This is a genomic window from Arthrobacter terrae (assembly GCF_015708085.1).
In the GTDB taxonomy this organism is placed as follows: domain Bacteria; phylum Actinomycetota; class Actinomycetes; order Actinomycetales; family Micrococcaceae; genus Arthrobacter_M; species Arthrobacter_M terrae.
In genome coordinates, this window is record NZ_JADNYM010000010.1 from 57,185 (window position 1) to 113,743 (window position 56,559).

56 protein-coding genes and 1 tRNA gene (2 of these 57 only partly in view) are annotated in these 56,559 nt (G+C 62.3%); 20 read left to right on the forward strand and 37 right to left on the reverse strand.

Annotated features, from left to right (window positions below):
• From IV500_RS09250 to IV500_RS09295, 10 genes are all read right to left on the reverse strand, one after another.
• Positions 1-114: the 5' end (the start) of an FKBP-type peptidyl-prolyl cis-trans isomerase gene (locus tag IV500_RS09250; protein ID WP_196396522.1), read on the reverse strand. The gene continues 852 nt to the left of window position 1, outside the view; 114 of the gene's 966 nt are visible here — the first part of the coding sequence; it begins with the start codon at positions 112-114; its stop codon lies off the left edge, out of view.
• A 134-nt stretch (positions 115-248) separates the two neighbouring features.
• The gene (gene pafA, locus IV500_RS09255) at positions 249-1,625 is read right to left on the reverse strand and encodes a Pup--protein ligase (RefSeq protein WP_196396523.1); all 1,377 of its coding nucleotides are present in this window, start codon (positions 1,623-1,625) and stop codon (positions 249-251) included.
• 2 nt (positions 1,626-1,627) lie between these two features.
• On the reverse strand, positions 1,628-2,368 hold the full coding sequence (gene prcA / locus IV500_RS09260) for a proteasome subunit alpha (RefSeq protein WP_196396524.1): 741 nt from the start codon (positions 2,366-2,368) through the stop codon (positions 1,628-1,630).
• Between the two features lies 1 nt (position 2,369).
• The gene (gene prcB / locus IV500_RS09265; protein WP_196396525.1) at positions 2,370-3,206 is read right to left on the reverse strand and encodes a proteasome subunit beta; all 837 of its coding nucleotides are present in this window, start codon (positions 3,204-3,206) and stop codon (positions 2,370-2,372) included.
• Between the two features lie 8 nt (positions 3,207-3,214).
• On the reverse strand, positions 3,215-3,418 hold the full coding sequence (locus IV500_RS09270; protein WP_196396608.1) for a ubiquitin-like protein Pup: 204 nt from the start codon (positions 3,416-3,418) through the stop codon (positions 3,215-3,217).
• Positions 3,419-3,471: 53 nt separating this feature from the next.
• Entirely contained in the window at positions 3,472-5,085 is a 1,614-nt protein-coding gene (dop, locus tag IV500_RS09275; protein WP_196396609.1) for a depupylase/deamidase Dop, read from the reverse strand.
• A gap of 42 nt (positions 5,086-5,127) precedes the next feature.
• Positions 5,128-6,834, reverse strand: coding sequence for a proteasome ATPase (gene arc / locus IV500_RS09280; protein WP_312875880.1), 1,707 nt, complete (start codon positions 6,832-6,834; stop codon positions 5,128-5,130).
• Between the two features lie 124 nt (positions 6,835-6,958).
• Complete coding sequence (locus IV500_RS09285; RefSeq protein WP_196396526.1) at positions 6,959-8,041, reverse strand: tRNA (adenine-N1)-methyltransferase; 1,083 nt, start codon at positions 8,039-8,041, stop codon at positions 6,959-6,961.
• A 117-nt stretch (positions 8,042-8,158) separates the two neighbouring features.
• The gene (locus IV500_RS09290) at positions 8,159-9,319 is read right to left on the reverse strand and encodes a site-2 protease family protein (protein ID WP_196396611.1); all 1,161 of its coding nucleotides are present in this window, start codon (positions 9,317-9,319) and stop codon (positions 8,159-8,161) included.
• Positions 9,320-9,327: 8 nt separating this feature from the next.
• Positions 9,328-10,119 carry an HAD family hydrolase gene (locus tag IV500_RS09295; RefSeq protein ID WP_196396527.1) on the reverse strand — a complete coding sequence of 264 codons (792 nt, stop codon included), beginning with the start codon at positions 10,117-10,119 and terminating at the stop codon, positions 9,328-9,330.
• A gap of 103 nt (positions 10,120-10,222) precedes the next feature.
• On the opposite strand from IV500_RS09295, the gene IV500_RS09300 reads away from it, so the two are divergent.
• A complete protein-coding gene (locus tag IV500_RS09300) occupies positions 10,223-11,110 on the forward strand; it encodes a PAC2 family protein (protein ID WP_196396528.1) in 888 nt (295 codons plus the stop codon).
• 13 nt (positions 11,111-11,123) lie between these two features.
• Here IV500_RS09300 and mshC read toward each other — a convergent pair whose 3' ends face one another.
• Both mshC and IV500_RS09310 read right to left on the reverse strand, forming a co-directional pair.
• On the reverse strand, positions 11,124-12,482 hold the full coding sequence (gene mshC, locus IV500_RS09305) for a cysteine--1-D-myo-inosityl 2-amino-2-deoxy-alpha-D-glucopyranoside ligase (RefSeq protein ID WP_196396529.1): 1,359 nt from the start codon (positions 12,480-12,482) through the stop codon (positions 11,124-11,126).
• Positions 12,483-12,497: 15 nt separating this feature from the next.
• Positions 12,498-13,334 (reverse strand): undecaprenyl-diphosphate phosphatase, encoded by an 837-nt coding sequence (locus IV500_RS09310; RefSeq protein ID WP_196396612.1) that lies wholly within the window; start codon positions 13,332-13,334, stop codon positions 12,498-12,500.
• Between the two features lie 133 nt (positions 13,335-13,467).
• On the opposite strand from IV500_RS09310, the gene IV500_RS09315 reads away from it, so the two are divergent.
• Positions 13,468-14,406: an aldo/keto reductase gene (locus IV500_RS09315; protein WP_196396530.1), complete on the forward strand. Its 939-nt coding sequence runs from the start codon at positions 13,468-13,470 to the stop codon at positions 14,404-14,406.
• A gap of 25 nt (positions 14,407-14,431) precedes the next feature.
• Here the strand turns inward: IV500_RS09315 and IV500_RS09320 are convergent, their stop codons facing one another.
• Positions 14,432-14,704, reverse strand: coding sequence for a hypothetical protein (locus IV500_RS09320; protein ID WP_196396531.1), 273 nt, complete (start codon positions 14,702-14,704; stop codon positions 14,432-14,434).
• 131 nt (positions 14,705-14,835) lie between these two features.
• Between IV500_RS09320 and IV500_RS09325 the strand changes: the two genes are divergently transcribed.
• Positions 14,836-15,069 carry a DUF5703 family protein gene (locus IV500_RS09325; RefSeq protein ID WP_196396532.1) on the forward strand — a complete coding sequence of 78 codons (234 nt, stop codon included), beginning with the start codon at positions 14,836-14,838 and terminating at the stop codon, positions 15,067-15,069.
• Here the strand turns inward: IV500_RS09325 and IV500_RS09330 are convergent.
• Positions 15,066-16,220 carry an acyl-CoA dehydrogenase family protein gene (locus IV500_RS09330; RefSeq protein ID WP_196396533.1) on the reverse strand — a complete coding sequence of 385 codons (1,155 nt, stop codon included), beginning with the start codon at positions 16,218-16,220 and terminating at the stop codon, positions 15,066-15,068. The genes IV500_RS09325 and IV500_RS09330 overlap by 4 nt on opposite strands.
• 13 nt (positions 16,221-16,233) lie before the next feature.
• Positions 16,234-17,538 (reverse strand): M20/M25/M40 family metallo-hydrolase, encoded by a 1,305-nt coding sequence (locus IV500_RS09335; RefSeq protein WP_196396534.1) that lies wholly within the window; start codon positions 17,536-17,538, stop codon positions 16,234-16,236.
• Positions 17,539-17,738: 200 nt separating this feature from the next.
• On the opposite strand from IV500_RS09335, the gene IV500_RS09340 reads away from it, so the two are divergent.
• Positions 17,739-17,821: transfer RNA gene (locus IV500_RS09340), tRNA-Leu, on the forward strand.
• Between the two features lie 138 nt (positions 17,822-17,959).
• On the opposite strand, the gene IV500_RS09345 is transcribed toward IV500_RS09340, so the two are convergent.
• Positions 17,960-18,598 (reverse strand): TIGR03085 family metal-binding protein, encoded by a 639-nt coding sequence (locus tag IV500_RS09345; protein ID WP_196396535.1) that lies wholly within the window; start codon positions 18,596-18,598, stop codon positions 17,960-17,962.
• Between the two features lie 385 nt (positions 18,599-18,983).
• Here IV500_RS09345 and IV500_RS09350 point away from each other — a divergent pair, with 385 nt between their 5' ends.
• The 4 genes from IV500_RS09350 to IV500_RS09365 all read left to right on the forward strand — a co-directional run bounded on the left by IV500_RS09350 (position 18,984) and on the right by IV500_RS09365 (position 21,568).
• A complete protein-coding gene (locus IV500_RS09350) occupies positions 18,984-20,015 on the forward strand; it encodes an aldo/keto reductase (RefSeq protein WP_196396536.1) in 1,032 nt (343 codons plus the stop codon).
• Between the two features lie 195 nt (positions 20,016-20,210).
• Positions 20,211-20,669 carry a hypothetical protein gene (locus tag IV500_RS09355; protein ID WP_196396537.1) on the forward strand — a complete coding sequence of 153 codons (459 nt, stop codon included), beginning with the start codon at positions 20,211-20,213 and terminating at the stop codon, positions 20,667-20,669.
• Between the two features lie 216 nt (positions 20,670-20,885).
• The gene (locus IV500_RS09360; protein WP_196396538.1) at positions 20,886-21,089 is read left to right on the forward strand and encodes a cold-shock protein; all 204 of its coding nucleotides are present in this window, start codon (positions 20,886-20,888) and stop codon (positions 21,087-21,089) included.
• A gap of 275 nt (positions 21,090-21,364) precedes the next feature.
• Positions 21,365-21,568, forward strand: a complete 204-nt coding sequence (locus IV500_RS09365; RefSeq protein ID WP_196396538.1) for a cold-shock protein — start codon at positions 21,365-21,367, stop codon at positions 21,566-21,568.
• Between the two features lie 80 nt (positions 21,569-21,648).
• On the opposite strand, the gene IV500_RS09370 is transcribed toward IV500_RS09365, so the two are convergent.
• From IV500_RS09370 to IV500_RS09415, 10 genes are all read right to left on the reverse strand, one after another.
• Complete coding sequence (locus IV500_RS09370; protein WP_230854741.1) at positions 21,649-22,482, reverse strand: family 1 encapsulin nanocompartment shell protein; 834 nt, start codon at positions 22,480-22,482, stop codon at positions 21,649-21,651.
• Entirely contained in the window at positions 22,479-23,084 is a 606-nt protein-coding gene (locus IV500_RS09375) for a ferritin family protein (RefSeq protein ID WP_230854742.1), read from the reverse strand. Before IV500_RS09375 ends, IV500_RS09370 begins: the two co-directional genes overlap by 4 nt.
• Positions 23,085-23,230: 146 nt before the next feature.
• Complete coding sequence (locus tag IV500_RS09380) at positions 23,231-25,336, reverse strand: MDR family MFS transporter (RefSeq protein WP_376770198.1); 2,106 nt, start codon at positions 25,334-25,336, stop codon at positions 23,231-23,233.
• Positions 25,336-25,848 carry a MarR family winged helix-turn-helix transcriptional regulator gene (locus tag IV500_RS09385; protein WP_196396539.1) on the reverse strand — a complete coding sequence of 171 codons (513 nt, stop codon included), beginning with the start codon at positions 25,846-25,848 and terminating at the stop codon, positions 25,336-25,338. Before IV500_RS09385 ends, IV500_RS09380 begins: the two co-directional genes overlap by 1 nt.
• A 191-nt stretch (positions 25,849-26,039) precedes the next feature.
• A complete protein-coding gene (locus IV500_RS09390; RefSeq protein ID WP_196396540.1) occupies positions 26,040-26,381 on the reverse strand; it encodes a hypothetical protein in 342 nt (113 codons plus the stop codon).
• A gap of 180 nt (positions 26,382-26,561) precedes the next feature.
• Entirely contained in the window at positions 26,562-27,413 is an 852-nt protein-coding gene (locus IV500_RS09395) for a universal stress protein (protein ID WP_196396541.1), read from the reverse strand.
• Positions 27,414-27,422: 9 nt separating this feature from the next.
• Entirely contained in the window at positions 27,423-28,691 is a 1,269-nt protein-coding gene (locus tag IV500_RS09400) for a kynureninase (RefSeq protein WP_196396542.1), read from the reverse strand.
• A 21-nt stretch (positions 28,692-28,712) separates the two neighbouring features.
• Entirely contained in the window at positions 28,713-29,651 is a 939-nt protein-coding gene (locus IV500_RS09405) for a MaoC family dehydratase (protein WP_196396543.1), read from the reverse strand.
• Positions 29,648-31,039, reverse strand: coding sequence for a 3-oxoacyl-ACP reductase (locus IV500_RS09410; protein ID WP_196396616.1), 1,392 nt, complete (start codon positions 31,037-31,039; stop codon positions 29,648-29,650). The genes IV500_RS09405 and IV500_RS09410 overlap by 4 nt, the downstream gene beginning before the upstream one ends.
• A 16-nt stretch (positions 31,040-31,055) precedes the next feature.
• Positions 31,056-32,393 (reverse strand): acetyl-CoA C-acetyltransferase, encoded by a 1,338-nt coding sequence (locus IV500_RS09415; protein WP_196396544.1) that lies wholly within the window; start codon positions 32,391-32,393, stop codon positions 31,056-31,058.
• Between the two features lie 68 nt (positions 32,394-32,461).
• On the opposite strand from IV500_RS09415, the gene IV500_RS09420 reads away from it, so the two are divergent.
• On the forward strand, positions 32,462-33,220 hold the full coding sequence (locus IV500_RS09420) for a TetR/AcrR family transcriptional regulator (RefSeq protein WP_312875881.1): 759 nt from the start codon (positions 32,462-32,464) through the stop codon (positions 33,218-33,220).
• A complete protein-coding gene (locus tag IV500_RS09425) occupies positions 33,213-35,282 on the forward strand; it encodes an acyl-CoA dehydrogenase family protein (protein ID WP_196396546.1) in 2,070 nt (689 codons plus the stop codon). Before IV500_RS09420 ends, IV500_RS09425 begins: the two co-directional genes overlap by 8 nt.
• Positions 35,283-35,360: 78 nt before the next feature.
• Here the strand turns inward: IV500_RS09425 and glgA are convergent, their stop codons facing one another.
• Positions 35,361-36,554, reverse strand: a complete 1,194-nt coding sequence (gene glgA / locus IV500_RS09430) for a glycogen synthase (RefSeq protein ID WP_196396547.1) — start codon at positions 36,552-36,554, stop codon at positions 35,361-35,363.
• A gap of 94 nt (positions 36,555-36,648) precedes the next feature.
• On the opposite strand from glgA, the gene glgC reads away from it, so the two are divergent.
• The 4 genes from glgC (at position 36,649) to pepN (ending at position 43,446) form a co-directional block, all read left to right on the forward strand.
• A complete protein-coding gene (gene glgC / locus IV500_RS09435) occupies positions 36,649-38,079 on the forward strand; it encodes a glucose-1-phosphate adenylyltransferase (RefSeq protein WP_196396548.1) in 1,431 nt (476 codons plus the stop codon).
• 9 nt (positions 38,080-38,088) lie between these two features.
• Positions 38,089-39,528, forward strand: a complete 1,440-nt coding sequence (locus IV500_RS09440) for an SDR family oxidoreductase (protein WP_196396549.1) — start codon at positions 38,089-38,091, stop codon at positions 39,526-39,528.
• An 11-nt stretch (positions 39,529-39,539) separates the two neighbouring features.
• The gene (locus tag IV500_RS09445) at positions 39,540-40,646 is read left to right on the forward strand and encodes a YeiH family protein (protein WP_196396617.1); all 1,107 of its coding nucleotides are present in this window, start codon (positions 39,540-39,542) and stop codon (positions 40,644-40,646) included.
• Positions 40,647-40,773: 127 nt separating this feature from the next.
• Positions 40,774-43,446 (forward strand): aminopeptidase N, encoded by a 2,673-nt coding sequence (pepN, locus tag IV500_RS09450; protein ID WP_196396550.1) that lies wholly within the window; start codon positions 40,774-40,776, stop codon positions 43,444-43,446.
• Here the strand turns inward: pepN and IV500_RS09455 are convergent.
• From IV500_RS09455 to IV500_RS09480, 6 genes are all read right to left on the reverse strand, one after another.
• Entirely contained in the window at positions 43,370-44,437 is a 1,068-nt protein-coding gene (locus IV500_RS09455; protein ID WP_196396551.1) for a tellurite resistance/C4-dicarboxylate transporter family protein, read from the reverse strand. The genes pepN and IV500_RS09455 overlap by 77 nt on opposite strands.
• Complete coding sequence (gene lplAB / locus IV500_RS09460) at positions 44,437-45,498, reverse strand: lipoate-protein ligase LplAB (RefSeq protein ID WP_196396552.1); 1,062 nt, start codon at positions 45,496-45,498, stop codon at positions 44,437-44,439. The genes IV500_RS09455 and lplAB overlap by 1 nt, the downstream gene beginning before the upstream one ends.
• 110 nt (positions 45,499-45,608) lie before the next feature.
• Positions 45,609-45,863, reverse strand: coding sequence for a type B 50S ribosomal protein L31 (locus IV500_RS09465; RefSeq protein ID WP_196396553.1), 255 nt, complete (start codon positions 45,861-45,863; stop codon positions 45,609-45,611).
• A 194-nt stretch (positions 45,864-46,057) separates the two neighbouring features.
• Complete coding sequence (locus IV500_RS09470; RefSeq protein ID WP_196396554.1) at positions 46,058-46,858, reverse strand: TrmH family RNA methyltransferase; 801 nt, start codon at positions 46,856-46,858, stop codon at positions 46,058-46,060.
• Positions 46,858-47,643 carry a sulfite exporter TauE/SafE family protein gene (locus IV500_RS09475; RefSeq protein WP_196396555.1) on the reverse strand — a complete coding sequence of 262 codons (786 nt, stop codon included), beginning with the start codon at positions 47,641-47,643 and terminating at the stop codon, positions 46,858-46,860. The genes IV500_RS09470 and IV500_RS09475 overlap by 1 nt, the downstream gene beginning before the upstream one ends.
• A 65-nt stretch (positions 47,644-47,708) precedes the next feature.
• A complete protein-coding gene (locus tag IV500_RS09480; protein ID WP_196396556.1) occupies positions 47,709-48,491 on the reverse strand; it encodes an ABC transporter ATP-binding protein in 783 nt (260 codons plus the stop codon).
• A 128-nt stretch (positions 48,492-48,619) separates the two neighbouring features.
• Between IV500_RS09480 and serB the strand changes: the two genes are divergently transcribed.
• Complete coding sequence (gene serB / locus IV500_RS09485; protein ID WP_196396618.1) at positions 48,620-49,552, forward strand: phosphoserine phosphatase SerB; 933 nt, start codon at positions 48,620-48,622, stop codon at positions 49,550-49,552.
• A 70-nt stretch (positions 49,553-49,622) separates the two neighbouring features.
• Here the strand turns inward: serB and IV500_RS09490 are convergent, their stop codons facing one another.
• Both IV500_RS09490 and fabG read right to left on the reverse strand, forming a co-directional pair.
• Positions 49,623-50,387, reverse strand: a complete 765-nt coding sequence (locus IV500_RS09490) for an SDR family oxidoreductase (RefSeq protein ID WP_196396557.1) — start codon at positions 50,385-50,387, stop codon at positions 49,623-49,625.
• Positions 50,388-50,488: 101 nt separating this feature from the next.
• Positions 50,489-51,247: a 3-oxoacyl-ACP reductase FabG gene (gene fabG, locus IV500_RS09495; RefSeq protein ID WP_196396558.1), complete on the reverse strand. Its 759-nt coding sequence runs from the start codon at positions 51,245-51,247 to the stop codon at positions 50,489-50,491.
• A 115-nt stretch (positions 51,248-51,362) separates the two neighbouring features.
• On the opposite strand from fabG, the gene IV500_RS09500 reads away from it, so the two are divergent.
• Genes IV500_RS09500 through IV500_RS09510 form a run of 3 tightly spaced genes read left to right on the forward strand, consistent with a single transcriptional unit; the run spans position 51,363 to position 53,059 of the window.
• The gene (locus IV500_RS09500; protein WP_196396559.1) at positions 51,363-51,875 is read left to right on the forward strand and encodes a DUF3099 domain-containing protein; all 513 of its coding nucleotides are present in this window, start codon (positions 51,363-51,365) and stop codon (positions 51,873-51,875) included.
• On the forward strand, positions 51,872-52,150 hold the full coding sequence (locus IV500_RS09505; protein ID WP_196396560.1) for a hypothetical protein: 279 nt from the start codon (positions 51,872-51,874) through the stop codon (positions 52,148-52,150). Before IV500_RS09500 ends, IV500_RS09505 begins: the two co-directional genes overlap by 4 nt.
• A gap of 21 nt (positions 52,151-52,171) precedes the next feature.
• Positions 52,172-53,059 (forward strand): SURF1 family cytochrome oxidase biogenesis protein, encoded by an 888-nt coding sequence (locus IV500_RS09510; protein WP_196396561.1) that lies wholly within the window; start codon positions 52,172-52,174, stop codon positions 53,057-53,059.
• A 130-nt stretch (positions 53,060-53,189) separates the two neighbouring features.
• Here IV500_RS09510 and IV500_RS09515 read toward each other — a convergent pair whose 3' ends face one another.
• Both IV500_RS09515 and abc-f read right to left on the reverse strand, forming a co-directional pair.
• Positions 53,190-53,510 carry a hypothetical protein gene (locus tag IV500_RS09515; protein WP_196396562.1) on the reverse strand — a complete coding sequence of 107 codons (321 nt, stop codon included), beginning with the start codon at positions 53,508-53,510 and terminating at the stop codon, positions 53,190-53,192.
• 159 nt (positions 53,511-53,669) lie between these two features.
• Positions 53,670-55,268: a ribosomal protection-like ABC-F family protein gene (gene abc-f / locus IV500_RS09520; RefSeq protein ID WP_196396563.1), complete on the reverse strand. Its 1,599-nt coding sequence runs from the start codon at positions 55,266-55,268 to the stop codon at positions 53,670-53,672.
• 210 nt (positions 55,269-55,478) lie between these two features.
• Between abc-f and IV500_RS09525 the strand changes: the two genes are divergently transcribed.
• Complete coding sequence (locus tag IV500_RS09525) at positions 55,479-56,117, forward strand: biotin transporter BioY (RefSeq protein ID WP_196396564.1); 639 nt, start codon at positions 55,479-55,481, stop codon at positions 56,115-56,117.
• Positions 56,114-56,559: the 5' portion of an energy-coupling factor ABC transporter ATP-binding protein gene (locus IV500_RS09530; protein ID WP_196396565.1), read on the forward strand. It continues 250 nt past the right edge of the window; 446 of the gene's 696 nt are visible here — the first part of the coding sequence; its start codon is at positions 56,114-56,116; its stop codon lies off the right edge, out of view. The genes IV500_RS09525 and IV500_RS09530 overlap by 4 nt, the downstream gene beginning before the upstream one ends.

Sequence of the window (56,559 nt, forward strand, 5' to 3'; positions counted from 1 at the left end):
GGCGGCCGGCACGCTGACAGCAGGCGTCGACGACGCCCCGTCTGTGGAGTCTGCGGCACCGCAGGCGCTGAGCAGCAGCAGCGCGGGCAGGAATAGTGCAAGAAGTCGGCGCACGGAAACACTTTCGTCGATGACAGGTGGGGATTGGTACTCGGAACGGCGGCGCCTGGGCACACCGAACTCCAAAGCAGTTTAGCGGACCCACCTGAGTGTTCGCTCAAAAAGCGTTCCGACGCGCTAGAAGCGCGTCACTGCGCCTCCCGGTCGATGGACGCGATCAGCGCGTCGACGCGCTCATCGGTGCTGGCAAAGGGGTCTTTACACAGCACAGTCTGGTGCGAGCGGTCATTGAGCTTCAGGTGCACCCAGTCCACGGTGTAATCCCGCCCTGCCTCCTGCGCCTTACGAACGAAGTCCCCCCGCAGCTTGGCACGGGTGCTTTGCGGCGGAACGTCGACTGCGGCTTTTATCTCGGCGTCGCTGACGATGCGGGCCACCGATCCACGGGTGCGCAGAATATTAAAGAGGCCGCGATTGGCGGAAATGTCATGATAAGTCAGGTCCAGCTGGGCGACCCGCGGTGAATCCAGTCCAAGCCCGTTCCGGATCCGGTAACCGTCTACCAGTTTCTTCTTGATGGCCCAGTCAATTTCGGTGTCAATAGCGCTGTAGTCCTGGGTCTCAATCGCGTCCAACGCCCTGCCCCAGAGGTCCAGAATCTGCGGGACGTAATCGTTGTGGGCACCCTCCCGGGCGACAAAGGCTGTGACAACGGTGAGGAATTCGCGCTGGATCTCCAGTGCGGACAGCTCGCGGCCATTTGCCATTTTGACCGGTTGCCGGCCGGTGAGGTCGTGGGAAATCTCCCGGATGCTGCGAATGGGGTTTTCCATCCGCATGTCGCGCATTATGACACCCTTTTCCACCATACGCAGTATGAGGTCCACGGTGCCGACCTTCAACAAAGTTGTCGTCTCGGACATGTTGGAATCGCCGACTATGACGTGCAACCGCCGGTAGAACTCGGCATCGGCGTGTGGTTCATCGCGCGTATTAATGATTGGACGCGACCTGGTGGTGGCCGAAGAGACGCCTTCCCAAATGTGATCTGCCCGTTGGGAGAACGCAAAAGCAGCGCCGCGCCCGGTGTTCAGGACCTTGCCGGCCCCGGCGATCAGCTGGCGGGTAACCAGGAACGGAATGAGGATCTCGGCAAGTCGGGCAAATTCGCCGCGGCGTGGAATCAGGTAGTTCTCATGGCTGCCATAGGAGTTTCCGGCAGAATCGGTGTTGTTCTTGAACAGGAAGATTTTTCCCTCGAAGCCCTCCTGCTGCAATCGGCCCTGCGCTTCCTGCACCAGGTCGTCAAGAATAAGCGTGCCGGCCTGGTCGTGGGCTATCAGCGCCGCGATGTCATCACATTCGGCGGTGGCATATTCCGGATGCGATCCGACATCCAGGTACAAACGGGACCCGTTGGTCAGGAATACGTTGGAGGACCTCCCCCAGCTGACCACCTTGCGGAACAGGTAGCGGGCCACCTCTTCCGGAGACAGCGGGCGCGATCCCGGGCTGGAATAGGAAATACCAAACTCAGTTTCAATGCCGAAAATGCGCTTGTCCATGGTTATCCGGCCGCCTCTTCTGCCAACAGGCCAAGGATGTCGCGCTCGCTGAGCCGTCGGAAGGCCCGCTTTACACCACGGTTGGTCTCCGAGTCCCGGTCCAGCACCGCCACTTCCAGGCTGCCGGCAGGACTTTTCGTCGGGGCGCCCACCTGTTCACCGGCGGCTGCCGGGGTTCCGAGCCCGAGTGCGGCAACGGCCCGACGAATGGTGCCGGCAAACCCCGCTGACGCATCCCAGCTGCCGCCGACTGCCTCCGCTACTGTCTCCGCCTGGCCCCCCATCACCACGAATCCGTAGGCATCGGCGATCGATCCGTCGAAAGTCAACCGATACAAGTGGTCCTCCCCTTGGTTCCGGCCCACCTCCGCCACAGCAAGTTCCACCTCAAACGGCTTCTGTTCGGCGGTGAAGACGGCTCCCAAACTTTGCGCATACACGCTGGCCAGCCCCCTTGCCGTGACATCCTCGCGGTCATAGGAATAGCCTCGGACATCGGCGTACCGGACTCCAGCCTGCCGCAGGCTTTCAAACTCGTTGTACTTACCCACTGCGGCAAAGGCGATCTTGTCGTAAATTTCACCGATCTTATGCAGCGACGGCGACGGGTTCTCGGCCACCAGCGCGATACCCTCCGCGCAGCTGATGACGACGACAGAGCGCCCGCGCGCTATCCCCTTTCGCGCGAAATCCGCTCGGTCCTTCATCATCTGTTCCGGAGAAACGTAGAATTGCTGCGTCATCTCAGGCCTCCCGGGCCAGCAGCGCGCGGGCAGCCACGACGGTCTCGACAACAGAAGCGAGCTCGCGTTCGCTCACCTTGCTGGAGCCGGTACGGGTCACGGTGTACACAATGGGCCAGAGCCGGCGCACCATGTCCGGCCCCCCGGTGGCGGAATCGTCGTCGGAGGCGTCATAGAGGGATTCCACCGCTATGCGCACCGCTTCATCCTCCGTCATGTTCGGGCGCCACAGCTTTTTTAACGCGCCGCGGGCAAAGACGGATCCGGATCCGACGCTGTGGTGTTCCAATTCCTCATAGCGCCCTCCGGTGACGTCGTAGGAGAACAGCCGGCCAACGGATCGTCCGGCATCAAAGCCGGCAAAGAGCGGGATGACGGCCAGCCCCTGCATCGCCATCGGCAGATTTGCCCGGATCATTGCCCCAAGGCGGTTCGCCTTCCCCTCCAGGCTAAGCAGCGTACCCTCGATCTTCTCGTAGTGTTCCAGCTCGACCTGGAACAACCGCGTGATGTCAATGGCGATGCCGGCTGTACCGGCGATGCCCAGCACCGAATACTGGTCCGCCGGAAATACCTTTTCAATATGCCGGCTGGCAATCATCGAGCCCATCGTGGCGCGGCGGTCTCCCGCCATCACCACGCCGCCGGCGAATGAGAGCGCGACTATGGTGGTCGCGTGCGGGACGGCCGGCAGGTTCCCCTCCGGCAGGGCACGGGCCGTCGGACCCATGCCATATGGCAACAGGTCGGGACGGGACTGGGCCAGGTGTTCGCTGAAGGATGAGGTTGCTGCGGCGGATACCCGTCCGGCCGTTGATTCCCGGGAGATGTTGGCCATTGAGTTCCTTACTGTCCGCCCTTTTGGACAAAGCCCCGGACAAACTCTTCGGCATTGGATTCCAGCACGCCGTCGATTTCATCCAAAAGGTCATCCAGTCCCTCCGTCGCGGCGGTGGATTGCGCCGTGGCAGGGGCCGGCGGAGTGGAATCCCCGTGAGCCTCTTCTTCTTCGGTGCGTCCGGCAGTGTTCTTCTGTTCCTGACCAGCCATCATGATCCCCTTTCAAGCGTTCGTCCTGATGCCATCCTGTCACGAACCCTGTCTTAGCGGGGAGCGTCCAGCAGCTCAGACAGGAAGTCTGCGGCGTCAGCGTGCCGGTCGAACAGGGCGCCGGTGAGCGCACGTGTGCCGCGTAATGGTTCCCGCGTAGGGACCCGCTGCAGCCGGCGCTCGCCCGGAAGTTCAAAAATGACCGAGTCCCAGCTGGCCCCGATGACATGGGCGCCGTAACGCTGGATGCACCGGCCGCGAAAATATGCCCTGGTATCTTCCGGCGGTTGGCTTACGGCGTGTGCGATCTCTTCGTCGGAAACCAGCCGGTCGAGTCTGCCCCGGGACAATAAGCGGTAATACAGACCCTTTTCCGGGCGGACATCGGACCACTGCAGATCTATCAGGGCCAGCCGGGGGTCATTCCACGCCAGCGAATCCCTATCCCGGTACTGCTGCAGCAGGGATAGCTTGGCCGCCCACTCCACTGACCGCGCCGCCGCTGCCGGTCCGGCTGCCAACTGCGTGAGCACTTCCTCCCAGCGCCGCAGGACTTCATGCGTATATCCGTCGCCGCCGTTGACTGCGCCGGCGCCGGTCCGGCTGACATGGCCAATGGCGGCATCGAGGAACATCCACTGGATATCCAGCGCCGACATCTGCCGTCCGTCCGTCAGCCTGAGCAGGCCCTCCAGCGCCGTGTCGTGACTGACCTGGCGAAGAGATTGAACGGGGTGTTGGATCTGCAGCTGGGGAACCGTGCCGTGCTCGATCATGTCCAGCACCAGCGATGTGGTGCCGAATTTGAGAAAATTGGAGACCTGGCTGAGGTTCGCGTCACCAATGATTACATGCAGCCTGCGGTATTTTTCCGCCGTCGCGTGTGGTTCGTCCCGGGTGTTGATAATCGGTCTGCGGATGGTGGTTTCCAGCCCCACCTCCGCCTCGAAGAAATCCGCCCGCTGGCTCAGCTGGAAACCCGATTCAGCGCCGTCCTGCCCCAGACCTACCCGTCCGGCTCCGCAGATCAGCGCACGGGTGACGAAGAACGGCGTCAGTCCGGAAACTATGTCGGAAAAAGGCACCTGACGGGGCATCAGGTAGTTTTCGTGGCTGCCGTAGGAGACGGACTTATTATCCGTGTTGTTTTTGTACAGGCTGATGTCCGGCAGCCCGGGGGTGCGCGCTATCTGCCGCACCGCCGCCAGGACCACCTGGTCCCCGGCTGCATCCCACACCACGGCGTCACGTGGATTGGTTACTTCCGGGCTGGAGTACTCCGGATGGGCGTGGTCCACGTAGAGCCGGGCGCCATTACCGAGCACCATATTCATCATCAGCGGGCCAGTCCGGTCCCCCTCCGGATCGAGATTGGCCGGATCGCGGTCGGGATCCGGTTCACCGCCCTCCAGTGCTATCTGGGCGGCCGTCAATTCATCGGGACGATCCGTCAGCTGCGACGGATACGCCAACTCCCGCGGCATCGACCAGCCCCGCGCATCGGCCAGCGGATCCTCATCCGTGTAGTCCCAGCGCGCCTCGGCTCCGCCGGCCGCCCGCTCGCCCGTCACCAGCGCGTAGGCATGCACCACTTGGCTGGAGAGCCACGTGGCATTACTTCCAGGAGCCGACGGCGCATGGATCCCATACTCCGTCTCCGCCCCCATCACCCGCACGGCTGTCACAGCAAACCCCTCATGGCAGATCCGTCACAAATACTGTCCGGTGTTGGACATTGTCTCCAGCGTCTTACCCGGTTCCTGCCCGGCCTTGCCTTGGACAATGGTACGGATATAGGTGATACGTTCACCCTTTTTGCCCGAGATCCGCGCCCAGTCATCCGGGTTGGTGGTATTGGGCATGTCCTCATGCTCACGGAATTCATCTACGACGGCCCGGAGCAGATGATCAATCCGAATCCCCCGCTCGCCGCTGGTGAGCAGGTCCTTAATGGCATATTTCTTGGCCCGGTCCACCACGTTTTGAATGACAGCGCCGGAGTTGAAGTCCTTGAAGTAGAGCATTTCGGTGTCGCCGTTGGCATACGTCACTTCGAGGTACTCGTTGGACTTTTCGGTGGAATACATTGCCTCCACCGTCCGCTGGATCATCGCTTCCACCGTCGCGGTCCGGTCCCCGCCGTTGGCCGCCACATCATGGGCGTGAAAGGGAAGGTCGGCAGTGATGTATTTGGCGAAAATATCTGCCGCGGCCTCGACATCGGGGCGTTGGATCTTAACCTTTACATCCAGCCGGCCCGGCCGCAGGATCGCTGGGTCGATCATGTCTTCCCGGTTGGAAGCACCGATGACAATGACGTTGTCCAGCCGTTCGACGCCGTCAATCTCGCTGAGCAGCTGAGGCACGATGGTGGTTTCCACATCGGAGGAGATGCCGGTGCCCCGGGTGCGGAAGAGCGAGTCCATTTCGTCAAAGAAGACGACGACGGCGCTTCCGTCAGAGGCCTTCTCCCGGGCACGGCTGAAGATCATCCGGATCTGCCGTTCCGTTTCTCCCACGTACTTATCCAGCAGCTCGGGTCCTTTGATGTTGAGGAAGTAACTCTTCTGGTCCTTGGACCCGGACCGTTCCGCCGCCCGGGCCGCCAACGAATTCGCCACAGCCTTGGCAATCAGGGTCTTTCCACAGCCGGGAGGCCCGTACAGCAAAATACCCTTGGGTGGTTTGAGCCCGTGCTCCCGGTACAGATCCGGGTGCAGGAAAGGCAGCTCCACGGCGTCCCGGATCTGCTCAATCTGCGGCCCCAGCCCGCCAATGTCCTGATAGGAAATGTCCGGGACTTCCTCCAGAATGAGGTTCTCCACCTCGGAGCGGGGTACCTTCTCCAGCGCGTAGCCGGTGCGGGTATCCAGCGAGACGGCATCGCCAACGCGCAGCTTCTCGCTCTGCAGCGCCCCGGAGAGCCTTACGACGCGTTCGTCGTCGGACCTGCCGATGACCAGGGCCCGGTCCTCGCCAAGTAACTCCTTGACCGTTGCCAATTCGCCGACACGCTCAAAGCCCAGCGCGGCAACCACCGTCAGCGATTCGTTGAGCAGCACCTCCTGGCCGGCACTCAGGGACTTGATGTTCACCAGTGGACTCACGCCAACGCGCATCTTCCGGCCGGCATTGACAATGTCAACGCTCTCCTCCGTCTGTGCGACGCCGGTGGCATCCGCAGCGGCCATCCGCCGCGGATTGACCTGCACCAGGGTCCCAAAGCTAAACGGGGCCTGTCCATCCTTTTCCAGGGCGCTTCGCAGCTTGACGATCTCCGCCTTGGCGTTCTCCAGCGTGCTGACCAGCTTGGCGTTGTTCCCCGTTGCGGCTGCCAATTGCCGGTCAACGTAGCGAAGCTTGTCCCGCAGCACATTGAGCTGGCGCTCCATGGCGGCCTGCTGCTGGGATATCACAGCAGAATTCTGCTGTTGGCCCTGCTGATTACCGGTGTTGGTCGGTTCGCTCACGGTCGTCACATCCTTCCGTTAGGCGGCAATGGCCTTGCCTGGCTCTGCTTTCAATCCATTGTTTAAGACACTAGCCGTCTTTGGCGTTTTCGACGTGCTGCGGGCCGGATGTGTCGGTACTCTCACTCCCGGCGCCGACGGGCGCCGGCGCCGTTGCAGTTGCCTCACGCGCCGCCCGGCGCAATTTCTTTGCGGAAACGTCCCGTTCGCCGACGTTCGCCGGAGTCCAGGCATTGAGATCCTCGGCGCTGAACTCGGTTTTGGACGGACGCCGCTTGGGCGTCAGTCCGGTGACGCCGTCGGCCAGTCTGCGTGCGGTCAGCAGGAATCCCGTGTGCGCCACCATCCGATGATCCGGACGGACCGCCAGACCCTCCAGATGCCAGCCGCGGACCATGGATTCCCACGCGTCAGGTTCGGTAAACCGGCCGTCCGCGCGGATGGCTTCGGCCGTGCGGGACAGCTGCGTCACAGTAGCCACGTAGTTGATCCAGACGCCGCCTGGGGCGAGGACCGTAGCTACCGCATCGACGCATTCCCAGGGCGCCAGCATATCCAGTACCACGCGGTCAATGCTGGCGGGAGATTCCTGCCGTACTACTTCGTCCTGGAAGTCCCCCAGCGAAATCTTCCAGGCCGGGTGCTTCCCGCCAAAGATTGTCTCCACATTCCCGCGCGCGATATCGGCAAATTCCTCCCGGCGTTCAAAGGAATGCAGATAGCCACCGTCCCCGACGGCCCGCAGCAGCGAGATGGAAAGAGCTCCCGAACCGACACCGGCCTCAACCACCCGGGCGCCCGGATAGATGTCCCCCATCGTGATGATCTGACCGGCATCCTTGGGGTAGACAACGGCTGCGCCGCGCGGCATGGACAGCACAAAATCCGACAGCAGCGGCCGCAACGTCTGGTAGAGCTGGCCGACGTTATTCGCCACCACCGAACCTTCCGGCTGGCCGATGACCGCATCATGATTGAGGAAGCCCTTGTGCGTGTGATATGCCTGCCCGGGCGTGAGCGTAATCGTATTCATGCGGGTCCGTTCGTCCGTCAGCTGGACCCGCTCACCGGCGCGAAACGGACCACGGCGTGCCGCCGCCCCGTGCGGTTCTGCCCCGTTGCCGGCGGTCAGTTTGGCATTGCTCTGGCTCATGCTTAAAGTCCCTAACTCGAAAAGATGATGCGCGCTGTGCGGCGGATAGAAGAAAAACGGTTCAAACGCTGCTGATTCACTTGGTCCAACAGAAGCAGCGGTTCAGTGGCCGGTACTTCAGCGGCTCAGCCGTGGGTCGGGCCGTCCGGTAATGGCCGCCACGACCACTTCCTGCGTCAAGATACCCGTGACGCGGCCGTGCTGATCAATGACCGCGTATTCGCTGCCGGCCAGCTGAGCCAGGTACTGCACCAGTTCCTGGCCCGACGCCGTCTGCGGAACATAGGCCCCCTCCGCAAGGTTGCGGGCAACGGCGGACGCCGGAGTTTCGCCGGCAACAGCAGCCGGAACGGTGGCCAGGACGCCGCGGTCAACGATCGCCGTCGGCCGGCCCTCGCCGCTGCATAAGACGATTGTCTGCTGCAGATCGGGTCCGGCAACGGATAGTAGCTGCGCCACCGAGGAATCGGCCGGCACCCCGACGGCTCTGTCACTGAGCCGGCCGGCACTAATCAGCGGCAGCCGCAGCCGCATCCGGGAGTCTGTAATGGCACCGCTGGCACCAAGCCACAGGAACCCGCCGATAAAGATCACCACCAGGACATTAGTGGTGTCGGGCTGGGCGCCGGTCAGCAGCGGAATGCCGACGACCGCGACAACAAGCAGGATCACGATCGCACGTCCGGCCCATCCAGCCGCCACCGTACCCTTGTCCTGATTACCGGTGATCTTCCACACGATCGACTCCACCAGGCGTCCGCCGTCCAGCGGCAGGCCCGGCAGGACGTTAAAACCACCGATCAGGAGGTTGGCCCACAGGAAGATATTGACCAATGTGCTCAACACGGCCGCAGTCAACGTCTGCGGCACGCCCAATCCGTTCAGCAGCAGCCAGCCCAGGCCGGCGAGCACAATATTGGCTACCGGGCCGGCAAAGGCCACCAGCAACGAGCGCGCCGGCGTGGCCGTGAAGTTCTCAAACTGCGTGTGTCCGCCCCAGAGATTGAGCACAATCTTCTGAGTTGGCCAGTGATATGCCTTCGCCATCAGCGCATGCGCCAACTCGTGCACCAAAACGGAAAAAAGCAACAACAGCGCGTAGATGAACGCCACCAGATAGGCCCCGGCGCCCAGTGTTGGGTAGCCCTTGGCCAGCTGCGGACCAAAGAGAATTACAGTGAAGGCTGCGATCAGGAACCATGAATATGCCAGCACAATGGGAACGCCGGCAATTTTTCCCAACGGTATGCCGTCGCGGATCATCTTCGCGCCCGCCATCGGCGTGCTCACTGGGGCGTTCCCGCGGCCGGTGCGGACCGGGCACCAGGCGCGTTCGCCCGGTCAACCACAAGAGCGCGCAGATCCGCTACAGTCCTTCCGGAAAGCGACGGCCAGGTGGTGCGGCCGGAGTCCTCCGGCAGCGGCACCGTGTGCGGGATCGCCACCGTCACCACGCCGGAGGCCTGTGCCGACGCGACGCCGGGAATAGAGTCTTCCAGTGCCACGCACTCGTCAATAGTCAGCAGCGGATCGGCTGCCTGCAGGCGCCGGACGGCCGTCAGGTAAGGCTCCGGATGTGGCTTGCCGTGTTTGACGGCGTCGCCTGTGACCATGAATTCGAAGTAACCCGAGGGCAGACCAGCGACTATTTCCGCTGCCAGCGGGCCCTCGCTCATGGTCACCAAGGCACAGCGAACGCCTGCATCAACAAGGTCGTGCAGCAGTTTGCGTGCGCCCGGACGCCAGGGGATCTCATGGCGGACCTGGCGGATAACTTCGGCCGTAAGATGATCGATGATCCCGCGGACCGTCAGACGGACACCGGCCTGCTGCAGGACCCCGGCCGAGTGAACCAGAGACTGGCCCACCAGGGCCATGGCCTGTTCGTGGGACCACTCGCCACCGTGGGCCTGGACCAGCGCGAATTCCGAGGCGATCCAGTATGGTTCGGTATCTACGAGGGTGCCGTCCATATCCCATAGCGCCGCTTTGAGATCCACCGCACGGGACGCCTGCGGCCCGACCTCGGGCACTTGCGTGCTGCTGGCCTGGACGTTGGAAACAGACGAGGAATACATGCGGTCCATTCTACGGGGAGTGTCAGGGCCAAGCCGCCCGCCCATAAGCTGATCAACGGATTTTAGGCTGTGCGCCGAGCGCTCGACGTAGGCTGGAGAGGTGATGAGCTACGACGAAGACGCCACTGCCCCCGTAAGCCGGCTGATAGTGCCCGTCCCGGAAGGGGAACGGGTTACCGTCATGCTCGCAGCCTTCGAGGGTTGGAACGATGCCGGCGAGGCTGCCAGCGATTGTCTCAAATATCTGCACCGGCTCTGGGGCGCCAGGAAAATCGCCACGCTGAACCCCGATGAGTACTACGACTTCCAGTTCACCAGGCCGTCGGTACGGCGCAACACCGAGGGCGCCCGCAGGATTAAATGGCCAACGACCAAAATCACCAAGGCGTCCGTGCCCGAATCGAACCTGGATGTGGTCTTCGTGCATGGCATTGAGCCATCGTATAAATGGCGGGCCTATACGGCCGAACTGCTCGCCCAGGCGGCGGCTTTGAACGTGAATTACGTAGTCCTGGTCGGAGCACTGCTTGCAGATGTTCCGCACACACGGCCCATCCCGGTTACCGCCACCAGTGACGACGATGAACTGCGGACCCGGATGAACCTGGAATCCTCGCAGTACGAGGGACCCATCGGCATCGTGGGAGTACTGGACGAACTTTCCTTGCTGGCAGGTCTTCCCACTGTGTCGCTCTGGGCCGCCGTGCCCCATTACGTCGCCCAAGCCCCGTCGCCAAAGGCACAGCTGGCCCTGCTGAACAGGATTCAGGACCTGCTGCAGGTTACCTTTGACACGCACGAGATGAACGAAGATTCCGAAGCCTGGGAACGCGGCGTAAACGAACTGGCCACTGAGGACCCGGAGATAGCCGCCTACGTCCACCAATTGGAAGAGGCCAAGGACACAGCAGAGCTACCGGAGGCAAGCGGAGAATCCATCGCCCGTGAATTTGAACGCTACCTCAAGCGTCGTGGCCGCGACATGCCTTAATCAACGGCTTGTACTAGATAACAATGCCGAGCAAGGCCTCCAGAGCATCCGTCACTAGAGCGGCAGCCAACTCGGAGGAGGAGGTTTCACTCTCTGCCATCGTGCTGTCGGGTAACCTTTTGCCTTGCGCCGCCGCCCACTGATCCACAGCGGCCAGCGCACGCGGCGCGTCCAGGTCGGCAGCGAGAGCGGCACGTAGCTCTAAGATGAGTGTGCGCGCGGATCCCGGTAACGCACTCCCCAGTGCCTCGCGCCAACGCTTGAGCCGCGTTTGCGCCTGCTCGAGGACCTCGTCCGTCCAGAACCAATCGCTGCGGTAATGATGTGACAATATGGCTGTCCGAATGGCTGCGGGTTCAACCCCGTTGGCCCGGAGTTTTGAGACCAGCACCAGATTGCCCTTGGACTTGCTCATCTTTTCGCCGGCAAGGCCCACCATTCCCGTATGTACATAATGCCGGGCCATTTCCACCCCGCTCAGCGCATACGCATGGCCGGCTCCCATCTCATGGTGCGGAAAGACCAGATCCGAGCCACCACCTTGAACGGTAAACGGCGCGGGCAGAAAACGCTGGGCAATAACGGTGCATTCGATATGCCAGCCCGGGCGTCCGGCACCAAGGCTGGCTCCGGCCCAGCTGGGCTCCCCCGCACGGGCAACACGCCACAGCAGCGGATCAAGCGCGTTCCGTTTGCCGGCCCGCTCAGGGTCTCCCCCACGCTCGGCAAAGATCGGGAGCATTTCCTGCCGTGTCAGTGAGCTGATCTGCCCTAACCACCAGGCACCGTCGTCGGGCATGACTCCGTCGTCGGGCAAGATTCTGTCGGCCGGCAAGTTGCCGGCCGTGGGCATGGACGCAGAAGCAGCGTCGACGGAGAAATAGATATCCCCGGAAGGGTCGGTATCGCTGCCCGAAACCGGGTAAGCCAGCCCGGCCGCGACCAACCGTTCCACCTGTGGAACAATCCATTCAACGGACTCGACCGCACCGATGTAGTGCTCGGGTGCCAGGACGTTGAGCGCTTCCATATCCGCGCGGAACAAATCGGTCTGTTCCTTGGCCAGCTCACGCCAGTCGATTCCGTCCCGGTTTGCCCGTTCCAGAAGCGGATCGTCAACATCGGTCACATTCTGGACGTAACGCACGCTCTGGCCTGCGTCGTGCCAGGCACGATTGAGCAGATCGAACGCGACATACGTGGCGGCGTGGCCCATATGCGTCGCGTCGTAGGGCGTGATGCCGCACACATACATGCTCGATGACGCCTGAACCGGCAGCTCACGAACGGTAGCTGCACGGCTCTCATACAGCCTGATGGCGGGCATTGTTCCCGGGAGTTGGGGAACGGGACGGGATTTCCAAGACTTCACCGCTACAGTTTAGTGTCAGGCACTGATGACACCGAAACCGAGCAGCAGGAACAGCAGCAGGCCGAGTGCAATCCGATACCAGACAAATATCCGGTAACTATTACTGGAAATGTACTTCAGGAACCATCCGATGATCAGGTATCCCACTACGAACGCAATGGCCGTTGCAAGGGCCGTCTGACCTAGTCCAAAAGGTCCCTGTGCTCCCTCATGTTTTGCGAAGATTTTATACAGCTCATAGAACCCGCTGCCAAAGACCGCGGGAATCGCAAGCAAAAAAGAATACCGGGCAGCTGCTTCGCGGGTATAACCCATCAACAGCCCGGCAGTTATGGTTCCGCCCGAACGTGATACGCCGGGAATAAGCGCCAGCGCCTGTGCCAGTCCGAACAGGATGCCATGTTTCACGCTGAGGTCCTTCAGAGTGCGGTTCTGTTTAGCAACCGCATCCGCAACGGCCAGAATCAGACCAAAAACAATCAACGTGGTGGCCACAATCCACAGGTTACGCAACGAAGACTCAATAGCGTTCTGGAACACAATGCCCAGGACCACAATCGGAATGCTGCCGATTATCACCAGCCAGCCCATCCGCGCATCCGGATCGGAGCGCGGGACCGTGCCCCGTAAAGCGCCGAACCAGGCTCTAATGATCCGCAATATATCCCGCCAGAAAAAGACCACAACAGCTGTTTCCGTACCCAACTGGCTGACAGCTGTAAACGCGGCACCCGGATCGGTCCCGACCGGCAGGAACTTTCCGACAACGAACAAGTGTGCGCTTGAGGAAATCGGGAGGAATTCGGTTAGGCCCTGTACCAGGCCGAGGAAGGCAGCTTCAATCCAGTTCACCATCTGACCCTAAGGCACAAACCAACCCACTAACGGCTTAATGCACAAAAGACGCGCCGGATTCGCGTCCAATGATTATCGGTGGACGCCCGTAATTGCCCCGGGTTTAAACCCCGCATCGTAAGCTTGCCCTATGCAGCAACGATACGTCGGGTCCAGTGGATTGCGCGTCTCCGCCATTGGCCTGGGCACCATGTCCTGGGGAACCGACACGGATGAGGAGGCAGCCCGGAATCAGCTCCGTGCCTACGTCAGCGCCGGCGGCACCACGGTGGACACCGCCGCCGGCTATGGCGAAGGCCGCAGCGAAGCACTTCTGGGCAGCATGATCGGCGACGTCGTGGCCCGCAGCGAGGTGGTGCTGATATCCAAGGCCGGAATCAGCCGCCGCAACGGCAAACGCATGGTAGACACCTCCCGCAGGGCGATGCTCACGTCGTTGGATTCATCCTTGGCCAGGCTCCGAACAGACCATTTAGACTTATGGCTGGCCCACACGTGGGACGGTAACGTTCCTCTGGAGGAGACACTAAGCGCCTTAGACTACGCCGTCACGTCCGGACGAGTCCGCTACGCCGGTGTCTCCAACTACACCGGCTGGCAGTTGGCCCGTGCAGCGACAATGTCAGGCACCCCCGTGGTGGCTAATCAGGTGGAATATTCTTTGCTGCACCGCAGCGTCGAGGCCGAGATCACGCCCGCCTCCGAACATCTGGGCACCGGGTTGCTGTGTTGGGCTCCATTGGCCCGCGGCGTGCTGACCGGTAAGTACCGCGGCCAGATTCCTTCCGACTCCCGCGGCGCCAGCGAGGTATTGGCCGGATATGTCCAGCCATACCTTTCCGGGCTCCCCGCCAGAATTACAGAGGCAGTTGTCACTGCCGCCAAGGGGCTCGACAGGAGGCCTTTGGATGTGGCACTTAGTTGGCTCCTCGCACGACCGGCCGTTGCCGGGGCCGTCGTCGGCGCGCGCACCACCGGGCAGCTCAGGCAGGTCCTCGACGCCACGCTGGAGCGCTTGCCCGAGCAAATCGAGACTGTTTTGGACGAGGTTTCCAGCCAAGCCGGCTAGCCGGCAGCCATTGACCCCCAGGTAGTCAGTCGTCTATCGGTTCCAGATCGCCGTCGTCCTCATCGTCGTTGGAGTCCAGATCGTCGTCGTCCTCATCATCTTCGTAGATGACCAACGGCGTCACTTCGTTGCAGGCCTCGAAGAGTACTTCCTCGTAAATCTCGAAGGCATCAACAATGGCCAGATAGGCCGTCTCCACGGCCGGATCATCATCGCCGCGACGAGCGGAAGCAGCAGCCAGATGTTCCTCAAGAGCGGATGTCAGCGACTGCAGTGCGGCATGCGGATCTAGACTCATAGGGTGAACGCTACCAGTGCTCTGCGGAAGTTGTAAGCCCGGATCAGGAGCCGAAGCCTTCCGCAGAAAAGGTGGAGAAATCCCGCCGCCGATCCCCGAACCGACCCGAATTGCGGGCAGAATGGAGTGCTATGAGGGAACAATTCAGGGCCGGCTCGCTCAGCAGGGAACGCGACTACCTCCGTCAGTATGAGTACCTTGTACTGACGGTGGCTCCTTCGGAGCCCTTGCCCGTCGCGCGTCAGCGGTTGAGCGAGCACGCTGAGTACGGCAAGTGGGAGTTGGAACGCAGCTGCATCTACATTGGCGGTGGTCGTCAGTTCTGGCTTCGGCGGAAGATTATGCGCGTGGAACGGACCGTTTAGCCCTCCAGCGGGCCAAGCCAGGCGTTGGCCACGGTGCTGTGCGCGGATTCGTCGTCGGAGGGATGAAACATCCCGGCCAGCACATCACGGTATAAGCGGCCCAGCTCATTGCCGGCAAAGTACGTTCCGCCGCCGGACACCCGAATGGCGAGGTCCACCACCTCGCGGGCGGTCTCCGTTGCGCGGACCTTCAGTCCCACCAGCTGCGGGAACCATTGATTTCCGAGCTCGGCCTGGTCATCGACGTTGCGCGCTGTCGCTTCGAGCTGAGGGTAGAGCCCGTCCATAGCGATGGCGGCGGCCGCAATCTTCCAGCGGATATCCGGATCCTGGGAATACGCTCTGCCGCCGTTCTTCTGCGATTTCCTTCGGTGCGCTGCCGCTACCCCCAGCTGCAGGGCCCGTTCCCCGATGCCGGTATATACGGCCGCCAGCAGGGTCTCAAAGCAGGCGAAGATGGCAAAGATCAGTGGGTCGGAGCTGGGCCCGACCGGCAGCTTCCGGAAGACCCTGTCTGCGCTGGCAACCACACCGGAAAGGACAGTGGTATTGGACTGGCTGGCACGCATCCCCAGGGTGTCCCAGTCGTTTCCGATGCTGTAACCGGGGGCGTCGCGGGTGATAAACGCGTGCACCAGCGCCGGCTCGGCGCCCGTACTGTCCTTACCGAAGATGCCAAGCCTGGTCCACGCCGGGCTTAAACTGGTGAAAATCTTCGTGCCGGTAAAGCCGTAGGAACCATCTGCCCTCGGTTCGGCCACGGTGCTCGAATCGAAAAGGACGGAATCATTGCCCGCCTCCGAATTCCCGAAGGCAAACACTTCCCCTGCCACGGCCTCCTGCAGCACGTAGTGCAGCGAGTCATCGCCACGCTCGGTCAAAAGACGGGCGACGCCGGTCCACACCAAATGCATATTGACCGCCAGGGCTGTGGCAGGGGCAGCCGTAGCCAGCCGCCGCTGCGCAGCGGCTACCTGCCGCAGACCAAAGCCCATGCCGCCGTCGTCCTCCGCAGCAAAAAGGCGCAGATACCCGGCGCCTTTGAGCTCCTGCAGGTCCTCGTGGAAGAACTCATTGCGTTCATCGTAGCCAGCGGCGCGGCTGCGGAATCTGCTGAGCAGTTCATCCGGCAGCAGCTGTTCAAGTCTCATCTTTCGTCCCGTCCTAATAGTTGCTCAACAAGCGGTCCAGCACGCGGGTTCCAAATTTCAGCGAATCAGTGGGCACGCGTTCGTCGACGCCATGGAACATGCCGGTGAAATCCAGTTCCGCCGGCAACCGCAGCGGTGCAAAACCGTAGCCGGTGATCCCCAGCCGGCTCAGTGACTTATTGTCCGTGCCGCCGGAGAGCGTGTACGGCAGCACCTTCCCGCCGGGATCTTCCGCGTGCAGAGCATCAACCATATGGTCCACCAGATTGCCGGCAAAGGGAACTTCCAGCGAGACGTCCTTGTGGTCGTAGCTGATCTCGATGCCTTCTCCGGCAAGTTCCTTAATGATTTCCAGGACATGTTCCGCTTGGCCCGGCAAGGTCCGAACGTCAATGAGCGCCTCCGCGCTGCCGGGAATCACATTGTGCTTGTAGCCACCTTTGAGGAGGGTGGGGTTGGCTGTATTCTGCAGCGTCGCCCCGACAAAGCGGGCCACCGTTCCCAACTCACGCAGCAGGTTTTCCGGGTTCTTCTCGTCCAGCTCGACGCCGGTCAGTTCGGAAACGCCCTCCAAAAACTGCCGGGTGGTATCGGTAAGTTCCACCGGCCATTCGTAGTCGCCGATCCGGGTCACCGCGCGTGCCAGGCGTGTGACGGCATTGTCGGTATTGATCTGGGACCCGTGCCCGGCGCGTCCATGCGCCGTCAACCGGAGCCAGGAAAGGCCCTTTTCCGCCGTCTGCAGCAGGTACGCCCGCTGTCCCCCAATCTCGGTGGAAAATCCACCAACCTCGGAAATGGCCTCGGTGGCTCCCTCGAAGAGTTCGGGCATGTTATCCACCGCCCAGGACGCACCGTAGTTTCCGCCTGCCTCCTCATCGGCGAAGAAGGCAAAGATGAGATCCCGTTTGGGCTTGCGGCCCTCCCTGGACATACCCCGAAGCACGGAGAGGATCATGGCGTCCATGTCCTTCATATCGACCGCACCGCGGCCCCAGATCATCCCGTCCTTTTCCTCGCCGCCAAAGGGATCTACGGTCCAGTCTTCCTTCAGGGCCGGTACGACATCCAGGTGCCCATGTACTACCAGCGCGCCGGCGCTGGGGTCCTCCCCTGCCATGCGCGCCACAACGCTGGTTCGCCCCGGTGCAGACTCAAAGACCGTGGTTTCCAGGCCTGCTTCCGCAATCAGCGCCGCCGTGTATTCCGCGGCCTTGCGTTCTCCCGGGCCCTGGTTGTCGCCATAATTCGTGGTGTCGATACGGATGAGTTCCTGGCAGATTCCAACTACTTCATCTTCGGGCCGAGCGACGTTCACGGCGGGCTCCTTGCATTACGGGGACTTGTCCCAACAGCCTACAACTGCGCCCCGGCCAGTCCGATTCACCAGGTTTCCGGGAGGCTTTCCGATTTCGCCCGATTCAAGGTTCCCGGCCAAGTCGTGCTATCGTTTTTCTCGCTGCATTTGTGAGTTTCGAGACCGGTTCGATTACGGTCTGGGCACCGCAGACTTCACCTGCGCGGGTGGCGGAATGGCAGACGCGCTAGCTTGAGGTGCTAGTCCTGGAAACGGGGTGAGGGTTCAAGTCCCTTTCCGCGCACAGAAACAAGACCCGGAGAATCCAATGATTCTCCGGGTCTTTCTGCATCCACGTTTTGTCCGGATGCACTTCGCGGTTGGCCCGGCACGTTACCGCTCACTACGGTCTCCCTCGGCGCTGCGGGTTAGCAAGTGGTGCTCAGCCGGCCGCCCAGGCCTCGAACTGCTCCAAAGATTCCGGCGTGCCGGTGACTTTCACGTTCGCCACGGAACGGCGTCCGAGCGCATGCAGAGCCAATTCGGCGGGTTCTCCCGTGATGAGGACGGCTCCCGGGCCACTGTGCACCCGGCGTCCACGTCCATCAGGCAAGGCCAGCTCCACTCCCACCGGGCTCCGCCGGTAACCCATGCCGGCCATGATCTTCACGCGCTGCCAGATCGCGTCCTGTTCGGGGGCCGGCAGGTCCCGCGGCGCGGCAGGACCCGGGCCGACGCGTCGGATGTCCTCGTGATGGACCACGTACTCAACCAAGGAAATCGTGTCCCCCAGCCAGGAAAACGGAGACAAGCGGGACGGTCCGTCCCAGAAGCGTTGGATCAGGGCAGCGTAGCCGTCGGTGCTTTGGGCCGAGCTAACCAGCTGTCCCATATTCCGCTCCTGCCCCGGTGCGGGATGCCGCAGCAAATCTCCCGCTGCCTGGAAGGGAGCCTGTTCCCGCAGGACAAGATGGGCCAGCAAATGCCGGACCGTCCAGCCGGCGCAGAGGGTTGGCGCACCCGGATCCGCTGCCCGAAGCGTTGCCACCAGAGTGCTCTTCTCAATGCCGGCCCATGCCATCTTTGCTCCCTAGCTGTTCGTTCGAATGGTTCCTCGAAATGCGGGTGCCCTGTCGCCGTCGTCGGCCGCTGATCTAAGCAGTCGCCGCCGTCGGCAGCTGGTTTAAGCAGTCGCCGTCGTCGGCCGCTGGTTTAAGCGCGGACCTCGGCCAGCAAACCGCCCAATTCCCGGACACGCAATATTGCTTCAGCATAGCCTCGTCCTGCTGTGTGGCCGGCGAATGCAGTACCGGCCCGGATTGGTGGCGAAGAGAATAAACCTCCTGTGCGCCGCGTTACACCCGGTATGCCGCAGCGCGGGCTTCCAGTCAGCTGCCGCAGCGGTGTCCCGTCGACCAACTGAGAGCAGCGGAGCATCTTCGATGTTTCGCGGTTAAAGGAGAACCATGCAGTATCGCAATCTGGGCAACAGCGGCACAGCCGTTTCGGAGTACGCATTGGGCACCATGACCTTCGGCGCGGAAGCCACGGAAGAAACTTCCCAGCAGATCCTGGACGACTACGTAGCCGCCGGCGGTAATTTTATCGACACGGCCGACGTTTACACCGCGGGCGCATCGGAGGAAATCATCGGGCGCTGGCTTGCGAAGCGTCCTGCGGCGAAGGACCAGGTGGTTCTCGCCAGTAAGGGCCGGTTCCCGATGGGACACGGACCCAATGATGTGGGAACATCAGGCCGGCACCTTCGGCGTGCGCTGGACGATTCACTGCGCCGGCTTGGGGTCGAGCAGATCGATCTGTATCAAATGCATGCCTGGGATCCGCACACTCCCATCGAGGAGACCCTGCGGTTTCTGGACAATGCAGTCAGCAGCGGGAAGATCGGTTACTACGGGTTCTCCAATTTCCTGGGATGGCAGTTGACCAAGGCCGTCCATGTTGCCGGCGGACACCATTGGGCTCCCCCTGTCACACTCCAGCCGCAATATAGCCTGCTGGTGCGTGAGATTGAATCCGAAATAGTTCCGGCCGCGCTTGATGCAGCTATTGGGCTGCTCCCGTGGTCGCCACTGGCGGGAGGATGGCTGTCCGGAAAGTACCGGCGGGATCAGGCGCCCACCGGCGCCACCCGGCTGGGGGAAAATCCTGAACGCGGGATGGAAGCCTGGAAGCAGCGCAATGCGGATGAGCACACCTGGCGGGTTATTGGAGCCGTTACGGAAGTAGCCCGGGCCCACGACGCCAGCGCGTCTCAGGTTGCCTTGTCGTGGCTGGCCGCCCGGCCCGCTGTCACTTCGGTAATCCTGGGAGCGCGCACCACCGAACAACTTGCCGACAACCTTAGTGCGGCGAAACTTCAACTGACAGCCGAGGAGACGGACAAGCTCACGCAGATCAGCGAGCCGAGCGTCGGAATATACCCTTATGGCCGGCCGGCTCAGGAACAGCGAAGCCGGAAGATCGACGGCGGCCGCTGACTTTAGCCATTGGGCTTCCGGCTGCCGGGGTTACTGCTGCTCCGGGATGGGGATTTGAAGCTTCCAGCGGCGACACTCCCGGCCGCGGCTCCTCCACAGAACGATTATGCCCGCCTCATGTCCCCATCCGGCGTCGGTGGTGCCTATCTACGCCCACGCGGACGGAAGATGGAGCATGAACTCAGGATATGCACCATGAGCAAGCGCCACAGGACTAAGCCCCGCCCCAAAGCAACTCCGGCTGCCGAACGCTCAGCGCCGGCGCCGGTATTCACCACATCGCCGGTCGCCACGACCGAGCGTGGCGGCAGGCCGGCGGCACTGGATCCCACCCACATCCGCTATCTGATCGGCGCCGTTGTAGACGGCGTTCTCGATGATCACCTCGCCACCTTCTCCGTAGCGATCGCGCAACGCCATCAGCAGCTCGTGCGCATCGAGTCCAATCGGGCGGCCGCCCGGATCAAACTCGGTGACCGGGTCAGGGTCAACCACTCGATCCGGCCGCTCTATCTGCGCGGCGCAACCGGGACGGTCGTCAATTGGGTCGGGCAACGCGCCGTTGTGCAGCTCGACCGTCCCGCCGGTCGCTTCAACACAGGCGAAATCCGTTGCCCGCCGCTTGGCCTTGACCACCTGCAGCGACTTCAATAGTCACCGGCTGGGAATTCCACGGCCCCGGGCAGCATCCGCAGGTAGCTATGGGGGGCGAAATTATGTATGCTTAGAGCAGTTGTAGTGTTGCGCATTTTGAAGTTCAAGCGGCGAAACCCAAAAGGGCTAGCCGCTTTTCTGTAAAAGCGGAAATGGACACCGCGGCTAAGGCACTCCGGCAGTCGGAGAGTCTGTCTTACAGAAAGATATACAAAAATGGCTACAGGTACCGTCAAGTGGTTTAACTCCGAAAAGGGCTTTGGTTTCATCGCTCCCGAAGACGGCAGCGCCGATGTTTTCGCCCACTACTCGGCGATCAACTCCGGTGGCTACCGCTCTCTCGAAGAGAACCAGGTTGTCACCTTTGAGACCGAGCAGGGCCCCAAGGGACCTCAGGCAGTCAACATCCAGGTCGGCTAATTCTCTGATCTAGGTCCTCAGGACCGGGCAGGTGGGGTGGGAGGAAACTCCCGCCCCACTCGTCTTTAAGGCGCCGGGCCTGATGCAGCGCAAGTGATTTGAAACGGCGGAGCATCCCGATGTATACTATTCGTAGTTGTAGTGTTGCGCATTTGAATTTCAAGCAGCGAAACCCAAACGGGCAAGCTGCTTTTTCTGTAAAAGCGGCAAAATGAACACCGCAGCTGGGATTTTCCGGCAGTCGGAGGATCCGTCTTACAGAAAGATATACAAAAATGGCTACAGGTACCGTCAAATGGTTTAACTCCGAAAAGGGCTTTGGTTTCATCGCTCCCGAAGACGGCAGCGCCGATGTTTTCGCCCACTACTCGGCGATCAACTCCGGTGGCTACCGCTCCCTCGAAGAGAACCAGGTTGTCACCTTTGAGACCGAGCAGGGCCCCAAGGGACCTCAGGCAGTCAACATCCAGGTCGGCTAATTCTCTGACCTAGGTCCTCGGACCATAGAAGTGCGGCGGGAGGAAACTCCCGCCGCACTTGGCTTTAACCAACCTGTTTACTATCTGTTGAGGGGAATAGCTTCACTGCTGGTCAGGTGGATCGCGGCTTCGGCAGTGGCGACCCGAAAACTAAACGACTGCTCCAGGTACAGGTGGACATCTTCTGCGTCGTGGTGGCTGTAGCCGATGGACAGGTCCTGACCCGATTCGAAGAGGAAGTCCCCACCGCGCAGACTCATCACCACCGCGCCCTTGACGCCGGGGGCCCAAACGATCGGCCCATCCAGAATCTTACGCAGGTGGTCCGACAGCAGATAGCCGCCGCGTTCGGCGGCCTCAATCACCGCCGTGTAGTGCCCCGGGCCCAGGGCAAGCCCGAAGGGACCGCTGATGCCGCTTTTCAGCAGTACCGACACTGCCTTTGCAACGCGTTTGGGATAGTCGCCGAAGTCCTCGACGCGGGGAACGGGGGGATGTGGCGTTGCACCGGTGATCCCCGTGATGCCCGCGTCCTCCCAGCCGTGAAATACGGCCACGTTCTCCGCACTGGCAATTCGTAAGGCCGCCTCGTCAAGGCTCTGCAGGTCCATATCGGCTGCACCGCGGTCATTGTCCAACAGCTCATTGCGGGACACGGTGAAAGCCGCCCGTACCTCGGTCAGCGGCAATACCTCCCGCCGGGCGGCAACAATGCCCGTTGCCGGCGAGTCAGCGATTGCACTGACCCGACCCAGGTTCGTCGCCGAGTACTTCCAACCCAGCGGGCCGCTGAAATCGATTAGTTTTCGCGCGCCCAAGGCCACGCTTAGCCTGTCGCGGGCCTCTTCGTCCAAGGCCTGCCAGCCGGCGTCGGAAATTGGTGCGTGTTCACGTAGCAGATGGTTCATAGTCATGATGCGGACCCTTTCCGCGTTGATCCCGTAAGCGTTGATCCCCTAAGACTGCCGATGCCAAGTGAGGAATCGGCCTCAGCGGCCGGAGAGCCGGCAGTCGGCGAGGTCCCGGAGTCCACAGCAGCTTCCGATGCCTCACCGTTTTCAACGATGTCGCCACCTTGGAACAGGATGCCCCGGGCAGTCTCCCGCCACTCGGGCTTGGCCCTGAACAAGTACTCCAGTTCCATACTGAAATGCTTGAATTCTTCGCCAAGCGAATTGTTCATTATGGCCCGGGATGCCGGGTCCGGCTCCACGGATATCCGTTGCTCATACCAGCCTATGGCCTCTGCTTCTTCGGTGAGATTGGCACACATCCGGGCAAAGGTCCGGGTCTGGGCGGACAGTTCTTCAGGTGGTTCATGATACTGGTCAAAGCCCAAGGGAAGCTCCTCATCTACAGTGGAATGTTTGACGAACTGTGCTTTCCTTGCCAGCGTATACACGACGGCTGTGAAATGGCCAGCAGCTGCCGGCAGGCACCGAAAAGCGCCAACGGCGCCGCTGCGATGAGCGGCCAGGGACCGCCATGCGGACGGCGGCAGGGGTTCGCTGCTCATGATCCAACACCGGATACCCGGCCGGAGTGCGAAACGAACGGCACGGCCCCCCAGGAGTTTGTTCCTGCGGGGCCGCGCCGTTCGGGTTGGCAGGCGGGCAGCTGTCCTGCCCGCCTGCGTTTCAGCACCCGTTCTTTGCTGCCCGGTCAGCGGCCGCTCTGAACCTTGTCCGGGCCCCTAAGAGCAACCTGCTGCTCTGCCAGGTACTGGGCTGCAGCTTTTTGCAGCTCCCGCTCCTGGGCCAGCCGCTCCGCAAGCTCGGCCAGCCTCTGCGCGGTGGCGTGCTGCATGGCGGCGGTGCTGCGCTGCTGCGCAGCGTGTTCGCCAACCGTGGTGAGGGCTGAGCTGAGCTGCAGCTGCTGCTCAGCGAGGAGCCTTTGAGTCAGCTGGATCTGTGCTGCCAAGTCCAGCTGAGCCTGCGCTTCCGCCAGCTGAGTAACCGCCGACGGCGAAGCCACCGCATGTTTTTGCAGTTGAGCTGCGTCGTTGTATGCGGGGAGCGACGGATGCCGCATCGCCGGGCCTGCATTTTGGCTAAGTACGTCGGCAAATTCACGGTCAAGGTCCGTTTCTGCGCCGGTTTGCCGCTCGGGCAGCGGTGCGGTGCCGTTGCTGAGAGTGCGCGTATCTGCAATAGTCGCGGCAGCGGCGGCCCCGGACTTCTCGGTGGGGCCGCCGACGGGGACAATGTCCACCGTGCGGCGCAGCGGAACCTCTTTGATCAAAAGCACCGCAATCAGGGCTATCACCGACATAGCAGCCGCGATGGCAAAGATCATAGCCGTCCCATCGCCGTAGGCTGCACGCACAATCTGCGCTATTGGTGCCGGCAGGTCTTTCACATCCAATGAGACACCCGTGCCCCCGGCGCCGCCCTGCACGCCGATGTTTTTTAGCCCGTTCTTCACCAGATCGGTAACCCGTGCCCCCAGGACTGCGCCGAGTACGGATACGCCGGCGGCGCCTCCGACGGTGCGGAAGAAGGCAACGGAACCGCTTGCCGCCCCGATGTCCTTCACGGCTACGGTATTCTGCACGGCCAGAACCAGATTCTGCATCATCATGCCCAGCCCCAGTCCGAAGATGAAGGTGTAGGTGCCAACCAGAAACAGGTCGGTGGAATGGTCAATGGTTCCGGCAAAGCCCAGGCCCACAATCAGCAACGTAGCGCCACCGACGAGATACGCCTTCCACTTACCGAACCTGCTGACCAGCTGACCTGCACCAACCGAACCGATCAGGTTCCCGGCGATCATCGGCATGGTCAATAGACCTGCCTCGGTGGGTGTAGCCCCACGGGATACCTGGTAATACTGTCCGAGATAACTGGACGAAGCGAACATGGCGACGCCGACGGCGACGGAGGCAATAATTGCCAGGGCCGGTGTGCGCTGCGCGATGATCTTCAGCGGGATAATCGGTTGGGTTGCCTTGGATTCCACCAGGACCAGCAGGGCAAGCATAACGACGCTGCCACCAACCATCAGCGCACTCTGCCAGGAGACCCAGTCGTAGTAATCAGCCTGTCCGGCAAAGGACACCCAGATCAGCAGCAGACTGACGCCCGCAGTAAGCAGGATGGATCCGGCATAGTCAATCTTGACCTTGCGCTTGATGTGGACAAGCTTCAAAGTCTTCTGCAGCAGGATCAAAGCAATGATGGCCAGCGGGACGCAAACGTAGAAAGTCCAGCGCCAGCCGAGTGGGCTGTCAACGATGAAACCACCCAGCAGCGGGCCCCCTGCCGTGGCAACCGCCATGACGGCGCCCATGTATCCGGAGTACCGGCCACGCTCACGCGGCGGGATGATGGTGCCGATGATGGACTGCGCAAGGGCGGTCAGTCCACCCATGGCAACGCCTTGGATTACGCGGGCGGTCAGCAGGACCGGAATGGTTTCGGAAAGACCCGCCAGCACCGAGCCGGCAACAAAGATGACGATGGAAAGCTGGACCAGCAGCTTCTTATCAAAGAGGTCCGACAGCTTGCCCCAAATAGGCGTCGTCGCGGCATTGGCCAACAGCGATGCGGTAATAACCCAGGCAAAATCGGTCTGCGAGCCGTGGAGTTCGGACATGATGGTCGGAAGCGCGTTGGCAACAATAGTACTGCTCAGGATGGCTGTAAACAGTGCTGCCAGCAGCCCGGTCAGCGCCTCGAGAATCTGCCGATGATTCATCGGCGTGCTTTCCTGCTCCGCGTTCGGCTTTGGTAGCGGTACCGCCGGTGCGGTCGTGGCATGACTTGCCATTAATTTACTCCTGCAAGCGTTTGGGACTGGTTGTCCTGAATGGGTCCGTATTTTTGCGTCCGCGGTTGGGGCATGACGGCGTCACGAAGCGTCTGCGTGAGATGCTGCACGGTGTGCGCGGTGTTGGCGGCTTCCTCTTCGCTCCAGCCCGCAAGCATTTGCTGCACAGTGCCGGCACGACGGCGTTGAATCTGCGCCAGATATTTCCGCCCCGGCTCGGAGGCCGAGAGTAAGTGTGCCCTTCCATCCGCGGGATCGGGCTTACGGAAAATAAAGTTGTGTTCTTCCAGCTCTGCGACCTGCCGGCTCAACGCCGAGGCGCCGACACCGAGCCGGGCTGCGACATCCGAGGCCCGCAACGGCTCTCCCCCGGCAACAATGCGTAAGACTCCTTCAAGTGCGACGCCCAGATCTGCCGCCTGGACAGACGCCGTGGTGGTGCAGCGCAACGTCCGCTGTAAATCGAAAATACAGTACACCAACTCGGCGGCGGTGTGTTGAGCGACAGCCATGTTGTCCTCCGATGATTAGTTGCCTGCAACAACTATAACCAAGCCAGTTGGTTAGGGCAACTAAGTACAGCGTGTTTTTCGTCGCAACGGTGATTCCCGGCGACTCCGGTGATTTTGATGGACCCAGCAGACCCGCTACCCGGCAGACCCGTTTACCCGGGCTGCCGTCCCCGCCCCTCGTTTTCCTGCGGTCAGTACTCCGCCGGGGGCGTCTGCTCCGCCTGCTGCACTGGTGGGTGCTGTGGCGCCTGGGCCGTCTGGGGCGTCTGGGTCGTCTGTGATGCATGGACTGGCTGGGGTGTCTGGGGTGTCTGGGGTGTCTGGGGCGTCCAAGTTAGTGTGATATCCACCATTTCGCCCGCCTCGGCTATATGCAGCAGCAGGTCTTGGCCGAAAAACTGCTCATGAATATTTTCCGCCCCCTCAGCACTAACCTGGGCAGCAAGACTCTTCATTGACTGCGCCATTGCCCTGCCCCAATCCTGCGCCTGCCGACTCGAGGCCTGCGTCGTGGCCGTGTAAGTCTTAGACATACCTGCACCGTCCTTTCCGGATCCAACTCCGATAGCGATAATGACGCAAGCGCATCAGTGCCGTTCCGGGGCCGGGGTGGCTGCGGTTCTGCACCGCTTTCCTCTCCATCCTGACGCACTTAGCCCGTCGGCGGTAGTGCCGGGCGTTCTTCATGGAAGTTACGTGCCGGTCTCCCGTGGTCACTCCACCGATTGCTCGGTCATTCTGACAACAACCGTTGGGCATTGGATCTGCTGCAGCACTTCATACCCAACCGTGCCGATCTGCACTCTTTTGACGGCGTCCCGACCCCTGCTGCCGACCACCAGCAACCGTGAATTCCGGGCTGCGTGGACCAGCTCAGCGGAGGTGCTGCGGGGCACCTGCACGTTCGGGGCCGGACTTTGCAGACGCACGACCAGGTCCGGGTGGTCCTGCCGGATCGTAGTTGCAGTATCGGTGAGCAGGTCTTGTCCTTGCCGGCCAGTTGTTGCGCCGGCGTATACGGCGAGCAGGTCCTGCCCTAGCCGGGCCGCCTCGGCTGCGGCGAAGGTGATGGCCGCGGCGGATTCGATTGACCCATCAACACCGACGACAACGCCGGAGCGTCCGCGCAGGGAGACGACCGGAATCACGGCGACCGGAGAGCGGCTCAGCGTAGCTATCTGCAGGCTGACCACGCCCGCGTCCTCACCGTGAGTGGACCCGGCGCGGTCGGTGCCGATGACAACCAGATCCGCACCCGGTGAAAGGGCACTGAGGACGTCAGCCGCCTCGCCCCGGTGCAGCGCCGTGTTTACCGTTACGGAGGGCGCCAGGTTTTTGGCCCGCGCGGCTTCGCTCCTTAGCAGCCCACGGGATGCCTCCATCATCTCCGCAGCCTGAGCGCGGTCGCGGGTCGCCCAGTCTTCCGGAACACAATGGACCAAAGTAACCTCATGCCCGAGGGCCTGGGCGCGGCGCAGCGCCCAAAGAGCCGCAGCGCCACTGGCGGCGGAGCCATCTACGCCGACCAGCAGTAACCCTGCCCCGGGGTGCTGTGCCCCCAACACCTGCCCCACCTATCCAGCCAGTTCTTCGCGGATGGCATCCACACCACGCCAGAGTTCGGCAAAGCTGGTGGACAAAGGAGATAGACCGAGCCGGATGCCGCTCGGGTTCCGGAAATCGGGGATGACGCCCTTTTCCCACAGCGCAGGCATGATGGTTTGAAACGTTGGGTGTTCGACCGTGATGTGGCTTCCGCGTCGTTGTGCGTCGCGCGGGCTTGCCAGCGAGGCACCCAGCGGTGCCAGGACGTCGTCGAACAAACGCAGTGCAAAAGTGGTCAGGGAGATGGATTTTGCCCGAATGGATGCAATGCCGACCTTGTCGATCAGGGCGATCATGTCCTGCATGGCCAGCATCCCCACCACCGGCGGGGTGCCGCTGGTGAAGGCGCGGATGCCGGCGGCCGCCTCATAACGCTCCCCCATACCGAACGGATCCGCACTGCCCAACCACCCCTGTATGGGTTGACGCAGCACGGCTTGATGGTCCTGGCGTACATAGCCGAACGCAGGTGCACCCGGACCGCCATTGAGGTATTTGTAGCTGCAGCCAACGGCCAGGTCCACGCCCCACATATCGAGTTCGGTGGGAACAACACCCACCGAATGGCAGAGGTCCCAAAGAATCAGTGCTCCCGCTTCGTGCGCCTGGGCGGTGAGCAGGTGCATGTCCGCCAGATAGCCGGACCGGTAGGCCACGTGGCTGAGCACCACCAAAGCAGTCTGCTCGCTGAGCACCGCGCCGAGGTCCTGCGCCCTCACGCCGCCATCATGGGCCGGACGGATCCACCGCAACGTCATCCCACACTCGCTGGCAATACCTTCCAGGACGAAGCGGTCCGTGGGGAAGTTGTCCGTATCCAGGACCACTTCCCTGCGTCCTGGGCGTGCGGCAACAGCGGCCCGGCACAGCTTGTAGAGCAGAACCGTGGTGGAGTCCCCTATTGTCACCTGACCCGGTCCGGCACCAAGTGCCGCCCGTCCCAGTTCGTCACCGATTTTACCTGGCAGCGCGAGCCAGCCCTCGTCCCAGCCCCGAATCAGCCGGCCGGCCCATTGGTTCTGCAAAAAACTTCCGATTCTTGCGGCGCTGGCCTTCAGCGGCCGGCCAAGCGAATTCCCGTCCAAATACGAAACGATGGCGGCGTCATCGCTGCCGAGGAAACCTGCGCGATACCCACGGAGATCATCGCGCAGATCAAATTCTTGGGCGGCGTCGAAGGTTGGCCGCGCGGCTTCGAAGGTCGGCGCGGGGGCCGCGCCGTTGGTACTCTCAGTCATGTGCTCCAGCATACTGGCCGCTCAGAGCGCTGCCACGCTCCCGCAGAAGTGCCTGCGGCCCGAGTGCGCATTCCAGCCCACGTACTCCGAACGCTGCCAGACGCCGTCGTCGTTGCGTGTGTCCGCTATATGTACCGCCACCGATGCGGGCAGGAAGACCGGCGCCTCGAAGGTGATCTCCCAAGAAAAAGCGTCCGGTTCAGGCGAGCCAACATCGGACAAAACCCGCCCGGCAAGGTACATGCCGTGCGCCAAGGACCGTCGCATGCCCAGTACCTTCGCGGACACGACGCTGAGATGGATTGGATTGAAGTCGCCGGAGACAGCAGCATAAGCCCTGCCGGCGTCCACCCCGAGCCGCCACAGAGCCGTTGGATCCGGCGGGTTGAACGGCCTGTGCGCAGCATCCGACCCCGACCCGGAAGCGGCAGGCTTGTCCACGCCGGGCAGGAAGACACCCTTCGCCAAATACGTTGAGACGCCCCGCCAAAGCAGCTCCGTCGAACCTTCCGCACGCACCTCAACGACGAGTTCAACCTGCGTGCCGGTACGGTGACCGCTGAGCTTGCGCGCCCAAGACCTAATCGCCACCGGCTGCGTGTACAGGATGGGTGCAAAATGCCGCACGCGGTTTTGCAAGTGGATCATCCCCAGCAACGGCAACGGAAAATCCTCGCTGACCATTACGCTCATGGCCACGGGAAAGGCCATCGCATGAATGAAGCCGGACGGCATGACGTCGCGCGCAGGCTTGCCGAGCAAATGCTGGTACTCCGTCATTTTCGCGAGATCTGCAACCACGCCGCGTACTTCATTGCAGCATGGGGGAAGCGTGGTGTGGGAAGTGCCGCCCAGAACCCGTGATTTTGCCGCGGTAGCCGCCGCGTTCATATACAGTTTTGCCAGCGAGGGCATCCCTGTCAGGATATGCACCGGGTCACCCGCTGCCGGGCCGCTCATTGCCCCACCAGGCTCTGACCGCAAACTCTGAGCACACTGCCGTTAATTCCGCCCGATGAGCCCGCGGCCAGGAAGGCTATGGTTTCTGCCACGTCTTCGGGCCGGCCGCCCTGCTGCAGGCTGTTAAGCCGTCGTGCCACTTCCCGGGTGGCAAATGGGATTTTGCCAGTCATATCGGTTTCAATGAAGCCGGGCGCAACAGCATTAATGGAGCCACCGAAGGGTTCCATTAAACGCGCCGTTGCCGACACCATGCCAATGACCCCCGCCTTGGACGCGGCATAGTTGGTCTGCCCGCGGTTGCCGGCAATGCCGCTGGTGGAAGCGACGGAGATGATCCGGGGATGATCATGGAACAACTCCGAAGCCAGGAATTTCCGGTTCATGCTCAGCTGGGCAATTATGTTTACGGCGAGCACGGAATCCCATCGCGCCGCATCCATATTGGCGAGGAGCTTGTCCCGTGTGATGCCCGCGTTGTGCACCACAATATCCAGCCGCCCATACCTCTGCTTTGCATGAGCCAGGATGCGCTCTCCGGCATCTTCGGCAGTGATGTCCAGCTGTAAGGCCGTGCCACGAATGTCATTGGCGACGGCAGCCAGCGGCTCGCCGGCTGCCGGAACGTCCACGACCACGACGTCCGCGCCGTCGCGGTGCAATACCCGGGCGATGGCTTCACCTATCCCGCGGGCAGCGCCGGTGACGACGGCGACCCTGCCTGCCAGCGGCAGGTCCCAGTCCTGCGGCAGTTCACCGCTACCGGTGGCAACGGTCAGGAACTGACCGTCCACGAAGGCCGAACGGCCGGAAAGGAAGAACCGCAAAGCTCCCAGGGCGCTGACGGATGTGGTGTCCGCGCCGTCGCCGAGAATTATCCCGTTCGCTGTCGCCCCGTGCCGCAGTTCCTTGGCAATGGAACGCAGGATGCCGCCCACGGCATTCCGGCCGGCAGCGCCGGCGGGGTCCAGGTCCGCGGACGCCGGTCGTGAAATGGTCACAACGCGGCCGTTCGCGGACAGGTCCCGCAACGATGCTCCGACCGAGCGGACCGGCCCGGAAAGCCCGCTCGGGTCAGCGAGCTCGTCAAGCACCACAATGATGGCGCCGAGCTTGGTCTTTGGTGCCGCATGGCGCCGAACATCCAGGTCCCAGTCCAGCAATCGGGCGGCCAGCGCGTCGGCACCGGCCGAACTACCCTCGACCAGGACTGGTCCCGTGATCAGCGCTGCACCGGGCTCGTAACGACGGAGAACGGCCGGCTGCGGCAGTCCAAGCCGGGAGGCCAGCTCCCTGCCGAGCCCGGCACTGACAAACCTTGTGTACTTGTCGCTTTGCCGATTGGGCCTTCCGGGCTCGGCGGAACGCGTACCGGCTGGGGACCGCATGTTCTTCACCATTGCCCTACCTCGATTCCAGGATGGCCGCAACACCTTGGCCACCCGCCGCGCAAACGGAGATTAGGCCACGGGCCGGACGTCCATTTACCGTGCCCTTATGATGCAGCAACTTAGCGAGCGAGGCAACCAACCGGCCTCCGGTTGCAGCAAACGGATGGCCGGTCGCCAGCGAGGAACCATTGACATTGAGCCTGCTTCGGTCCACCGAACCGAAAGCGCCCTCGAGCCCCAGGCGGCTGCGTCCGAACTCCACGTCCTCCCACGCCGCGAGCGTGCTCAAAACGGTGCCGGCAAATGCCTCGTGGATTTCAATGTAGTCGAAGTCGGCCAGCGACAAGGAATTGCGCGCGAGCAGCCGGGGCACCGCGAAGACCGGAGCCATCAGCAGCCCATCCGCACCGTGCACAAAATCGACCGCTGCCGCCTCGCCGTCCACGACGTTCGCGAGCATCGGCAGATCGTGCGCCGTGGCCCATTCCTCGGAGGCGAGCAGTACGGTTGAAGCGCCGTCGGTCAGTGGAGTTGAATTGCCGGCCGTCATGGTGGCCTCGCCGCCGAGGTTTAGGCCGAATACGGGCTTGAGCTTTGCGAGCCTGGCCAATGACGAATCTGCCCGCAGGTTCGAATCCCGCGTCAGTGCGCGGTATGGGGTCAGCAGATCGTCGAAGAATCCCTGGTCGTAAGCGGCAGCAAGGTTTTTGTGGCTGGCCAGCGCGAGTTCATCTTGGCTCTGCCGGCTGATCTTCCACGCGGCCGTGGTCAGTGCCTGGTGCTCCCCCATGGACAGGCCCGTACGCGGCTCTGCGGTGGAGGGAGCGTCCGGGGCAAGATCTTTCGGACGGATACGGGCCAGTATGCTGAGCCTTTGGCCCAGCGTTCTGGCCCTGCTCAGGTCCAGGAGGATCGAACGGAGCCCCTCGCTGACGGCAATCGGGGCATCGGATGCGGAGTCCACTCCGCCGGCGATCCCTGATTCAATCTGGCCAAGCTTGATCTTATTGGCCAGCCCCAGAACGGTCTCCAGCCCGGTTGCACAGGCCTGCTGCAGGTCGTAGGCGGGCGTTTCCGGTGATAGCGCGGACCCTAGGACTGCTTCGCGAGTGAGGTTGAAATCGCGCGAATGTTTCAGCACGGCTCCCGCCGCGACCTCTCCGATTCTCTCATCCTGCAGTCCGAAGCGGGCAATGAGTCCGTCCAGGGCCGCTGTGAGCATGTCCTGGTTGGAGGATTTGGCGTACGCACCACCGGAGCGCGCGAACGGTATGCGATTACCACCCACGATGACGGCCCGGCGCACCTGCGCGGATGTAGCTGGCGAACTGGTGGCGTCGGTATCGGTCATGCTGAATCTCCCTGGCTGTTCCGCAATTACTGATACCAAGCGTACCTGATACGCTCGGTATCGTGAACATATCGCAGCCGGTCCACGGATCAGACGGGACCGCCCACGGCATATCGGCTGGCCCCGCCGTGGATGGCCGCAGTGCGCGGTGGGACGCCCATCGGGATGAGCGGCGCCGGTCCCTGATCAAGGAATCCCGGCGTGCTATCCACCTGCTCGGAGCCGACGCCTCTATGGAGGACATTGCCGCAGCCGCGGGGACCAGCAAATCCGTGTTTTACCGCTATTTCGGTGATAAGGCAGGTCTGCAGGAGGCCGTGGGCGAGGTGGTGATCGCGCAGATGCAGCAGAAGATCCTCGATGCTGCGAAAACCGCGGCCTCCCCGTGGCAGGGACTGTCGAATATGGTCTCCGCCTACTTGGAAATGGCGGAAACATCCCCGAATGTCTACGCATTTGCTACCCAGGTCCCGGCCGGCGAATCCGGTCAGGGCCGCTCAGCTGTGCAGGCCGACGGGGCACTGGGCACTTTCTTCGACAAAATCACTGCCATGATCGCCGAGCCCATGCGTGCCCATTTTTCCCAGACGGGCTCCGCAGCCCCGCTGTACTGGCCCGCGGCGGCCATCGGCCTGGTCCGCACCGCAGGCGAGCTCTGGCTCACCACTCCCGCGTCATCTCAAAAGCCCGATCACGGCGCCATGGCCGAACAGTTGACGTCGTGGCTCTTTTTGGGAATTGCTCCCGAGATCGAACAGCAAAGTACTCGTCACGCCCTTCAAGAACCTTCACCCCGCACAACAAGCGTTAAGGAACATCATGACTGACCTAATCACCGGAAGTTCACAGGCTAAGGCCGCTGATTCTGCCGTAGACGTTGCTGCCCTGGGCGAACTGCTGTTGGGCAAATGGGCCCAAACGCGCCGCCAGGCCCGCGCGCTTGCTGCCCTGCCGGAAGTCCACAAGATCGAGGGACTGACCCACACCGAGCATCGTCAGCGGGCCTTTGAGCAACTGAAGTTTCTGGTCCAGAACAAAGCGGTGCACCGGGCGTTTCCAACGCGGATGGGTGGATCGGACGACCATGGAGGCAACGTTGCGGGGTTCCAGGAACTGGTCACCGCGGACCCGTCGCTGCAGATCAAGGCGGGCGTACAGTGGGGCCTCTTTGGTTCCGCGGTGCTGCATCTGGGGAACGAGGAACACCAGAACAAATGGCTCCCCGGAATCATGAACCTGGACATTCCCGGCTGCTTTGCGATGACCGAAATCGGTCACGGCTCCGACGTCGCCTCCATCGCCACCACGGCAACCTTTGATCCGGCGACAGATGAGTTTGTCATCAACACACCCTTCCGTGCCGCCTGGAAGGAGTACATCGGCAATGCGGCCGTAGACGGTCTCGCCGCCGTCGTCTTTGCGCAACTCATCACCAAGAGCGTCAACCACGGCGTGCATGCATTTTACGTCGAGCTCAGGGACCCCGAGACCAAAGAGTTTCTCGCGGGAGTTGGCGGTCAGGACGACGGTATCAAGGGCGGCCTGAACGGGATTGATAATGGCCAGCTGCACTTCAGCGGGCTTCGCATACCGCGGACAAACCTGCTGAACCGCTACGGCGATGTGGCCGCCGACGGCAGCTACAGCTCACCGATTGCCAGCCCCGGCCGGCGCTTCTTCACTATGCTTGGGACCCTTGTCCAGGGCCGCGTTTCGCTGGATGGAGCTGCGGTTGCGGCCAGTAAGGTGGCGCTGAAAATTGCGGTGCAGTACGCCACCGAACGCCGCCAGTTCAACGCTGCCTCGGACACCGAAGAGGAAGTCCTGCTGGACTACCAGCGCCATCAGCGCCGCCTGCTGCCGCGCCTGGCCACGACCTACGCTGCCAGCTTCGCCCATGAACAGTTGCTGGAAAAATTTGACGGCGTCTTTTCCGGCACCAATGACACGGATGCGGACCGGCAGGATTTGGAGACGCTGGCGGCCGCCTTGAAATCCATGTCGACGTGGCATGCGCTGGATACCCTGCAGGAGTGCCGGGAGGCATGCGGCGGCGCCGGCTTCATGATCGAGAACCGGTTCGCCTCGCTGCGGGCGGATCTGGATATTTACACCACCTTTGAAGGTGACAACACGGTGCTGCTCCAGCTGGTGGCCAAGCGCCTGCTGTCGGACTACGCGCGGGAATTCCGCAACGTAGACTTCGGCGTTCTGGCCCGCTACGCCTTCAGCCAGGCAGCAGACCTGACGCTGAATAAAACCGGGCTGCGCCAGGTGGCGCAATTTGTGGCGGACAGCGGCTCGGTGCAGAAATCGGTGCTCGCGCTGCGTGACGAAGACGGCCAACGCGCCTTACTGACCGAACGGGTCCAGACCATGGTTGCCGAGGTTGCGGGTGCGCTCAAGGATGCTGCGAAACTTCCGCAGCCCAGCGCCGCAGGCGTTTTCAACCGCCATCAGAATGAGCTGATCGAGGCGGCACGAGCACACGCGGAATTACTGCAGTGGGAAGCCTTCACCGAGGGCCTTAGCCGCGTCGAGGACGCGGGCACAAAAGAAGTCCTGACGTGGCTCCGTGACCTGTTTGGGCTTAGCCTGATTGAAAAGCACCTCTCGTGGTACCTGATGAACGGCCGGATTTCCATGCAGCGCGCCCGCACAGTCGGCGGTTACATCAACCGGCTACTGGCCAAGCTCCGGCCGCACGCGCTGGATCTGGTGGACGCCTTCGGCTATGGCCCGGAGCATCTGCGGGCCCCTATTGCGACCGGGATTGAGAAGTCCCGCCAGGACGAGGCGGCTGACTACTTCCGCCACCAGCGCGCCAGCGGGACAGCCCCGATGGATGAAAAGGTCCTCCTGCTCAAGCAGAAGGCCGCTGCGAAGTAGACATCGGGGGTGCGCCATCTTGGGGTACTTGCCGCTCCGTACCCCAAGGTGGCGCAGGTCCGATCGCCGCCGCCGGGGTCAGAGAACCGAACGGTAGACATCCAACGTAGTTTCCGCTATCGAGTGCCAGGAAAAGAGCTCCCGGGCCCTGGTCCGGCCCGACTGGCCCATGGTGCGGGCCAGGGCCGGATCCTTCAGTACGGAAATCAGCGCGTCCGCGAAGTCGCGGATAAACCTGTCCGGATCCAACGGGGTTCCTGTGCCGTCATTGACTTGTTCCAGCGGAACCAGCAGGCCGGTGACGCCGTCATCCACTACCTCGGGAATGCCTCCGGTGGCGCTGGCGACGACGGCGGCACCGCAGGCCATCGCCTCCAGATTGACGATCCCGAGTGGCTCGTAAATAGACGGGCAGGCGAAGACAGTGGCGTGGCTGAGCACCTGAATCAGCTCGTTACGCGGCAGCATACGTTCAATGACGATGACGCCATCGCGTTCACGCCGCAGCCCCTCGATCAGTGAGTTGACCTCGGCACCGAGCTGGGGCGTGTCGGCCGCCCCGGCGCAGAGCACTATCTGTACCTCAGGTGGCAGCAGTGCCGCCGCCTTCAGCAGATACGGTACGCCCTTCTGCCGGGTCACCCGTCCGACCCAGACCACACTGGGACGTCCGGGGTCGATGCCGAGCGAAGTTACGACGTCGTCGGCTTCATCTCGTTGCCAAGCATCCACGTCGATGCCGTTATGCACCACCTTCACGCGTGCCGGATCCACCTGAGGATAGCAGCGCAGGATGTCCTGGCGCATCCCGTCGGAGACGGCGATGATGGCTGCCGCGGCCTCATAGGCGGTTTTCTCCACCCAGGATGACACGGCGTAACCGCCGCCGAGCTGCTCAGCCTTCCACGGCCGCAGCGGCTCCAGCGAATGGGCACTGAGCACATGCGGGATTCCGTGCAGTAACGCAGCCAGGTGCCCGGCCATATTGGCGTACCAAGTATGCGAATGCACCACATCGGCTCCGGCGATGTCCGGTACTATCTGCAGGTCGACCCCGAGCGTCTGCAGCGCGGCATTGGCATTGGCCAGGCCCGCAGGGGACGGATAGGAACTCACCGTAGCGCCGTGATAGTCGGCCGGCCGTGCCGCGCCGAAGGCGTGCACCCGCAGATCCACCTCGCGGGCCAGCACCCGGCTCAACTCAGCAACGTGCACACCGGCACCACCGTAGATTTCGGGCGGGAACTCTTTAGTCACAATATCGATTCGCACTCTCTCAAGGTAGCCGGTCCCGGAGCTTTTGATCTAGTGTGAAGAACAGGGGACCAACCGGGCGGAAATTCGCTGTCATGATTGTCTAGGGGGTATGGCCGTGGCCTATAGGAATAAAAGAGTTCTGGCAATTGTGCTTGCCGGTGGTGAGGGGAAGCGGCTGATGCCGCTCACCGCTGACCGCGCGAAACCGGCGGTGCCGTTCGCGGGCAGTTATCGCCTCATTGACTTTGCTCTTTCAAATCTGGCCAACTCCGGATATCTGAAGGTTGTCGTCCTCACACAGTACAAGTCCCATAGCCTTGACCGGCACGTTTCCGAAACGTGGCGGATGTCCACCCTGCTGGGCAACTATGTCGCCTCGGTTCCGGCGCAGCAGCGGGTCGGCAAGAGCTGGTTTCTGGGCAGCGCCAACGCTATTTATCAGTCGCTGAACCTCATCCGGGATGCCGTGCCTGATATCGTCGTCGTGGTCGGGGCCGATCACGTGTACCGGATGGACTTCGGGCAGATGGTGCGCAGCCACGTCGAGTCCGGGGCCAAGGCAACGGTAGCGGCGGTGCGCCAGCCGCTGACGCTGGCAGACCAGTTCGGTGTCATTGAAGTGGACGGCCTCGCTGCCCCGGGATCTGCGGCGCACCGGATCTCCGCCTTTGTGGAGAAGCCCGCAACGACGCCGGGGCTGGCGGCCGATCCTACGCAGTTTCTGGCGTCCATGGGCAACTACGTCTTCGATACGGACGCACTGGTCGAGGCCCTGCACCACGACGCCCAGCGCTTGGACACGAAGCATGACATGGGCGGCGACATTGTACCGTACTTTGTGGACCGCGGCGAGGCCTTCGTCTATGACTTCACGACCAACGACATTCCAGGCGCCACCGACCGGGACCGCACCTACTGGCGCGATGTGGGTACCATCGATTCCTACTATGACGCGCAGATGGATCTGATCTCACCTCTGCCGGTGTTCAATCTGTACAACAGCGAGTGGCCCATTTTTACCCGGCAGAGCATTGCCCCGCCGGCAAAGTTCGTCCGCGGCGACCAGAACACGGTTGGCCTCGCGATGGACTCCATCGTCTCCAGCGGCGTCTTGATTTCCGGAGGCATCGTAGAACATAGCGTCCTATCGCACGGTGTGTTCGTGGGTGCAGGGGCCAGAGTAGTCAGCTCGGTGCTGATGGACAACGTGGTCATCGGGGCCGGGGCGGTCGTCAAACGGGCTATTCTCGACAAAAACGTTATGGTCCCCGCCGGGGCAACGATAGGGCTGGATCACGGACTTGACCGCAGCCGCGGCTATACGGTGACGGATTCCGGCTTGACGGTCCTCAGTAAGGGCCAGCAGGTTCCTGAACCGGACGACCGCGAGCGTGAGTTGGCCCGGACGGCGGCCGCGGCAATTCCCGAAGCAGTCCTGATGGCCGGAGAACGCCAGCCGGAGGTGCGGGATTCCGTGGAAAAGGTCTCCAAGAACTACCTGCACGCCGTTCGTGCCGGGGACACAGGCCGTAGCCTGTAAAATTGTGGGGTGACTCCCCCGAATCTGACTCCCGAGGATATTGCGTCCTGCCTAAAGGTCCTCAACTCCATCCACGTCTACGACGAGGAACATCCCGACTACGTCCAAGTGCGGCGCGCCACCGGGAAGATGTTTAAAGCTGTCAAGCGCCACCGCCGGGTAGTTAAACGCGACGCAGTCAATGACGCCGACCGCGCTGTTCTTGCCCGCACGGCGACGGCGGCACCGGACCGCATCGATGACGAAACCCGGGGAAATAAACTCAGGACTTCCACGACGGGCGAAGTCGCCGGGACGCTGTTGCGCTCCCGTGCCTGCTATATCTGCAAGCAGCAGTACACCCAGGTGGACGCTTTCTACCATCAGCTCTGCCCGGAATGCGCCGGCTTTAATCACGGCAAACGCGACGCCAGCACCGATTTGCGCGGGCGGCGGGCGCTGCTGACGGGCGGAAGGGCAAAAATCGGCATGTACATTGCCCTGCGATTGCTCCGGGACGGCGCGCACACCACGATCACGACGCGCTTCCCGAAGGATGCTGCACGCCGATTTGCGGGCATGGAGGACAGTGCCAACTGGTTGCACCGGCTGAGGATCGTCGGCATCGATCTGCGCGATCCGGCGCAGGTGATTGCGCTGACAGACTCGCTTAGCGAGGCCGGGCCGCTGGACATAATCATCAACAATGCAGCCCAAACCGTGCGGCGGTCCGGGAACGCCTACCAGCCGTTGGTCGATGCGGAGCTGGCACCGCTTCCTGCCGACCGGCCGATGCCCGAGCTCGTCTCGTTTGGCCATGCCCACGACAAGCACCCGCTGGCCCTGGCGAGCCAGGTGCTGGAGCACCCCGTGCTGGCCGGGGACAACGTTACAGCGCTGGCGCTTTCAATGGGCTCGGCTTCACCGGAGCGTTTAGCTGCAGGTACCGCCATCGACGCCGGCGGGCTGGTGCCGGACCTGGCCAGCGTCAACAGCTGGACGCAGGTGGTGGACCAAGTGGATCCGTTGGAAATGCTCGAGGTTCAGCTGTGCAATGTTACGGCTCCCTTCCTGCTGGTTTCCCGTTTGCGGCCCGCGATGCGGCGATCTGCGGCCCACCGCAAATATATTGTGAACGTCACCGCGATGGAGGGCCAGTTTTCCCGTGCCTACAAAGGTCCCGGTCACCCGCACACGAATATGGCCAAGGCCGCTCTGAACATGATGACCCGCACCAGCGCACAGGAAATGCTGGACTCCGATGGCATCCTGATGACAGCCGTGGACACCGGGTGGATTACCGACGAGCGGCCGCACTACACCAAAGTGCGGTTGGCCGAAGAAGGCTTCCACGCCCCCCTGGACCTGGTGGACGGGGCGGCACGGGTTTATGATCCCATTGTGTGCGGTGAGACAGGTGAGGACCAATACGGCGTTTTCCTCAAAGACTACAAACCCAGCAACTGGTGAGCAAAAAACCCATGACACTGCTCCGTACTCCCGTCTCTGCCACCGCCAAACGCCTGGCGCCGGGGCTGCTGACCGCACTGGTTGCCGTCGCGCTGGCTCTGCTGGTCCACCTGTTGGTACCTGCGCTGCCTGCCATGACTGTTGCGGTGGTGTTGGGAATTCTTGCCGCGAATTTACCCGGTGCCGCGCCACTGGTCGCAGGGACCTTCCGGCCCGGGCTGCATTTTGCCGGGAAGCACCTGATGCGCGCGGGCATAGTCCTGCTTGGGCTCAAACTCAGTTTGACTGACGTCATGAATCTGGGCTGGCTGAGCGTGGTATTGGTCGTCACGGTGGTGCTGCTCAGTTTCGCCGGAACCTACGGGCTCGGCAAGCTGTTCCGGCTCCGCGGGGACGCCCCATTGCTCATCGCGACCGGCTTCTCCATCTGCGGAGCGTCCGCAATCGGTGCGATGGCAGCGGTTAAGGGTACGAAGCAGCAGGACACGGTTCTTCCGGTGGCGTTGGTGACCCTCTGCGGAACCCTCGCCATTGGCGTCCTACCGCTGCTGATGACCCCGCTGGGACTGGACGCTATGGGGTTCGGGCGGTGGGTTGGTATCTCGGTCCACGATGTCGGGCAGGTCGTGGCTACCGCCCAAACGGCGGGGACGGTGGCGCTCAGCGCCGCCATAGTCATCAAGCTCACGCGCGTGCTGCTGCTGGCCCCGATGGTGGCGGTGGCCGGGCTTTGGGAACGACGCAGCCACAACAACCTGGTCCGCACCGCCCCTACCGGGAAAGCTGCCTCCGCCGTCGGGCTGCCGGCCCACACTGCTGCTGTGGCTGACAGCGTGCCACCGTCCACCGTCAAGCCGCATTTTCCACCGGTGGTGCCGCTGTTTGTCCTGGGATTCCTGATCACCATAGCCCTGCGGACGCTCGGCTGGGTAAGTCCGGGCGGTTTGGAACTGGGCAATCTGCTGCAGGACGTTGCCCTCGGTGCGGCGTTGTTTGGTTTGGGCTCCTCCGTCCGCATCCGGGAACTGCTGCACAGTGGTTTGCGGGCCTCCGCAATGGCCTTGGTCGCGTGGCTGCTGATCGCCTGCCTCGGCTATGCTGCGGTGCACTTGATGTAGCACAGCAGTATGTGTCGCACAGCGGTCTGACTAACACAGCGGTCGAAGAAAAACGGCCGATGCGCTCCCTGCCCCCTTACCCCCGGTGTCCGGGCGGGAGCGGAAAAACCCGTGATTGAATGGATGAATGTCCAACCAGAATCTGCGCCGCGATGAAGCCGCCGTCCGCTCGTCCCTGATCTCCATTGGCGATTATGACGTCTCGGTCGATCTCACCCAGGCCGAGGATCCAACAGTGGCCGGTTTTGGCACTCGAAGTGTCATCAGGTTCAGCGCTGCACGGCCAGGAGAAGAGACTTTCCTGGACTTCATCGGAGCGGAGGTGCTCACGGTAAACCTCAACGGCACGGAGCTTGACCCGGCCGCCGTCGTAGACGACGCGCGGATCCGGCTCCCGAACCTGCTCGCAGCCAATGAGGTCACCGTCACCGCCACGGCTCTCTATTCGCGCAGCGGGGAAGGAATGCACCGCTTCGTTGACCCGGCGGACGGCAAAACGTACCTTTACACCCAGTATGAGCCCGCAGATGCCCGCCGGGTTTTCGCCAACTTTGAGCAGCCGGACCTAAAGGCACCCTTCACCTTCCACGTCACGGCGCCCTCGGGCTGGGAAGTCGCCTCCAACGGTGTCCAGCTGTCCTGCACCCCTGTTGCCGAACAGCCAGTTGCCCAAGCCACGGCGGCCGGCAACGCACCATCGGCGCAGCCTGAATCAAGCCAGTGGGACTTCGCCCCGACGTTGCCCATCTCCACCTATATCACCACGATCCTGGCCGGACCGTACTTCAAGGCACAGCAGAGCTGGCGGCACGAACGGTTCGACCTTGAAGTCCCGCTGGCGGCCTATTGCCGGGCCTCCATTGCCGGCAGCTTCGATGCCGCAGAGATTTTTGACATCACCAAGGCCGGGCTGACGTATTTTAACGAGCTGTTTGATTACCCCTACCCGTTCGGCAAATATGACCAGGCGTTCGTGCCCGAATATAACCTGGGCGCGATGGAAAACCCCGGGCTGGTGACGTTCACGGACAACTACGTCTTCACTTCCCGCGCCACAGATACCCAGCATCAGCTGCGCGCCAACACCATCATGCATGAGATGGCGCATATGTGGTTCGGCGATCTGGTGACGATGTTTTGGTGGGATGATCTCTGGCTGAAGGAATCGTTTGCGGACTTCATGGGTACGCTTGCGGTCAGCGAGGTGACCGGTTGGCGGGACAAGTCGTGGGTGCTCTTCGCCAACCGGCGTAAGGCCTGGGCCTATGTGCAGGACCAGTTACCCAGCACCCACCCGATCGTGGCGGATATCCGGGATCTGGAGGCCGCTAAGCAAAACTTTGACGGCATCACCTACGCCAAGGGTGCTTCGGTGCTTAAACAGCTGGTGGCCTATGTCGGTTTTGAGGCATTCACTGCCGGGTCGCGACAGTATTTTCGGGACCACGAATTCGGCAATACATCCTTGACCGACCTGCTGGGCGCGTTGAGTACCGCCTCCGGCCGGGACCTGCGCGACTGGTCCGCGCAGTGGTTGGAGACCTCAGGAATCTCCACTCTGACGGCCCGGGTGCAGGCCGACGACGGCGTACTCAGTGCCGTCACAATTGTCCAGGATGCGGTGGATCCGGTCACCGGCGAAGAGCGGCCCCGGCCGCATTTGCTGAAACTGGGGCTGTACAACTTTGATGCCGACGGCCAGCTGGTCCGGACCTCGAGTGTTCCCTTGGACGTCACCGGGCCCGCGACCGAGGTCACGGCTTTGATCGGGCAGCCGCGGCCGGCGCTCCTGCTGCTCAATGACGAAGACCTCAGTTACGCCAAGGTACGGCTGGATCCGGCATCGCTGACGACCGTCCTGGCGGCTTTGAATAAAGTCACTGATCCAATGGCCCGCACCTTGTGCTGGTCCGTGCTGTGGAATGCTGCCCGGGACGCGGTGCTCCCCGCAGCGGAATATATCCGGGCCGTGCGCCGGTTTGCGGCCGACGAACCGGACGTTGGCGTGCTGGCTTCGCTGCTCGACAATGCACGTTTTGCCGTGCAGCGGTACTGCCCGGCAGCGGAGCGCGACGACGTCCGTCAGGAGTTGCTCACCGCCGTCGTCGATGGGCTGCACACGGCTGAGCCGGCTTCGGACCAGCAGCTGGTCTGGGCCCGCAGCCTGGCCGCGCTTGGCGCCGACACGCAGGAAGCCGTTCCGATGATCACGGCCCTGCTCAACGGTGAAGCGCGTACGGGCAGTGCCGCGGTTAAGGGCCTCACCGCAAACTCCGAGCTGCGCTGGAGCCTGTGGCTGGCGCTGGCCGCCACGGGTTATGCCACCGAGGCGCAGCTTGACGCCGAATTAGCGCAGGAGAACTCAAGTTCTGCCCGGGCCGGGCACCTGCGGGCCGTCGCGGCCCGTCCCTTCTCTGCGGTCAAAACGAATGTATGGCGTGCCGCCGTGCAGGAAACGAAACTGTCCAATGCCCTGCTCAGTGCCGCCGTCGAAGGTTTCATGCAGGCTCCCACCCAGCTCCTGACCCCTTACCTCGAGCCGTACTTCGGGATGATTGCTGACGTCTGGGCGGAGAGGAGCATCGAGTTGTCCAGCCGGATCGTCCGGGGACTGTACCCGGCAGCGCAGGATCTGGCGGGCGATCCCCTGCAGCATCCGGTCGTTGTGCGCACGGACCGCTGGCTCACCGCGCATGAGCACGCGCCGGCCGCACTGCGCCGCATTATTGTGGAGCAGCGGGACCACCTGTTACGGGCGTTGGCCGCCCAAGCAGCCGGGCATAACCGGCGTACACCATAGCGGCTGTCACAATCAGCCAGGCGGCACCGGCAACCCATGTTCCGGCTTCCCCGATGCTCACCAGCAGGGGAAGCCGGGCCGCTGCGCCAAAGTGCATGCTCGCTACCGAGTACATTCCCAGCGGAAAGACGATACTCCACAAACCCGCTTCATAGCGGGCGGATTCACGGTGCATAACGTGCCGCCAGAGACCAAAAATGACCAGTAGAGGCACCCACCAGGCGCCGAAGGCCCACAGAACGAACGTCAGGCCGGAGACCACCGCGACGGTGGCGGCCATGACCGGCAGGTCCTGCGGCAGCAGCAGAATCCGCGAGCCCGCCAGTACCGTGATGGCCGTAGCTCCCATGTAAATCCAGTACGACGGCGTAAAGCTGCTGGGCTTGCTCGGCACGGTCAGCAGGCGCAGAGTGACCAAGGTAGCCAACATCAGGTAAAGCACGACTCCGATCCCCCACAGGGCCACGGCCATCGTGGCCAGGGCAGGGCTCCGGCTCCCGCCTCCAATCGTTGCCGCTGCCGTTGCCAGCGACTGCGTACCCACGACCCAGAGGAACCAGCTGCCGTCCACCTTCGCGGCCACCGGCCCGGCGAGCGGACGCAGCATTAAGTTTCCCGGCAGACCGTAGGTGAACAGCAGCCACAGGGGGACGCTCAGCGCCGCGAGGACGATGGTTACCGTCGGGGACGCAGGTGAATACAAGCGGACACCAACGACGTTGATGGCGGCCACTATGGTGAAGAAACCGAACGCGCGGCCCGGGTTTCGCGCGTCAAGGAGGACCTCCGAGCGGAACGACGCGAAGCGCCACACTGTCATCGCGGCCAGAATCACCAACGCGGCGGCGGCGATGATCAGCAGAATCAGCGACGGCACGGGCCATCCGACGGCGGCAAACGCCGTCGAAACGATCCCCGAGGCCATCACGAAGGAAAACGAACCGGTAGGCAGCGTCTGCACAGCGCTGCCAAGTACCTGAGGCCAGCGCATCACGGGACCCGTGCGAGCCATGGTTCGGTGCCGAACTTGCTGCCGACCAGCGCCTGTGCCTGGGCCAGCTCGTTCTCTGTCAGTTCGGCCGGGAGCGCGCCGTAGCGGGCAGTGAACGTGGCCATCATCCGTTCAATAATGTCCGATCGTGCCAGGCCGGTCTGCCGGCGAAGCGGATCTACCCGCTTTTTCGCCGACGTCGTGCCCTTGTCGGAGAGTTTTTCCTTGCCGATCCGCAGCACCTTCACCATTTTGTCCGCGTCGATGTCATAGGACATCGTCACGTGGTGGACCATGCCGCCGTTGGCGAGGCGTTTTTGCGCGGCCCCGCCGATTTTGCCCTGTTCAGTGGCGATATCGTTCAGCGGAACGTAAAAGGCCTTGATACCCAGGGATTCCAGTGCTGCCATCACCCAACTGTCCAGGAACGGGTAGGAATCAGCGAAGCTGAGCCCGTCCACGAGGGATTGTGGCAGATACAGCGAGTAAGTGATGCAGTTTCCTGCCTCCATAAACATCGCCCCGCCGCCGCTGATCCGGCGCACCACCTTGATCCCGAATTCATCCACGCCCAGCGGATCGATCTCATTGCGCAGCGACTGGAAACTGCCGATCACCACGGAGGGCTCCCGCCAGTCCCAGAACCGCAGCGTGGGATTCCGGCGTCCGGCTCCCACTTCTTCCGCCAGCACCTCATCCAAGGCCACGTTGACCTCAGTGGGCAGAACCGCGGGGCCAATGATGTCCCACTGATGATCGGACCAGCTCGTAGCCAGTGCCAGCCCACGACGGACTGCAATGGCAACCGACTGGGAGGAAAAACCGAAGAGGACGACGCCGACGGGCAGCGCCGCGTCGATGGCGTCGGCCAGCGCCGCGGCGGGAGCGGCGGCATCGCACCCGTTCAGGGCGTCATTGATGGCCGTCAGCGCCTCGTCGGGCTCAAGGAAAAAATCACCACTAATGGAAACGCCGGTCAGCACCGACCCGGCAACATCGAAATCCGCCACAACGAGCTTGCCGCCGTGTACCTTATACTCGCCGTGAAATTGGGGTGCCATGGTTCCATCATCCCAAGCACGGACAGATTCCGCCAAAAGGCGAATGGCACCAAAAAGGGCCCGCACCCCCTGGCACGGACCCCTTTGGAATCGTATGGACTGCTCTTGGACTACTTCTTGCCGAAGCCGGCAAAGCGGGCGTTGAAGCGCTCCACGCGGCCGGCGCTGTCCATGATGCGCTGCTTGCCGGTGTAGAACGGGTGCGACTCCGAGGAGATTTCAACGTCGATGATGGGGTACGTGTTGCCGTCTTCCCACTCGATGGTCTTGCTGGAGCCAACCGTTGAACGGGTCAGGAATTTCGTGCCGGAAGCCAGATCGTTGAACACGACGGCTTCGTACTTCGGGTGAGTGTTAGTCTTCACGGTATTTACCTTCGAGATAGTCGCCTGGATTTTGCCAGCGCGCGGGGGTGGAGCAAGAAGCGGTCACTGAGGACCAGCAGTTAACATTACCGTGCCTGCCAAAATATTTCCTAACCGGCGCGTTGGTCAGCAACGATGCCCACGGGTTTACCGGCCTTCTCCTGCACGGGGTTTATCCTGGGGAGCCGGGTCATTTACGGTCGGCAGGCCCAGAAGGCGACGGCGCCTGCGGCGGCGACATTGAGCGAGTCTACGCCCCCGGCCATCGGAATCCGGACTGTACAGTCCACGGCGGCTAGCGTAGCCGCTGCGAGCCCCTCCCCCTCGGTCCCTAAAATCAGGGCCAGCCGGTCGTGCCGGCGATCAGCGAGCTCATCGAGGGTGATGGCGTTCTGAGCCAGTGCCAAGGCTGCAGTGGTAAAGCCCTGCTGGTGCAAAAGATCCAGTGCGCCCGGCCAGTCATCCACACGGACCCACGGGATCTGGAACACCGTGCCCATGCTGACCCGGATACTCCTGCGGTACAGCGGATCCCCGCAGCGCGGACTAATCAGCACCGCATCAACGTCAAGCGCGGCCGCAGATCGGAAAATGGCGCCAAGATTCGTCTGGTCCACAATGTCCTCCAGCACTGCGACCCGGCGTGCGGCGTCGAGCGCTTGGGACAGCGGAACCGGAGCCGGCCGGTGCATTGCGGCCAACGCTCCTCGGTGGAGGTTGAAGCCGATGACCTCCGCCAGCAGCTCCGGGCTGCCCACGAAGACCGGAACGTGCGGGTAAGCTACCAGCACGTCTGCCATATCGGGCAGCCATTTGCTGGTCATCAAAAAGGACCGCGGTCTATGGCCGGCAGCCAGTGCACGGCGGAAAACACGCGGGCTCTCAGCAATGTACAGGCCCTCGGCCGGTTCGCGGAGCCTGCGCAACTGGACATCCGTCAGCTGAGTGTAATCGCCCACCCGGGGATCCGCAGCGTCCTGCAGGTCAATGATCATTAGGCGGTGACCAGTTTTGAGACCATGAAGTACAGTGCCACGCTGCCGAGGGTGACAATGACCAGTCTGAGCACCAGCGGCGAAAGCCGGCGGCCGATCCGTGAACCGACGAAGCCGCCGATCAGTGAACTGACGGCAATCAGACCAACGACGGCCCAGATGATCTTCTCCGGCGCGAAGAGCAGGTAGGAGACCGCGGCAATGAGGTTTACCGCCAGGGACAGCACATTCTTCACGGCATTGGCGTTCTGCAGGGTGCCGGTCATGAAGATCCCCAAAATCCCGACCAGCAGAATTCCCTGGGCCGCGACGAAGTATCCCCCGTAGACGCCTGCGAAGTAGACCAGCGCCGTCATGACGATCGTATGCGAGCGGTGCGGAACGCCGTTGTTCGCTTCGGCACGTTTCTTCACCCAACGCTGCAGCTTCGGCTGCAGGATGACCATGGCCAGCGCCAGGACGATCAGAAATGGTGCGACGACGCCGAAGACGCTTTCCGGCAGGTGCAACAGCAGGAATGCGCCCGTAACGCCGCCGAGCAGCGAAGCCGGCAACAGCCTCAGAAGGTTGGCACGCATGCCGGCAAGTTCGCGGCGGTAACCGAAGACACCGGAGACGCCGCCGGCAATCAGCCCCATCGCGTTGCTGACCGTGGCCATGACGGGTGCGTACCCGAGGGCAATCAGGATCGGGAATGTCACCAGTGTCCCGGAGCCCACAACCGAATTGATCGTGCCCGCCCAGAGTCCGCCGAGGAGGATGAAGACGGCGTGCAAAAGTTCCACGGCGGGAGGTCCTAACGGACGGCTGCTGGCGGACGGTCGGTTGGCGGAGCGGGGTCAGCGCGGAGTCAGCGTGCGACCGCAGTGAAACGGCCGTTCTGGCTGCTGACCTTTAACGGCAGGCCGAACGTGGCGCTGAGGTGCTCCTCCGTGAGCACCTCAGTCAACGCGCCCTGCGCCACTACAGCGCCGTCACGCAATAACAGCGCATGGGTGAATCCCGGCGGAACTTCCTCCACATGGTGGGTAACCAGGATCAGGGCCGGAGCATCCTCATCCGCGGCCAGAGAGCTCAGCCGGCGGATCAGGTCCTCGCGTCCACCGAGGTCAAGGCCGGCAGCGGGCTCGTCCAGCAGCAGCAATTCCGGATCAGTCATCAGGGCCCGCGCTATCTGGACCCGCTTGCGTTCGCCCTCACTGAGCGAGGCAAAGGGCCGGTTCATGAAGGTGGACATGCCCCACTCCTCCAATAGACCGAAAGCCCGGCGCTCGTCCGTACGCTCATAAGACTCACGCCACCGGCCCGTGACGCCATAGGACGCCGTCACGACGACGTCAAGCACTTTTTCATGCCCGGGAATCTGTGCGGCGAGGTTGGCCGAGGCGAGACCGATCCGCGGACGGAGCTCGAAGACATCGACTGCGCCGAGAACCTCGTCGAGAATGCCAGCTACTCCGCTGGTGGGATGGATTCGTGCTGCCGCGATCTGCAGCAGGGTGGTTTTGCCGGCGCCGTTTGGTCCCATCACCACCCAGCGCTCGCCCTCCCTGACCTGCCAGTCCACTGTGTCCAGCAGCTTTTTGCTGCCACGGACCACGCTGACACCGGCCAATTCAAGAACATCGCTCATAAAGAAAGACACTAGGCCAAATGCGGGCAGCAACGCTAACCGCAGGCCGTGGCGAACGCCAGCGGCCGGCCGCCCTGCTGCTGCACTGGGCTGCCGCACTGGGCTGCCGCACCGGTAGGATGGCCGATATGCGCTCCACCTTTACCGCGGTCAGTTATGGTCAGTCATTGCCACCTGCCGCGCTGGAACAGGTGCGCCGGACTCTGGCCGGCTGTGGTGCCAGGGTGCTGGAGGAGGAGTCAGCCAGCCGGCCCGGCTATGAAATTTCCGTCATGGAACTTGCTGCGGACGGCCCGGTTGACGTGCGGCAGATCCGCTCCTCTCTTGCGGCGGTCTGCACCGAAGGACCTAACACAGCGAAGATTGGCACGGCGGGGATTGGCACGGCCGGGATCGATACGGCAGTCGTGCCTGCCGCGCTGCGGCGGGCGGCGCGCAAACTGATCGTCTTGGATGTGGATTCGACGCTGATCCAACAGGAAGTCATTGAATTACTGGCTGCCCACGCAGGGACCGAGGCTGAGGTGGCTGCGGTTACCGAAGCAGCGATGCGGGGCGAGCTGGACTTCGCGCAAAGTCTGTATGCCCGAGTGGCCACGCTGGCCGGGCTCCCGGATACGGTCCTGGCCCAGGTCTCCGGTGCAATCAAGCTCAGTAAGGGTGCCGATCGCCTGGTAAGAGTTGCCCGCGCCGCAGGCCACGTCGTCGGAGCCGTCTCCGGCGGCTTCTCCCAGCTTCTATCCCCGCTGTCCGAGGCCCTGCACTTGGACTATGCCGTGGCCAATGAACTGGAAATTGTGGACGGCGTCCTCACCGGTAGGGTTCTCGGCGCCGTCGTCGACCGGGCCGCGAAAGCAGTGTCGCTGCGGCAGTGGGCCCGGAACGCGGGGATCGAGCTCTCCTGCACCGTGGCGATCGGCGACGGTGCCAACGACCTGGACATGATGGAAGCGGCCGGGCTGAGCATTGCCTACAACGCCAAACCCGCGGTGCGGGCGGCCGCTGATGCCCAGATCAACCTTCCCGACTTGGACGTGGCGTTGGTCCTGGCCGGTATCTGACCCGGCCAGGACCGTGGCGGTGCTGGAGCCAACGCCGTGCTGCTCCTGCTGGGCTGCTCCTGCTGGGGTGCTATTGCTGGTGCTGCTCCTGTACGGCCTGAATGTAATCCGCTCCGCCGATGTATTCGGTATGACCGGTTTCGACGTCCGCCCCGGCCATGGCAGCGACCTCGGCAGCGAATTCTTCCACCGAGTATAGTCTGCCGGCCTCGGTACGACGTGCCTCGATCGCCCCCGGATTAGCGCGGTCAAGCAACGTCGCGGTGACAGTGCCTTCGATCATGTCCCCGGAAACCACCACAAGCGAAATACCGTGATTGGACAGCAGCGGGATCAGTTCGCGGAGCGCATCCTCGCCTGCGCGCTTGCTTCGAGCCACCGGCTCGTACTCCGCCATGGTGGGCACCGTGTCGATGAAATGTGCCTGGTGGCTGGTGACAAAGACAACCCGTGAACCCTCCGGCATCAACATTACAGCCGCATTGAGCATATTGATCTGCGCGTCCCGGTTGAGCTTGAGTGCATAGTCCTCCTGAGCCCCGGATTCCATCCCGCCGGAGGCATTGAGCACCAGCAGGTCCAAGGAACCAAAATTTTCCATCGCGGCGCTGACAAGGGCCTGCACACCCTCCTGCGTGGTCAAATCCGCACCGACTGCCACTGCCCGTCCACCGGCGGCCTTGATGCCCGCCACCACCTTGTCCGCGCGGGGAGCCTTCTGCCGATAATTGACCACGACGGCGGCCCCCTGCGCAGCCAACAGCTTCGCTACTTCGGCACCAATACCGCGTGAGGATCCCGTGACAATTGCTGTCTTACCTTCAAACTGGTCCATCTATAACCCTCCATGAAAATGCTTCGGTACTTGTTGCGAATGTTCGGATCAATTCCGTACTGATTCGATCCGTGCTGGTTAAATCCGTGCTGGCTGCCGTTTTAGTGCCCCATACCGAGACCGCCGTCAACCGGAATCACTGCGCCGGAAATGTAGGCAGCTTCGTCACTGGCAATCCATCGGACAACCTTGGCGACTTCCTCCGGCTCAGCGAAACGGCCAGCCGGGATGGTCGCCAGGTAGTTCTTTTGTGTTTCCGCCGGCAGCTGAGCGGTCATCTGCGTATTGATGAATCCCGGTGCAACGACGTTGGCAGTAATGCCCCGGGAACCGAGTTCCCGGGTCAGCGACCGCGCCATGCCGATCAGACCGGCCTTGGACGACGAATAGTTAATCTGTCCCGGTGCGCCATAGAGGCCGGTAACGGAGGAAATAAGCACGATTCGTCCCCTGCGAAGGCGGATCATGCCCCGCGAGGCACGCTTGATGACACGGAACGCCCCCGTCAGATTTGTATCGATGACGGAGGTGAAGTCGCTTTCGCTCATCCGCAACAGCAGAGTGTCCTTGGTAATTCCAGCGTTAGCCACCAGCACCTCGACCGGGCCGTGGGCGGCCTCCACCACGGTGAATGCTGCGTCGACAGACGCCTCATCAGTCACGTCCGCCTGCACGGCAAGAATCCCGTCGGGGACGTTGGATTCGCTCCGGTATGTCACGGCTACCCGATCCCCATTTGCCAAAAACGACTTGGCGATGGCCAGGCCAATGCCGCGGTTTCCACCGGTGATCAGCACGCTGCGCCCGGCCTGTCCGTCGGCCTGCCCATCGCGGGAAGGCCCCGTATCTGCTGCAGTCATTCGTTCCTCCATGATCGTTCCCGGATTGAATCCTAGCCGTTGAACACAAAACCTTGCATCAACTTTGGCCGCAGCCGCCTCACAGTGCGAGAATGGAAACGGCCCTTGGAGCGTGATGAGAAACAGAGCAGCACATCCGGCCGGTTACACCGATGGTGCGCCCGGCCCGACGAAAGACCGAACCCATACCGGCTCAGCCGATGTGCACAACATCACCGATGCGCCCATTGCCCACAGTGATGACATGCATCGTCGCATGGTGAAGTACTCCTTGGCCATGGGTATTCGGCTGGTATGCCTTTTTCTGATCTTCGTGCTCCCCGGCTGGTTCAAGATCATCGCCATTGTCGGGGCCGTCGCCTTGCCGTGGTTCGCGGTAATCATCGCCAATGGAGGCAGCGACACTGTCAATGAGCACGCGGTATCCCTGTTGGATCAGGCGCCGCTGGGCGAGTTGGAGGCTCCGGGCCCGCGAACCGCTGAGGGAACGGATGCCGGCGACGGGGAATCGCCGACGCTGCAGGGTGAAGTCATTCCTTCCGACCCCGGGGACGATCCCACGGCCAGGAGCCGGATAGAGGGCGGCCGGACCGAGGGCGGCCGGACCGATGGCGGCCGGACACCATGAACCTTTTGGACATGCTGGATGGCCAGCGGCCGGCGGAGGAATTGATCTGTTCCAGGCGCGGCTGCCGTGCCTTGGCAACGTCCAGATTGCTGTGGAATAATCCTAAAATCCATCCGCCGGAACGCCGCAAAGTCTGGCTGGCATGCGGGGAACATATTCAATGGCTGGAAGACTATCTGCGAAGCCGAGGACTCTGGCGCGAAACCTTGCCGGTGCCGGTGCCGGAACGGCAGGCGCCTCCCGGTGCGCATCCGGAATCCACGGAAACCCACTGAGAAAGACCACTAGTCATAGCAATGTACAAATTTCTTCTCACCGGCCGGTGGCTTGGCTATCTGCTGATCGCGGCCATCTTTGCGGCCGTTTGTGTCGGCCTTGGCTTCTGGCAGCTGGATCGGCGGACCGAGGTGCGGGCGGACATAGCCAAGATCACCAACAACTATTCCGCCGCGCCCCTGACGGCAGGGCAGGCCCAGCCGCTGTTCCAAAAGCTGGCCCCGGATAAGGAATGGAGCCAGGTAACGCTCACCGGCAGTTATGACATATCTCAGCAAAGAGTTGTACGGAACCGCCCGCTCAACGGTCAGCCCGGCTACGAGGTCGTAGTTCCGCTCAAGCTGACCACCGGGAAAACGGTCATCATCGACCGCGGCTGGCTGCCGATCGGCAATAATGAGGGCGGGCGGCCGGATACAATACCTGAGCCGTCCACCGGAACCGTGACCGTCGTCGCCCGCCTTCGACCGGCGGAGCCGACGCTTCAGCGCGGGGCACCGGCAGGCCAGCTTGCCTCCATTGATTTGAGCGCCTATGCCAACGAGCTCGGCTACCCGATTCTGACCGGCGCCTACGCGCAGATGGCGCAGGAGACACCCGCGGCAGCCACGAATCCGGTAGCTTTTCCAACGCCTTCCATCGACGAGGGACCGCATCTGAGCTACTCGATGCAGTGGTTCGCCTTCGGCATTCTTTTTTTCGTCGGCTATGGTTACGCGGCTCGCCAGCAGGCGCTGCTGGACCGCTATCTCGCGGAACAGGAATCGGAAGACATGGCCGACTCCGAACAAGCGTACGGACGCGGATCCGCTTTTACCCAGCGCAAACCGCCGCGGCCAAGCAGGCCCGGACGCCGCGCCACCGCTGAAGAGGAAGAAGACGCCGTCCTGGACGCCCAAGGCTTCTAGATTCCCGGCACCGGCGGACACCCGCGTGGGCACCCGGCTGGGGAGCCGAATTTCGCATCGGCCGGCACTGGTTCTCCCGCAATCCAGGAAGGAAACCGCCCCGGCATTTGTCCAGCCTGTCGCTTCGGGGCTATCGCACAGGGCGGATGGCCAAACGCCGGGAAGCCTGCAGTGCCTGCTCATAAGTCAGGACCGGGTGGCCGCCGAGGACAGACTCAGTAAACATTCGACCGGCCCGCTTCTCGATCTCGGTGACCTGATGGTCCGGATTGGTTACGGTGAGAAATTGTCCATCCTCATGGACCGCTATGCGCATCTTTACACCTTGAGCGGAGGATATTAAGCGGCCAACAAATGCTGCTGCATCGTAGGAGAGGTCCCGCGACGGAAGGACAAATCCTCCGCCGTGCAGCAGAACATCAAGGCAAACGTCAATATCAGGCTCGCTCATGGCTCGGGGCCTCGCAGAGAATAGCGGAAGCGATCCTGACTTCCGTGGCGGCGGGTCTTTCTCAATACCTGAAACCAGGTCCTGACTCTCCCGTCAGGCTACACACGAACCCGCAGATGACAAAATACGTGCGCCGGGCTGCAGCTCCCGCAGCGACCCTTAAGCCAGCGTTATCAGGTCGAGGTAATCCTCGTTCCAGTGATCCTCCACGCCGTCCGGCAGCAGGACGACTCGCTCCGGGTTCAGCGCCTCGACCGCGCCTTCATCGTGGCTGACCAGAACGACTGCACCGCTGTAGTTGCGCAGCGCGCCGAGGATTTCCGCGCGGCTGGCAGGATCCAGGTTGTTAGTCGGCTCATCCAGCAGCAGCACGTTGGCTGATGACGCCACGATAGTGGCCAGGGCCAGCCTGGTCTTCTCACCACCGGAAAGGACACCGGCGGGTTTCTCCACGTCGTCTCCGGAAAAAAGGAAAGAACCAAGAATGTTGCGTACCTCGGCATCATCCATGTCCGGAGCGGCGCTGCGCATATTGGCCAGCACCGTGCGTGAGGTGTCCAAGGTGTCATGTTCCTGGGCGTAGTAGCCAACCTTCAAACCATGACCGGCGATGACTTCTCCGGTATCCGGCTTATCCACTCCGGCCAGCATCCGAAGCAGCGTGGTCTTACCGGCACCGTTGAGACCAAGTACGACGACCTTCGATCCCCTGTCGATGGCCAGGTCCACGTCGGTGAAGATTTCCAGCGAACCGTAAGACTTGCTCAGCCCTTCTGCGGTCAGCGGAGTCTTTCCGCACGGCGACGGATCGGGGAAGCGCAGGGCCGCTACGCGGTCGTTCGCACGAACTTCCTGCAGACCGTTAAGCAGCCGCTGGGCGCGCTTAGCCATATTTTGCGCCGCGACCGCCTTGGACGCCTTAGCGCGCATCTTATTGGCCTGATCCATCAGGACGCCCGCCTTCTTCTCCGCGTTGGCCCGCTCACGCTTGCGGGCGCGTTCATCGGTTTCGCGTTGTTCCAGGTACTTCTTCCAGCCGAGGTTGTACTGATCAATGGTGGCGCGGTTGGCATCAAGGTTATAGACCTTATTAACCGTTGCTTCCAACAGGTTGGTGTCGTGGCTGATCACAATCAGACCGCCGGCGTGGTTCTTCAAAAAGTCGCGCAACCAGGCAATCGAATCGGCGTCAAGGTGGTTGGTTGGTTCATCGAGGAGCATGGTTTGTGCACCCGAGAACAGAATCCGGGCCAGTTCAACACGCCGGCGCTGGCCGCCGGAGAGCGTCTTCAACGGCTGATTGAGCAGCCGGTCCGGCAATGCGAGGTTGGACGATATTGCTGCGGCCTCCGCTTCAGCGGCATACCCGCCATTGCTCAGGAACTCGTGTTCAATCCGGTCGTAGCGGGCCATTGCCTTCGCCTGCACGGCGGTGTCTTCGCTGGCCATGTCGGCCTCGGTCTCGCGCAGCTTGGTGATCACCACATCCAGACTCCGGGCCGAGAGAATCCGGTCCCGGGCCAACTGTTCCATGTCTGGCGTACGCGGATCCTGCGGCAGATAGCCGATTTCCCCGCTTCGGGTCACCTTGCCCGCCGCGGGAAGGGCCTCGCCGGCCAGTACCTTGGTCAGGGTTGTTTTCCCCGCACCGTTGCGGCCCACCAGCCCGATCTTGTCCCCCTTGTCGACGCGGAAGGACACTTCGTCCATGAGTAAACGCGCCCCCGCACGCAACTCAAGGTCTTGGACGATAATCAAGGTAGTAGCCTTTCACTTCAGGTTCACATGGATGCAGGTCTCCGGTCCGTCGCAACGACGGCATGGGCAGCCCTCCCAGTCTAACGAGGTGCCCGGCTGACAAAGTGCAGTGTCCAGAGCAGCGCAGGTGTACCGACGATCTGCGGCAGGCAAAGTATCATGTTGATCACAGGCACTGAAGCCCACCAGCGCGACATGAAAGCTTAAAACATGCCTAATACCGACCAGACACAGCCCTCAGTTGTGGGTGCCCGCGGATCTGCGTCTGCGCCCACAACCCTGCGCCGGCGATCACGATGGACCGCGGTCGACCTCGCGCTAATAGCTGTCTTTGCAGCTTTACTGGCCGCTTCGGTTGCCGTTCCGGGCGTTCCTGCCGGTCCTTTCGGCGTTCCGATCACACTGCAGACCCTGGCCGTTTCCCTTTGCGGGCTTGTCCTGGGCTTTGGGCGCGGAACCGCCGCCGTCGGGCTGTATATTCTGCTCGGGCTGATTGGCCTTCCGATTTTTGCCGGTTTCCGGTCCGGTCCTGCCGTTCTGGCGGGACCCTCGGCAGGCTACATTATCGGATTCCTGCTGGCCGCAGCAGCAGTGGGATTTCTCACACCATGGGCACTGCGGCGCAGGCGCAAAGCCGGATGGCTTTTCGGCGTAGCAGTGCTGGGGATGCTCATCCTGCATGCAAGCGGTGTCGCGGGATTCCTGCTGAAGGGAATGGGACTTTCCACGGCTGTGCTCGCCGACGCCATCTATTATCCCGGTGACATCATTAAAAACATTCTCGCCGTAGGACTGGCGTTAAGCCTGCACCGGGCGTTTCCCGATCTCCTTCGGCGCCGCCGGACGTGAGTCATGTCCTGCTGCAGGAAGCTTCATTCAGTGCGGAAACCTCCGGTGGTTCCGTCCGCATCATCCTCCAACCAACGACGCTGGAACTGAGCGAGCAGCGCATTGCCGTCATTGGGGCCAACGGCTCGGGCAAATCCACGCTCCTGCGGCTGCTCAATGGGCTGCTGCTGCCGAGCACCGGAAGCGTCAGCGTGGACGGTCTCGACACCCGGGCCGACGGCGGCGCCGTCCGCCGGCAGGTCGGCTTTGTTTTTACCGATCCACTCTCCCAGCTGGTCATGCCGACCCCGCTGGAAGATCTGGAGTTGTCCCTGCGGCGCCGCGTCAAATCAACAACGGCGCGTCGGCAGGAGGCTGCGCGGCTCCTGCAGGAATACGGCCTCGAGCCGCTGGGCGGCAATAGCATTTACGAGCTTTCCGGCGGGGAGCGCCAACTGCTGGC

Coding starts and splice junctions, on each gene's coding strand:
- IV500_RS09515 (WP_196396562.1), bottom strand. CDS start 53,510: ATGAGCGAGCCTGATATTGACGTTTGCCTTGATGTTCTGCTGCACGGC.
- IV500_RS09470 (WP_196396554.1), bottom strand. CDS start 46,858: ATGATCATTGACCTGCAGGACGCTGCGGATCCCCGGGTGGGCGATTAC.
- IV500_RS09375 (WP_230854742.1), bottom strand. CDS start 23,084: ATGAGCAGCGAACCCCTGCCGCCGTCCGCATGGCGGTCCCTGGCCGCT.
- IV500_RS09490 (WP_196396557.1), bottom strand. CDS start 50,387: ATGGACCAGTTTGAAGGTAAGACAGCAATTGTCACGGGATCCTCACGC.
- IV500_RS09385 (WP_196396539.1), bottom strand. CDS start 25,848: ATGGCTGTCGCTCAACACACCGCCGCCGAGTTGGTGTACTGTATTTTC.
- lplAB (WP_196396552.1), bottom strand. CDS start 45,498: ATGGCACCCCAATTTCACGGCGAGTATAAGGTACACGGCGGCAAGCTC.
- IV500_RS09455 (WP_196396551.1), bottom strand. CDS start 44,437: ATGCGCTGGCCTCAGGTACTTGGCAGCGCTGTGCAGACGCTGCCTACC.
- IV500_RS09285 (WP_196396526.1), bottom strand. CDS start 8,041: ATGAGCCAGAGCAATGCCAAACTGACCGCCGGCAACGGGGCAGAACCG.
- IV500_RS09480 (WP_196396556.1), bottom strand. CDS start 48,491: ATGAGCGATGTTCTTGAATTGGCCGGTGTCAGCGTGGTCCGTGGCAGC.
- IV500_RS09300 (WP_196396528.1), top strand. CDS start 10,223: ATGAGCTACGACGAAGACGCCACTGCCCCCGTAAGCCGGCTGATAGTG.
- IV500_RS09505 (WP_196396560.1), top strand. CDS start 51,872: ATGAACCTTTTGGACATGCTGGATGGCCAGCGGCCGGCGGAGGAATTG.
- IV500_RS09360 (WP_196396538.1), top strand. CDS start 20,886: ATGGCTACAGGTACCGTCAAGTGGTTTAACTCCGAAAAGGGCTTTGGT.
- serB (WP_196396618.1), top strand. CDS start 48,620: ATGCGCTCCACCTTTACCGCGGTCAGTTATGGTCAGTCATTGCCACCT.
- IV500_RS09295 (WP_196396527.1), bottom strand. CDS start 10,119: ATGTATTCCTCGTCTGTTTCCAACGTCCAGGCCAGCAGCACGCAAGTG.
- IV500_RS09270 (WP_196396608.1), bottom strand. CDS start 3,418: ATGGCTGGTCAGGAACAGAAGAACACTGCCGGACGCACCGAAGAAGAA.
- IV500_RS09415 (WP_196396544.1), bottom strand. CDS start 32,393: ATGACCGATACCGACGCCACCAGTTCGCCAGCTACATCCGCGCAGGTG.
- pepN (WP_196396550.1), top strand. CDS start 40,774: ATGTCCAACCAGAATCTGCGCCGCGATGAAGCCGCCGTCCGCTCGTCC.
- IV500_RS09500 (WP_196396559.1), top strand. CDS start 51,363: ATGAGAAACAGAGCAGCACATCCGGCCGGTTACACCGATGGTGCGCCC.
- IV500_RS09355 (WP_196396537.1), top strand. CDS start 20,211: ATGAGCAAGCGCCACAGGACTAAGCCCCGCCCCAAAGCAACTCCGGCT.
- IV500_RS09370 (WP_230854741.1), bottom strand. CDS start 22,482: ATGACTATGAACCATCTGCTACGTGAACACGCACCAATTTCCGACGCC.
- IV500_RS09510 (WP_196396561.1), top strand. CDS start 52,172: ATGTACAAATTTCTTCTCACCGGCCGGTGGCTTGGCTATCTGCTGATC.
- IV500_RS09445 (WP_196396617.1), top strand. CDS start 39,540: ATGACACTGCTCCGTACTCCCGTCTCTGCCACCGCCAAACGCCTGGCG.
- IV500_RS09315 (WP_196396530.1), top strand. CDS start 13,468: ATGCAGCAACGATACGTCGGGTCCAGTGGATTGCGCGTCTCCGCCATT.
- IV500_RS09410 (WP_196396616.1), bottom strand. CDS start 31,039: ATGCGGTCCCCAGCCGGTACGCGTTCCGCCGAGCCCGGAAGGCCCAAT.
- IV500_RS09345 (WP_196396535.1), bottom strand. CDS start 18,598: ATGGCATGGGCCGGCATTGAGAAGAGCACTCTGGTGGCAACGCTTCGG.
- fabG (WP_196396558.1), bottom strand. CDS start 51,247: ATGACTGCAGCAGATACGGGGCCTTCCCGCGATGGGCAGGCCGACGGA.
- IV500_RS09405 (WP_196396543.1), bottom strand. CDS start 29,651: ATGAGCGGCCCGGCAGCGGGTGACCCGGTGCATATCCTGACAGGGATG.
- pafA (WP_196396523.1), bottom strand. CDS start 1,625: ATGGACAAGCGCATTTTCGGCATTGAAACTGAGTTTGGTATTTCCTAT.
- IV500_RS09380 (WP_376770198.1), bottom strand. CDS start 25,336: ATGGCAAGTCATGCCACGACCGCACCGGCGGTACCGCTACCAAAGCCG.
- IV500_RS09330 (WP_196396533.1), bottom strand. CDS start 16,220: ATGAGACTTGAACAGCTGCTGCCGGATGAACTGCTCAGCAGATTCCGC.
- IV500_RS09365 (WP_196396538.1), top strand. CDS start 21,365: ATGGCTACAGGTACCGTCAAATGGTTTAACTCCGAAAAGGGCTTTGGT.
- IV500_RS09325 (WP_196396532.1), top strand. CDS start 14,836: ATGAGGGAACAATTCAGGGCCGGCTCGCTCAGCAGGGAACGCGACTAC.
- IV500_RS09290 (WP_196396611.1), bottom strand. CDS start 9,319: ATGGCGGGCGCGAAGATGATCCGCGACGGCATACCGTTGGGAAAAATT.
- prcA (WP_196396524.1), bottom strand. CDS start 2,368: ATGACGCAGCAATTCTACGTTTCTCCGGAACAGATGATGAAGGACCGA.
- IV500_RS09400 (WP_196396542.1), bottom strand. CDS start 28,691: ATGACTGAGAGTACCAACGGCGCGGCCCCCGCGCCGACCTTCGAAGCC.
- IV500_RS09525 (WP_196396564.1), top strand. CDS start 55,479: ATGCCTAATACCGACCAGACACAGCCCTCAGTTGTGGGTGCCCGCGGA.
- IV500_RS09350 (WP_196396536.1), top strand. CDS start 18,984: ATGCAGTATCGCAATCTGGGCAACAGCGGCACAGCCGTTTCGGAGTAC.
- dop (WP_196396609.1), bottom strand. CDS start 5,085: ATGGGGGCGGAGACGGAGTATGGGATCCATGCGCCGTCGGCTCCTGGA.
- IV500_RS09425 (WP_196396546.1), top strand. CDS start 33,213: ATGACTGACCTAATCACCGGAAGTTCACAGGCTAAGGCCGCTGATTCT.
- prcB (WP_196396525.1), bottom strand. CDS start 3,206: ATGGCCAACATCTCCCGGGAATCAACGGCCGGACGGGTATCCGCCGCA.
- glgC (WP_196396548.1), top strand. CDS start 36,649: ATGGCCGTGGCCTATAGGAATAAAAGAGTTCTGGCAATTGTGCTTGCC.
- IV500_RS09390 (WP_196396540.1), bottom strand. CDS start 26,381: ATGTCTAAGACTTACACGGCCACGACGCAGGCCTCGAGTCGGCAGGCG.
- IV500_RS09320 (WP_196396531.1), bottom strand. CDS start 14,704: ATGAGTCTAGATCCGCATGCCGCACTGCAGTCGCTGACATCCGCTCTT.